General features: G+C 63.6%; 45 protein-coding genes, 1 other RNA gene and 5 pseudogenes (2 of these 51 only partly in view). 24 read left to right on the plus strand and 27 right to left on the minus strand.

What is annotated here, in order from left to right; genetic code table 11:
• The 3 genes from IPK59_13435 to acnA form a co-directional block, all read right to left on the minus strand.
• Positions 1 to 344: the 5' portion of a GNAT family N-acetyltransferase gene (locus IPK59_13435; protein MBK8159717.1), read on the minus strand. It extends 295 nt beyond the left edge of the window; only the first 344 of its 639 coding nucleotides appear in the window; its start codon is at positions 342 to 344; its stop codon lies beyond the left edge, outside the window.
• A 91-nt stretch (positions 345 to 435) separates the two neighbouring features.
• Positions 436 to 867: a universal stress protein gene (locus tag IPK59_13440; GenBank protein MBK8159718.1), complete on the minus strand. Its 432-nt coding sequence runs from the start codon at positions 865 to 867 to the stop codon at positions 436 to 438.
• Between the two features lie 109 nt (positions 868 to 976).
• Positions 977 to 3,736: an aconitate hydratase AcnA gene (acnA, locus tag IPK59_13445; protein ID MBK8159719.1), complete on the minus strand. Its 2,760-nt coding sequence runs from the start codon at positions 3,734 to 3,736 to the stop codon at positions 977 to 979.
• A gap of 841 nt (positions 3,737 to 4,577) precedes the next feature.
• Between acnA and IPK59_13450 the strand changes: the two genes are divergently transcribed.
• Positions 4,578 to 5,078 (plus strand): hypothetical protein, encoded by a 501-nt coding sequence (locus IPK59_13450; protein ID MBK8159720.1) that lies wholly within the window; start codon positions 4,578 to 4,580, stop codon positions 5,076 to 5,078.
• A 132-nt stretch (positions 5,079 to 5,210) separates the two neighbouring features.
• Positions 5,211 to 5,708: a PAS domain-containing protein gene (locus tag IPK59_13455; protein MBK8159721.1), complete on the plus strand. Its 498-nt coding sequence runs from the start codon at positions 5,211 to 5,213 to the stop codon at positions 5,706 to 5,708.
• On the opposite strand, the gene IPK59_13460 is transcribed toward IPK59_13455, so the two are convergent.
• Positions 5,709 to 7,895, minus strand: a complete 2,187-nt coding sequence (locus IPK59_13460) for a PAS domain-containing protein (GenBank protein ID MBK8159722.1) — start codon at positions 7,893 to 7,895, stop codon at positions 5,709 to 5,711.
• 139 nt (positions 7,896 to 8,034) lie between these two features.
• On the minus strand, positions 8,035 to 9,213 hold the full coding sequence (locus IPK59_13465) for a DUF2252 family protein (GenBank protein MBK8159723.1): 1,179 nt from the start codon (positions 9,211 to 9,213) through the stop codon (positions 8,035 to 8,037).
• A gap of 158 nt (positions 9,214 to 9,371) precedes the next feature.
• On the opposite strand from IPK59_13465, the gene IPK59_13470 reads away from it, so the two are divergent.
• Positions 9,372 to 10,364 carry a DJ-1/PfpI family protein gene (locus IPK59_13470; protein ID MBK8159724.1) on the plus strand — a complete coding sequence of 331 codons (993 nt, stop codon included), beginning with the start codon at positions 9,372 to 9,374 and terminating at the stop codon, positions 10,362 to 10,364.
• Positions 10,365 to 10,392: 28 nt separating this feature from the next.
• A complete protein-coding gene (locus tag IPK59_13475; protein ID MBK8159725.1) occupies positions 10,393 to 10,986 on the plus strand; it encodes a DJ-1/PfpI family protein in 594 nt (197 codons plus the stop codon).
• Between the two features lie 43 nt (positions 10,987 to 11,029).
• Here the strand turns inward: IPK59_13475 and IPK59_13480 are convergent, their stop codons facing one another.
• From IPK59_13480 to IPK59_13515, 8 genes and pseudogenes are all read right to left on the minus strand, one after another.
• Entirely contained in the window at positions 11,030 to 13,048 is a 2,019-nt protein-coding gene (locus tag IPK59_13480) for a HAMP domain-containing protein (protein MBK8159726.1), read from the minus strand.
• Positions 13,049 to 13,277: 229 nt separating this feature from the next.
• Complete coding sequence (locus tag IPK59_13485) at positions 13,278 to 14,213, minus strand: glyoxylate/hydroxypyruvate reductase A (GenBank protein MBK8159727.1); 936 nt, start codon at positions 14,211 to 14,213, stop codon at positions 13,278 to 13,280.
• The gene (locus IPK59_13490) at positions 14,210 to 15,841 is read right to left on the minus strand and encodes an ABC transporter ATP-binding protein (protein MBK8159728.1); all 1,632 of its coding nucleotides are present in this window, start codon (positions 15,839 to 15,841) and stop codon (positions 14,210 to 14,212) included. The genes IPK59_13485 and IPK59_13490 overlap by 4 nt, the downstream gene beginning before the upstream one ends.
• Positions 15,838 to 16,892, minus strand: a pseudogene (locus tag IPK59_13495) (ABC transporter permease). Before IPK59_13495 ends, IPK59_13490 begins: the two are co-directional and overlap by 4 nt.
• Positions 16,889 to 18,001: a microcin C ABC transporter permease YejB gene (locus IPK59_13500; protein ID MBK8159729.1), complete on the minus strand. Its 1,113-nt coding sequence runs from the start codon at positions 17,999 to 18,001 to the stop codon at positions 16,889 to 16,891. The pseudogene IPK59_13495 and the gene IPK59_13500 overlap by 4 nt, the downstream one beginning before the upstream one ends.
• Before the next feature lie 40 nt (positions 18,002 to 18,041).
• A pseudogene (locus IPK59_13505) lies at positions 18,042 to 20,032 on the minus strand (ABC transporter substrate-binding protein).
• Positions 20,033 to 20,148: 116 nt separating this feature from the next.
• Positions 20,149 to 20,943, minus strand: a complete 795-nt coding sequence (locus IPK59_13510; protein MBK8159730.1) for a histidinol phosphate phosphatase — start codon at positions 20,941 to 20,943, stop codon at positions 20,149 to 20,151.
• An 11-nt stretch (positions 20,944 to 20,954) separates the two neighbouring features.
• Positions 20,955 to 21,506 carry a cytochrome c family protein gene (locus tag IPK59_13515; protein MBK8159731.1) on the minus strand — a complete coding sequence of 184 codons (552 nt, stop codon included), beginning with the start codon at positions 21,504 to 21,506 and terminating at the stop codon, positions 20,955 to 20,957.
• Positions 21,507 to 21,893: 387 nt separating this feature from the next.
• Between IPK59_13515 and IPK59_13520 the strand changes: the two genes are divergently transcribed.
• Together IPK59_13520 and IPK59_13525 are read left to right on the plus strand one after the other, a co-directional pair.
• On the plus strand, positions 21,894 to 22,667 hold the full coding sequence (locus IPK59_13520) for a 3-deoxy-manno-octulosonate cytidylyltransferase (GenBank protein ID MBK8159732.1): 774 nt from the start codon (positions 21,894 to 21,896) through the stop codon (positions 22,665 to 22,667).
• A gap of 34 nt (positions 22,668 to 22,701) precedes the next feature.
• The gene (locus IPK59_13525) at positions 22,702 to 23,574 is read left to right on the plus strand and encodes a prephenate dehydratase (protein MBK8159733.1); all 873 of its coding nucleotides are present in this window, start codon (positions 22,702 to 22,704) and stop codon (positions 23,572 to 23,574) included.
• 89 nt (positions 23,575 to 23,663) lie between these two features.
• Here the strand turns inward: IPK59_13525 and IPK59_13530 are convergent, their stop codons facing one another.
• The 3 genes from IPK59_13530 to nudC all read right to left on the minus strand — a co-directional run bounded on the left by IPK59_13530 (position 23,664) and on the right by nudC (position 27,318).
• Complete coding sequence (locus IPK59_13530; GenBank protein ID MBK8159734.1) at positions 23,664 to 24,533, minus strand: TraB/GumN family protein; 870 nt, start codon at positions 24,531 to 24,533, stop codon at positions 23,664 to 23,666.
• 80 nt (positions 24,534 to 24,613) lie between these two features.
• Positions 24,614 to 26,293: an ATP-binding protein gene (locus IPK59_13535; GenBank protein ID MBK8159735.1), complete on the minus strand. Its 1,680-nt coding sequence runs from the start codon at positions 26,291 to 26,293 to the stop codon at positions 24,614 to 24,616.
• Positions 26,294 to 26,421: 128 nt separating this feature from the next.
• Positions 26,422 to 27,318, minus strand: coding sequence for an NAD(+) diphosphatase (nudC, locus tag IPK59_13540; GenBank protein ID MBK8159736.1), 897 nt, complete (start codon positions 27,316 to 27,318; stop codon positions 26,422 to 26,424).
• A gap of 167 nt (positions 27,319 to 27,485) precedes the next feature.
• Between nudC and IPK59_13545 the strand changes: the two genes are divergently transcribed.
• The 8 genes and pseudogenes from IPK59_13545 to IPK59_13580 all read left to right on the plus strand — a co-directional run bounded on the left by IPK59_13545 (position 27,486) and on the right by IPK59_13580 (position 34,308).
• Positions 27,486 to 28,229 (plus strand): hypothetical protein, encoded by a 744-nt coding sequence (locus IPK59_13545; GenBank protein MBK8159737.1) that lies wholly within the window; start codon positions 27,486 to 27,488, stop codon positions 28,227 to 28,229.
• A gap of 102 nt (positions 28,230 to 28,331) precedes the next feature.
• Positions 28,332 to 28,430: signal recognition particle sRNA small type (gene ffs / locus IPK59_13550), an RNA gene on the plus strand.
• A 121-nt stretch (positions 28,431 to 28,551) separates the two neighbouring features.
• Positions 28,552 to 30,424, plus strand: a pseudogene (locus IPK59_13555) (DNA polymerase III subunit gamma/tau).
• The gene (locus IPK59_13560; protein MBK8159738.1) at positions 30,421 to 30,744 is read left to right on the plus strand and encodes a YbaB/EbfC family nucleoid-associated protein; all 324 of its coding nucleotides are present in this window, start codon (positions 30,421 to 30,423) and stop codon (positions 30,742 to 30,744) included. Before IPK59_13555 ends, IPK59_13560 begins: the two are co-directional and overlap by 4 nt.
• Positions 30,745 to 30,768: 24 nt before the next feature.
• Positions 30,769 to 31,356, plus strand: a complete 588-nt coding sequence (recR, locus tag IPK59_13565) for a recombination protein RecR (protein MBK8159739.1) — start codon at positions 30,769 to 30,771, stop codon at positions 31,354 to 31,356.
• Positions 31,357 to 31,425: 69 nt separating this feature from the next.
• Positions 31,426 to 32,172: a hypothetical protein gene (locus IPK59_13570; GenBank protein MBK8159740.1), complete on the plus strand. Its 747-nt coding sequence runs from the start codon at positions 31,426 to 31,428 to the stop codon at positions 32,170 to 32,172.
• Positions 32,103 to 32,753: a hypothetical protein gene (locus IPK59_13575; GenBank protein ID MBK8159741.1), complete on the plus strand. Its 651-nt coding sequence runs from the start codon at positions 32,103 to 32,105 to the stop codon at positions 32,751 to 32,753. The genes IPK59_13570 and IPK59_13575 overlap by 70 nt, the downstream gene beginning before the upstream one ends.
• 133 nt (positions 32,754 to 32,886) lie before the next feature.
• On the plus strand, positions 32,887 to 34,308 hold the full coding sequence (locus tag IPK59_13580) for a DUF4139 domain-containing protein (GenBank protein MBK8159742.1): 1,422 nt from the start codon (positions 32,887 to 32,889) through the stop codon (positions 34,306 to 34,308).
• A gap of 12 nt (positions 34,309 to 34,320) precedes the next feature.
• Here IPK59_13580 and nth read toward each other — a convergent pair whose 3' ends face one another.
• Positions 34,321 to 34,938 carry an endonuclease III gene (gene nth, locus IPK59_13585; protein MBK8159743.1) on the minus strand — a complete coding sequence of 206 codons (618 nt, stop codon included), beginning with the start codon at positions 34,936 to 34,938 and terminating at the stop codon, positions 34,321 to 34,323.
• Between the two features lie 17 nt (positions 34,939 to 34,955).
• On the opposite strand from nth, the gene IPK59_13590 reads away from it, so the two are divergent.
• Both IPK59_13590 and IPK59_13595 read left to right on the plus strand, forming a co-directional pair.
• The gene (locus tag IPK59_13590) at positions 34,956 to 35,585 is read left to right on the plus strand and encodes a DUF2244 domain-containing protein (protein MBK8159744.1); all 630 of its coding nucleotides are present in this window, start codon (positions 34,956 to 34,958) and stop codon (positions 35,583 to 35,585) included.
• A gap of 6 nt (positions 35,586 to 35,591) precedes the next feature.
• Positions 35,592 to 36,533: a DMT family transporter gene (locus IPK59_13595; GenBank protein MBK8159745.1), complete on the plus strand. Its 942-nt coding sequence runs from the start codon at positions 35,592 to 35,594 to the stop codon at positions 36,531 to 36,533.
• 15 nt (positions 36,534 to 36,548) lie between these two features.
• Here the strand turns inward: IPK59_13595 and IPK59_13600 are convergent, their stop codons facing one another.
• From IPK59_13600 to dnaK, 4 genes and pseudogenes are all read right to left on the minus strand, one after another.
• Positions 36,549 to 37,523 carry a 4-hydroxy-tetrahydrodipicolinate reductase gene (locus IPK59_13600; protein MBK8159746.1) on the minus strand — a complete coding sequence of 325 codons (975 nt, stop codon included), beginning with the start codon at positions 37,521 to 37,523 and terminating at the stop codon, positions 36,549 to 36,551.
• Between the two features lie 247 nt (positions 37,524 to 37,770).
• Positions 37,771 to 39,327, minus strand: coding sequence for a PAS domain-containing sensor histidine kinase (locus IPK59_13605; protein MBK8159747.1), 1,557 nt, complete (start codon positions 39,325 to 39,327; stop codon positions 37,771 to 37,773).
• A 112-nt stretch (positions 39,328 to 39,439) separates the two neighbouring features.
• On the minus strand, positions 39,440 to 40,576 hold the full coding sequence (dnaJ, locus tag IPK59_13610) for a molecular chaperone DnaJ (GenBank protein MBK8159748.1): 1,137 nt from the start codon (positions 40,574 to 40,576) through the stop codon (positions 39,440 to 39,442).
• A 114-nt stretch (positions 40,577 to 40,690) separates the two neighbouring features.
• Positions 40,691 to 42,619: pseudogene (gene dnaK / locus IPK59_13615) on the minus strand (molecular chaperone DnaK).
• 407 nt (positions 42,620 to 43,026) lie between these two features.
• On the opposite strand from dnaK, the gene IPK59_13620 reads away from it, so the two are divergent.
• Positions 43,027 to 43,383 carry a hypothetical protein gene (locus tag IPK59_13620; protein ID MBK8159749.1) on the plus strand — a complete coding sequence of 119 codons (357 nt, stop codon included), beginning with the start codon at positions 43,027 to 43,029 and terminating at the stop codon, positions 43,381 to 43,383.
• A gap of 5 nt (positions 43,384 to 43,388) precedes the next feature.
• Here the strand turns inward: IPK59_13620 and IPK59_13625 are convergent, their stop codons facing one another.
• The 3 genes from IPK59_13625 to IPK59_13635 form a co-directional block, all read right to left on the minus strand.
• Entirely contained in the window at positions 43,389 to 44,711 is a 1,323-nt protein-coding gene (locus IPK59_13625) for a mitochondrial fission ELM1 family protein (GenBank protein MBK8159750.1), read from the minus strand.
• Between the two features lie 137 nt (positions 44,712 to 44,848).
• Positions 44,849 to 45,859, minus strand: a complete 1,011-nt coding sequence (locus tag IPK59_13630; GenBank protein ID MBK8159751.1) for a helix-turn-helix transcriptional regulator — start codon at positions 45,857 to 45,859, stop codon at positions 44,849 to 44,851.
• A 36-nt stretch (positions 45,860 to 45,895) separates the two neighbouring features.
• Entirely contained in the window at positions 45,896 to 46,696 is an 801-nt protein-coding gene (locus tag IPK59_13635) for a helix-turn-helix transcriptional regulator (GenBank protein ID MBK8159752.1), read from the minus strand.
• Between the two features lie 555 nt (positions 46,697 to 47,251).
• On the opposite strand from IPK59_13635, the pseudogene IPK59_13640 reads away from it, so the two are divergent.
• The 5 genes and pseudogenes from IPK59_13640 to IPK59_13660 all read left to right on the plus strand — a co-directional run bounded on the left by IPK59_13640 (position 47,252) and on the right by IPK59_13660 (position 53,393).
• Positions 47,252 to 48,044: pseudogene (locus IPK59_13640) on the plus strand (carbonic anhydrase).
• A gap of 454 nt (positions 48,045 to 48,498) precedes the next feature.
• Positions 48,499 to 50,100, plus strand: a complete 1,602-nt coding sequence (locus tag IPK59_13645) for a HAMP domain-containing protein (protein ID MBK8159753.1) — start codon at positions 48,499 to 48,501, stop codon at positions 50,098 to 50,100.
• Positions 50,101 to 50,190: 90 nt separating this feature from the next.
• The gene (locus tag IPK59_13650; protein MBK8159754.1) at positions 50,191 to 50,643 is read left to right on the plus strand and encodes a hypothetical protein; all 453 of its coding nucleotides are present in this window, start codon (positions 50,191 to 50,193) and stop codon (positions 50,641 to 50,643) included.
• A 520-nt stretch (positions 50,644 to 51,163) separates the two neighbouring features.
• Entirely contained in the window at positions 51,164 to 52,666 is a 1,503-nt protein-coding gene (locus IPK59_13655) for a PAS domain-containing methyl-accepting chemotaxis protein (GenBank protein MBK8159755.1), read from the plus strand.
• A gap of 214 nt (positions 52,667 to 52,880) precedes the next feature.
• Positions 52,881 to 53,393, plus strand: coding sequence for a hypothetical protein (locus IPK59_13660; protein ID MBK8159756.1), 513 nt, complete (start codon positions 52,881 to 52,883; stop codon positions 53,391 to 53,393).
• A gap of 52 nt (positions 53,394 to 53,445) precedes the next feature.
• On the opposite strand, the gene IPK59_13665 is transcribed toward IPK59_13660, so the two are convergent.
• Positions 53,446 to 54,216: a hypothetical protein gene (locus IPK59_13665; protein ID MBK8159757.1), complete on the minus strand. Its 771-nt coding sequence runs from the start codon at positions 54,214 to 54,216 to the stop codon at positions 53,446 to 53,448.
• Between the two features lie 150 nt (positions 54,217 to 54,366).
• On the opposite strand from IPK59_13665, the gene IPK59_13670 reads away from it, so the two are divergent.
• A complete protein-coding gene (locus IPK59_13670) occupies positions 54,367 to 55,233 on the plus strand; it encodes an SDR family oxidoreductase (GenBank protein ID MBK8159758.1) in 867 nt (288 codons plus the stop codon).
• Positions 55,234 to 55,236: 3 nt separating this feature from the next.
• Here the strand turns inward: IPK59_13670 and IPK59_13675 are convergent, their stop codons facing one another.
• Complete coding sequence (locus IPK59_13675; protein MBK8159759.1) at positions 55,237 to 56,112, minus strand: alpha/beta hydrolase; 876 nt, start codon at positions 56,110 to 56,112, stop codon at positions 55,237 to 55,239.
• Between the two features lie 94 nt (positions 56,113 to 56,206).
• Between IPK59_13675 and IPK59_13680 the strand changes: the two genes are divergently transcribed.
• Entirely contained in the window at positions 56,207 to 57,340 is a 1,134-nt protein-coding gene (locus IPK59_13680) for a glycosyltransferase (GenBank protein ID MBK8159760.1), read from the plus strand.
• A 12-nt stretch (positions 57,341 to 57,352) separates the two neighbouring features.
• On the opposite strand, the gene IPK59_13685 is transcribed toward IPK59_13680, so the two are convergent.
• On the minus strand, positions 57,353 to 57,671 hold the end of the coding sequence (locus IPK59_13685) for a glutathione S-transferase family protein (protein MBK8159761.1). 350 nt of this gene lie beyond the right edge of the window; only the last 319 of its 669 coding nucleotides appear in the window; its start codon lies off the right edge, out of view — the gene reads right to left on this strand; the stop codon is at positions 57,353 to 57,355.

The following is a 57,671-nucleotide window of genomic DNA, read 5'->3' on the forward strand; positions in this document are numbered from 1 at the left end:
GCCTCGCGGAAGTCGAGCTCGAGGAGGCCCAGCACCTCACCCCCCTCATAGAGGCGATAGAGATCGACGTCGGGGCTGTCGAGGATGGCGCGAAGCTTCTCATCCGCCATGATCAGGCGCGAGTACCACAGCCAATCCTCGCCCACACGGCGGAAGAGAGCGCGGAAATCGGCGACCGATGGCCGGACCCAGGGTTCGAGGACAAATTTTTCATCGCCCGGCCGCGCCGCGCGCGGGGCCGGCGGTGTCCGCATGTCGAGACAGGTGACGACATTGGCGATCTGCCCGGGCTTGAGCGGCGAATAGCCCAGGGGAAGCGGCGGGTTCTGGGTGGCGTCGGACATGGTGAAGACTGGCTCGCTGACGGCTGGAGAAGGGAGGAATTACGCCCCTTCTCTAGCGACAGCAGGACCAAAAGGAAAGCCGGGTGACGCGCTATTTGACGACGGTCACCGGGGCCTTGGCATGGGAGACGACGGCGGTCGCAACCGAGCCCAGCAACAGGCGCGCCAGCTCGTTGGTGGTGCTGGTGCCCATGACGATATGGTCCACCTTGTTCTTGTCGGCATAGGACACGATCGCATCGGCGACATTGCCGCCGCTGGCCACCACGCAGTCATAGCTCTCGAACTTGACGGCCTTGGCGGATTTGACGGCGGCGGCCACCTGCTTGTTGGCCTGGGCGGCGGCGGCGTTGACCGATTCCGCGTCCCAGTAATGGGTGCGGCGGGCGCGCGTGGGCACCACGTTGATGGTGAGGAAAGTGAGCTTCGCCCCAGTCGCCTGCGCCAGTTCCACCGCACAGTCGGCGACCCGCCCGGTGATCTTCGACCCGTCGACGGCACACAGAATTCTCTTGATGGCCATGATCCGGTCCCTTCATTGCAGGGCGACCGATATCGCGACCGGCCGCCGGAAAGCTGAAAATGACGTTGATCATCATGACCAGGGCCCTGGCCGGCTGCCTTGACCTAAATCAACCCCCATCAACCGCCGAGGCACCCAAGGGGCGGCCGGACGAAAATCGGCCGCGCGGGGTGTAGGGGAGCACGCCGCCGTGGCGGAAGTATTCGACTTCCTCCGCGGTGTCGATGCGGCAGGTGGCGGTGATCTCCTCCACCTTGCCGCTGGCGCGGGTGATGCGGATGGCGACGTCCATGCGCGGCTTGATGTTGCCGGCCTTGCCGGGGCCGGCGAGGCCGACGATGTCGAAGACCTCGGAACCGTCGAGGCCGAGTGACTTCCTGGTCATGTCGCCCTTGAACACCAGCGGCAAGACGCCCATGCCGACGAGGTTCGAGCGGTGGATGCGCTCGAAGCTTTCGACCAGCACGGCCTTGATGCCGAGAAGGGCCGTGCCCTTGGCCGCCCAATCGCGGCTGGAGCCGGTGCCGTATTCCTTGCCGCCGACCACGACCAGCGGCGTACCGGCCTTCTGGTATTTCATGGCGGCGTCATAGATCGCCATGGGAGCCCCTTCCGGCATGAAGCGGGTGACACCACCTTCGGTGCCGGGGGCCAGCTCGTTCTTCAGGCGGATGTTGGCGAAGGTGCCGCGCATCATCACTTCATGATGGCCCCGCCGCGCGCCATAGGAGTTGAAATCGGCCGGCTGCACACCGTGGGCGATGAGATACTGGCCGGCCGGGCCGTCCTTCTTGATCGAGCCCGCGGGGCTGATGTGATCGGTGGTGATCGAGTCACCGAGGATCGCGAGCGGGCGTGCGCCACGGATATCGCTGATGGTGCCCGGTTCCTTCGCCATGCCCTGGAAGTAAGGCGGGTTGGCGACATAGGTCGAGACCTTGGGCCACGCATAGGTCAGGCCCTTCGAGGTCTTCACCTTGCGCCAATTGGCGTCGCCCTTGAACACATCGGCATAGCGCTTCTTGAAGTCGCTAAGCTTCACGGCCTTGGCGACCGTGTCGGAAACTTCCTTGGTGGTCGGCCAGATGTCCTTCAGATAGACGGGCTTGCCCTTCTTGCCATAGCCGATCGGATCCTTGGTGATGTCGATCTTCATGGTGCCGGCCAATGCATAGACCACGCAGAGCATCGGCGAGGCGAGATAGTTCGCCTTGCAATGCGGATTGACGCGGCCTTCGAAATTGCGGTTGCCGGAGAGGACGGCGGCCGCGACCAGATCGCCCTTGGTGATGGCATCGGCAATCGGTTCCGGCAAGGGACCCGAATTGCCGATGCAGGTCGTGCAGCCATAGCCCACAAGGTTGAAGCCCAATTTGTCGAGCGGCTTGTTGAGGCCGGCATTCTTGAGATAATCGGTCACGACCTGCGAACCGGGGGCCAGCGACGTCTTCACCCAGGGCTTCACGGTGAGGCCGAGCTCGACGGCTTTCTTGGCGACGAGACCGGCACCCAGCATCACTGACGGGTTCGAGGTGTTGGTGCAGGAGGTGATGGCGGCGATGACGACGGCGCCATCTTCCAACTCCCAATCGGCGCCCTTCACCGAGACGGCGCTCTCATTGCCCTTGCGCGCGAAGACATCGACCAGGTTGGTCTTGAAGGTACTGGCGACATTGGTGAGCGCCACGCGGTCCTGCGGGCGCTTCGGGCCTGCCATGCTGGGCTCGACGGTCGAGATGTCGAGGCCGAGGGAATCGGTGAAGATCGGGTCCGGGCTCTTCTTGTCGCGCCACATGCCCTGAGCCTTGGCGTATTTCTCGACCAGGGCGATGCGGTCCGCCTTGCGGCCGGTGGCCTTCAGGTAGCGGATGGTCTCGGCATCGACGGGGAAGAAGCCGCAGGTGGCGCCATATTCCGGCGCCATGTTGGCGATGGTGGCGCGGTCGGGCAGCGCCAAATCGTCGAGGCCCGGGCCGTAGAATTCGACGAATTTGTTGACCACGCCCTTCTTGCGCAGCATCTGCGTGACCGTCAGCACCAGATCCGTGGCGGTGGTGCCTTCGCGCAATTTGCCGGTGAGCTTGAAGCCGATGACTTCCGGGATGACCATCGAGATCGGCTGGCCGAGCATGGCCGCTTCCGCCTCGATACCGCCCACGCCCCAGCCGAGGACCGCAAGGCCGTTGACCATGGTCGTGTGGCTGTCGGTGCCGACCAGCGTGTCGGGATAGGCGAGCGTCTTGGCGGCGACCTTGCGGCCCTTCACCGTCTGCGCCGGTTCCTTCATGGTCCAGACGACCTGGGCGAGGTTCTCGGTGTTCACCTGATGGCAGATGCCGGTTCCCGGCGGCACGACCCGGAAATTGTCGAAGGCCATCGAGCCCCAGCGCAGGAACTCGTAGCGCTCGCCATTGCGTTCGTATTCGAGGTCCACGTTCTTCTTGAAGGCACCGGGACCGGCGAAGAAATCGACCATGACCGAATGGTCGATGACGAGGTCGACCGGCGAGAGCGGATTGATCTTCTGCGGATCGCCGCCCAGCTTCACCATCGCATCGCGCATGGCGGCGAGGTCGACCACGGCGGGGACGCCGGTGAAATCCTGCATCAGCACGCGGGCCGGGCGATAGGCGATCTCGCGATCCGAGCGCTTGTCCTTCAGCCATTTCTTGACGGCCTGGACGTCCTTCACCGTGACGCTGCTGCCGTCTTCATAGCGCAGCAGGTTTTCCAGCAGCACCTTCATCGAATTGGGCAGGCGCGAAAGGTCGCCCAAGGTCTTTTCGGCCGCCTTCAGGCTGAAATAGTCATAGGATTTCGACCCGACCTTGAGGGTCTTGCGGGTTTTCAGACTGTTCAATGCTGGCACGGAACCACTCCCAGTTTGCGGCGCAAGATGAGCGACCCCACTTCCTGGTGCAGCGCTGCTGCGCTACGCGGCTGCAAATGCGGCTGGCAAGATGGGCCGACCGACCAGGCTAGCAGGACATAAAACCTATAAACGACGCTGCTGCGGGTTGGCGACCGTGAAAGCCGCCCGCCCAGACCGAGTCGAATGCGGCGTAATTTACCATGAAGGTCCCGGGCCAGCGAGGGCCAAGCCCCGCAAAGTCTCGGATTTCCAAGGGAAAATACAGCAGCGTTCGGAATCGGCGCCCCAGCGTGATGTCGTTGAGTTAACTGCGATTAGATGAATTTTTAGCTAACCGAGAGAGGGAATTTGCGCGCCCTACCCACAGGAAAAGTTGGGGTGATGCCCGGCGCCGGAATTTCCTTATTCTTGCCACATTCCGGTCCTAAACGGGACACAGGGCAAGTGAAGAGTGCCATCGGGACTGGAAGGCCATCCCCCTTTCCGTCCCATTGCGACCCTGGTGAATGGTCGGCCCATTTGCCCGGATGCCCCTCGAAGGGTTCCTCCTCGCCGGTGCCCGCGCGCCGAAGAGCGGAATCCAGGCCGAGAACCGCGCCAATCCCTACCCCCGAGTGGCGCGGTGTGAAGGGCAGGCCGCCGCGCGCCATCCCCATCCCCCGGCGCGCGGCGCCGCCTTTGTTTGGACCGCCGACGTTATTTGATTTTGCAACCGCCACACTGCACCGCGCACCTCACTCGAGGGAGCGCGGTTCTTTTTTGCGCCCTGCGGAGACCTCGCGTGACCAGACAGCCGATTGCCTGTAAACGGTCGGCCCGTTTGGCGTAGAATTCGACCATGATTCCGGAACCCGCTCCACCGTTACCGCATTGGCCAGGCCTTGCCGGGCGCCGCATTGCCTGGGCGCGGGCCGAGGACATGGTGACGTTGCCGCCGCGCCGCGTCTTTGCCTGGTGGACCGCGCATGCCGAGAACGGGCCGCCGCCGCGCGAGGCGTTCGATGTCACCCAGTTCGGTGACATCGCGGAGAATCTCTACATCATTGCCGCGACACCGGACGGTTTCGAGCTGCGCCTGGCCGGCGAGGAATACATCCGCCTGTTCGGGCTGCGGCGGGGCTGGGTCTGGCAGACGGAGTCGACCGATCCGGTGATCCGCGATTCAGCGGCGCTGCTGGCCTTCGTCAACAGGGCCGGACGACCGCTGCGCACGTTGGGGCGCCTTGAACTGATTGAGCGACACTGGATCGAGTTGGAGGCGCTGGTCTGTCCTCTGGCGCCAGGCGCCGACGGCGTCGCCAAATTCCTCGGCTGCACGGCTGCTATTCCTAGCACTTGAGCCTGTCCAAGATTCCAGTCGCAGGATCGGCATTTATGCTCTGCGACCCCTTTGCGCCGCAGGGCGCTGGCCCTTGCAATCCATCGGCGATCGTTCTTACGTAGATCATGTTCTGATATGCGGGGAGGTTGCGTGGTCGTCGATTCCAACCCACCGATCCCGGAAATGCCCGGTCTCGCCGGCCGGCATATCGAGTTGGCGCAGGCGGAGAAGATCGTCTCCGCGCCCTTGCGGGAGCTTTTCGCGTGGTGGCAGTCGCATGCCGCAGCGGGGCCGGTGCGGCGATGCGATTTCGACATCACCGAACATCGCGCCATCGCCGCCCATCTTTTTATCATCGAGCCGATTTCGGTTGGCTATCAGTTGGCGTTGGCCGGCGAGGAATATCTGCGCCTGGTCGGCACGAAGAAGGGCATGCGCTACCTCGCCGAGGATCCGGATCCGACCGCACGCGATTTCAAGACGTATCTCGATCTGGTCGCCCGGATCGGCAAACCATTCCGCAGCATCGGCCGCCTGGAATTGACGGTACGCAGTTGGATCCGGTTCGAAGCGCTGCTTTGCCCGCTTTACACCGCAGCGGGGGAACCAGGCGGCTTCATCGGCGCCGCGGCCGCGCATAGCGGCTGATCATTCGGCGGCGCTGCGCGATTCCTTTTCGGTGCAGAGCGGCAGATGCAGCGTGACCGTCGTGCCCTGGCCCACATCGCTGTCGAGATGGAAGGAGCCGCCGGAAAGGTCGGTCAGCGATTTGACGATCGGCAGGCCAAGCCCGGTCCCGGACTGACGGCGCTGATGAGCACCATCCACCTGGACGAAGGGCTTCAGCACTTCCGGAATATCGGCCTTGGCAATGCCGATGCCGGTATCCCTGATGACGATTTCGGCCTTGCCGGCATCGAGCTGACGCGCCGTCAGCTCGACCGTGCCATCCTTGGGCGTGAACTTGACGGCGTTGGACACGAGATTGGTGACGATCTGTTTCATCACCCGAAGATCGGCCATGAGCGGTGGCAGGTCCGGCGCCACCGCAGCACGCAGCGTCACGCCGCCGTTCTTGGCCCGCTCGCGCATCAGGGTCATGGCGGAATCGAAGACATCGGCGACCGAGATCGGCTCGGGATGCAGTTCCATCTTGCCGGCTTCGATCTTGGACAGATCGAGAATGTCATTGATGAGCGAGAGCAGCATCTTGCCGCTGTCGAGAATATCCTTGGCATAGCCCTGATATTTCGGTCCGCCCAGGGGTCCGAACAGCTCCATCTTCATCACGTCCGAGAAACCGATGATGGCGTTCAAGGGCGTTCGGAGCTCATGACTGACATTGGCGAGAAATTCGGATTTGGCACGGTTGGCAAGCTCGGCCTGGTTCTTGGCTTCGCGCAGATTCTCCTCGGCGCGGATGCGCTGGGTCACATCGCTCATGATGCCGACGAATTGGGCGATGCGGCCCTGGGCATCGGCGATCGGGCTGATCGACAACTCGTTCCAGAAGGTGCGCCCGTCCTTGCGATAGTTGCGCAAGGTGACCGTGATCGGCCGCTGCTGCGCCAGCGCCCGGCGCAGCCGGTCGAGCGATTCGGGATCGGTGTCGCGGCCCTGGAGGATGCGGCAGTTCCGGCCGATCACTTCCTCCGCCGCATAGCCGGTCATGCGCGTGAACGCGGTATTGACGAAACTGATCGGATGATCCGGCTTCGTCGCGTCGCAGATGACGATGCCGCTGGAAACCGCGCCCACCACCGTTGCGAGGACCTCGTTGCGCTGGGCAAGCTCGGTCAAGCGCAGCTCGCGCCCCTTGATCGCGGTCACGTCGGTCATGAGGCGCAGCGTGCCGCCATCCGCGGTCTTTGATTCGATCACCAGCAAGGTGCGGCCATCGGGACCGGGCATTTCAAAGCGCCAGGGCAATTGCCGGTGAAGGGCCAGATGATCGGCGATCGCCGCTTCCGGATCGGCTGGCATGGCATCAGGTCGTTGCGGTGCGCGCAGCACATTGGCCCGCACGAGATCGCTGTAGGGGGCGCCGATCTCTAGCATCTCGGCCACCAGCGGATTGAGCCGCCGATAGGTCGAGTCGCAGGCGACCAGGCGATCGGCCGCATCGAAGACGGCGACGCCCTCGGGCAGATCGGCAATGGTGCGGCTGATGAGCGGCGCCGCCTTCAGCTCATCCTGCGCCTTGCGGTCGGCGCGGGCCGCGATCCGCGACACCCTCGTTTCGGCATCGAGCAGACGTAACATGCCCATGAGGGCCGGCCCATGGAGCAGGAAGGCCAAGGCGGTGGCGACGATCCCCAGCGGCGGAAATGTCGTCGCTGCCGGGACCAGCAGCAAGGCCGGGAGAAGGGCCAGGATCGCGAAGCGCCGTTCGTTGCGCCAGAAGCTCCAGCGTTGAAGCAGGTAGGGCAGCGCAACGGCGCTGAGGGCGGCTACGCCAAGGACGATCGCACCGGCGAGGCCCAGCACCGGCAGCGCCAGCAGGGCCATGGCCATCGCGGCGATGCGGCCAAGCAGCGGATCGATTTTCAGCGCCGCCAGGAGTGGCAACAGGAAGGGTGCCGCGAGATAGGCCGAATGGCCCCAATAGGTGATCGGTGCCGGGTCGATCGAGACACCGAGACGCACCATCGCCAGGCCGGTCATGACAAGGCCGCCCAGCACAAGGCCGGCGGCAGCGCGGCCGAGCCTGCCATAACCGCGCCATTCCATCAGCCCAAGCACGCGGTAGCCGGCCACGAGCGCCAGTGCCAGCGCGAGGTTCATGAGCCCCATGGTTGGGGCCGAGATGAGCGTTGAAACGGTGCCGTCGATCACTGTCGGGTTCTTTCCAGGATCAGCTGCAGGTCACCAAAGATGGTGGAGCTTATACCCAGGTCAGCAACATGGAGCAATCATTGTAATATCAAGCATTTGAGGCAATTTTTCGGCGTCCAGGAAATCCCTTGGAAATGCTTCAATTTTGGGCTGAACAAAATGCGTGCCAATCGCTTTCCACGGCCGTCGCGGCGGTGTCCGAGAGGGCAAGGACCGAGTCGATCCAATCATCGCCGCGCTTGCGCATGCCAGCCCATGCCATGAGATCGTCGATCGTCGCCCCTGCGCGCCATCCACTGGCACGCAGTTGCGCCCAGGCGATGAGATCGCCCATCGCACCGATCGCCTCTTCCTGACGACCGGCATCGCCAGCGAGATGGGCAGCCTCGAGCTTGTCCTGATCCGGCTGCAATTCGCGGAAGGTGAAGGCCGTCTTGCCGATCTTGATATCGGTGAGGAAAGCGGGTGCCGCGGCCTGCAGGTGATATTCGATCGCGACGACCCGGCGCGCTTCATTGGCGAAATCCGGTTGCCGGTGGCGGGCCTTGGTCAGGGCCTTGACCAGCGCCGAACCCGGCTGCGCCTTGAGATCGATCAGGGATTGGCCATCCTTGCCGCCATTGCCCTTGATCAACACCACATAGCGCGGGCGGCCGAGCGCGCCCAGCCCGGCCACGCGCTGCGCCACATCCAGCACCTCGAAGAAATCGGGATAGGCGCGCTTTCTGGCGAAGCGGTCGATTGCCTGCACGACAGCGGCCGTCTCCGCCTTGCCGAGCTTGATCGCCTTCCCTGTATCGAAGCGCAGCCGCCGCTTGCCGTTCTTCAACACCGTTCGCTTCTCAAGAAGATCCGCCTGGCTGCGCCGTTCAAGATCATGCAGCAGATCGCCGATGGCACCCGTAGCCGTGCGCCGCTCGAGCCAGCGCGGCTTGCCGTCGACCAGCGCCGCCCGATAACGCGCGAGACCGTGGCGGGCGAGCGCCTTCGCGACCTTCCGCGAGATACCCAGTTCGGGGGCCGCGAGGATGATGCCGGTCACGAAGCGAAAGAGATCGATCACCGCCGGGCCGCGGGCGGCGTCGTCGAAATCGCCGATGTCGAAATAGGTGAGCCGGTTGTCGCCGCGATAGGTGCCGAAATTCTCGAGATGCATATCGCCATTGAGCCAGACGGTGGGCGCTGCGATCTTGAGCAACGGCTTCAGCCAGCGCGCATAGAAGAGATCGCCGGTACCGCGATAGAAGGCGAAGGCGGATTGCGCCATCTTGCGCCGCTTGAGGGCCAGGAGTTCGGCCCGGATATCCTGCTGTTTCATCCATAAACTATGCCCGGCATCGCGGCAGATCGCCACCCTTCAATGACGCGCCGCCGGTAAAATCACGGGTTGGCAGAAAATGCTTGTTTAATGTCATTGCTGCCATACCCCTCTGCCGGCACAATGCGCTGCATCGGCGACGGTGAAGAGGAAACGCCATGACAGCCAAGGCACGCCGCAGGCCCGCGCGGCAGATCGTGATGCTGATCTATCCCAACGCGCATCTGCTCGATGTCGCCGGACCCATGTCGCTGTTTGCCGCCGCCAATGATTTTGCGGGTTTCGTCGCCTATGAGGTGAGCCTCGCAGCCCTTGAGCCCGGCCTCATCGCGACGTCGGCCGGCCTGAAGCTGCTGGCAACGCGCCGCGCCGGCCCGGTCGTGACCGGGGTGGATACGTTGCTGGTCTCAGGCGGTATCGGTGTCGATGCGGCGATGCGGGAGCGGAAGCTGGTGGGGTGGCTGCGCCGCCAGGCGCCGCATTGCCGGCGCGTAGCCTCGGTCTGCAGCGGCGCGCTGCTGCTGGCGGAAACCGGCCTTCTCCAGGGTCGACGCGCGGTCACGCATTGGGAGCGGTGCGACCGGTTGGCGGCGGATTATCCGGGCATCAAGGTCGAGCGCGACCCGATCTTCATTCGTGACGGCAAGTTCTATTCATCGGCCGGGGTCAGCGCCGGCATGGATCTGGCGCTGGCCCTGATCGAGGAGGATCTGGGAACCGATGTCGTCGCGGCGCTTGCCCGCGAATTCGTCCTCTATATGCGCCGGAGCGGCGGGCAGACCCAGTTCAGCCCGGCCCTGAAGGCACAAAGCACCCAGCCCGGCAGGATCGCCGGCCTGCAGCAATGGATCCTCGGCAATTTGCACCGGCCTCTTTCCATCGAGGAACTCGCCGCGCAGATTGCCATGAGCCCACGCCATTTTGCGCGACGCTTCACACAGGAAGCCGGCATGACACCGGCGGCGTTCGTCGCCGCGGCACGGGTCGATGCGGCGCGACAGGCCCTGGCTAGCGGCGCTGAGAACATCGAGCACGTCGCCGCGCGATTGGGGTTCGGCAGCGCCGAGCGGTTGCGCCGATCCTTCCAGCGGCACCTGGCCGTGACGCCTAGCCAGTTTCGCACCCATTTCCAGACATCGGGAGCTGCCTGACATGACCACGCCTCAGAAGACCGTCGCCCTGCAGACCGTCGCCCTGCTGCTGTTTCCGCAGGTGGAAGTCCTCGATTTCGCCGGACCTTTCGAGGTCTTTTCGCTGGCAGCGAGCGAGGCCACCCCATCGCCCTTTCGCGTGATCACCGTGGCCGCCGCCCATGGATCGCTGAAAGCCGTGGGTGGCCTGCAGGTGACGCCGGATTGCGACCTCGACGATTGTCCGCAGGCCGATATCCTGCTGATCCCGGGCGGACAGGGCAGCCGCCAGGCGATGAAGGACGCAAGGATCATGGCATGGCTGGCGCGGCAGGCGCAGGATGCGGAGATCGTCGCCAGCATCTGCACGGGGGCGTTGTTGCTGGGCACGCTGGGCCTGCTCGATGGATTGCGCGCCACGACACATTGGACCGCGATGGCGGAACTGCGCGCCACCAGCAGCCGGATCGACGTGCAACCGCAGGCGCGCTTCGTCGACAACGGCAAATTTCTGACCTCGGCCGGCATCTCCGCCGGTATCGACATGTCGCTCTATCTGGTGGAAAGGCTCTGCGGCCAGGCACTGGTCGACCGGGTGGTGGCAGAGATGCAGTATGATTGGCGGATGAAAGCAGCAGGCTGAGCCGCCTTCATCCGCCACCCCCCACCGAACCCCGGCCCCTCGATCAGATCGCGCGCACCTGGGCGATGAATTGGCCGACCTCGCTGTTGAGCGTGCTGGATTGCTCGCCGAGTTCCGTGGCCGCACCCAGCACTTGCCCCGCGGCCTTGCCGGTTTCACCGGCCGCCTGGGTGACGTTCTGGATATTGCCGGACACCTCCGTCGTGCCTTGACTGGCCTGCTGCACGTTGCGGGCGATTTCCGAGGTCGCCGCCGATTGCTGCTCGACGGCGGCGGCGATGGTGTTGGAGATCTGGCTGATTTCCTCGATCACCTTGGCGATGTCGTGGATGGCGTTCACCGATTCCTCAGTCGCGTGCTGGATCTCGGTCACCTTGCTGCTGATCTCCTCGGTCGCCTTCGCCGTTTGAGAGGCGAGGTTCTTGACCTCGGAGGCGACCACGGCAAAGCCCTTGCCGGCATCGCCGGCGCGCGCCGCCTCGATGGTCGCATTGAGCGCCAGCAGATTGGTCTGCGCCGCGATCTCGCTGATCAGCCGCACGACATCGCCGATCGCCTGGGCCGAGATGGCGAGGCCCTGGACCTGGTTGTTGGTATGGGCCGCCTGCTGCACGGCCTTCTGCGCGATGCTGGCCGATTGCGACACCTGCCGCCCGATTTCCGAGATGGAAGAGGTCAGCTCCTCGGTCGCGGTGGCGACGGTCTGGACATTGGCGGTTGCCTGTTCCGCGGCACTTGCCACGGCATTCGATTGCACGTTGGTGACCTCGGCCGTCGCGGTCATCGATTGCGCCGAGGTCTGCAGATTGCCGGAGGCGGCCGAGAGTGATGCCACCAATTCGCCGACCTTGCTTTCAAAGCCCGCGATGAGCGCTTCCAGCGCCTGGCTGCGGGCGAGCTTTGCCTCGGAATCGCGCTTGGCGGCGGCATCGGCGGCGCGCTGGGCGATGAGCGCATCCTTGAACACCACCACGGTCCGCGCCATATCGCCGATCTCGTCGCGGTTGGCGAGGGCCGGGATGTCGATGTCGAGATTGCCGCCGGCGATTTCGGCCATGGTCGCGGTCATCGAGCGGACCGGCCGCGAGATGCTGCGGCCGATCAGGAAGGCGCAGAGAATGCCCACCGCCATGGCGATGCCGGCGATGACCAGCATCGCCTGAAGGGCCTGCTGGACAGTGGCGTTGGTGTCGCTGGCAACCTCCTCCATGGCCGCCTGCTGTGCCGCGGTGATCTCATTGGCAAGTTCGCCGATGCGCTTGGCGCCATCCGCCATCTTGCTGTCGATCAGCGTGTTGAGGTCGACCGCCAGGGTGCGCAATTCACCGAGCATCATCGAGTATTTCTGCATGGTCTGCGCCGCCTCCTGCGCCAGGCGGCGATGTGTCGGGGCCTTGAGCTTGCCCTGGAGGGCTGCGATGGTGGAGGAGAAGATCAGCACGGACCGGGCCGATTCCTCGATGAATTGCGGATCCTTGCTGGAAACGAAGCGTTCCGCCGCGATGCGCGCGGTAAGCAACCGCTCGGCGGCCTGGCCGGCATAAGCGGCAACCTCGAAATCGTCGTGGGAGACCGCATCGGCGAGGATGTCGGTCATATTCTTCGTGGCCTTCAGGCCGAGATTGTTCAACTCGTCATTCTGCAACCAGTCGCGGTCTGTTTTCATTGTCACCGCTTGCTCGAAATCGGCGGTGTAGGCGTCGATCAAGGCCAGCATCTCGTCGTATTTCTGGCGCTGCGCATCGCTGCCATTCGCGGCCTGATGCGCGGTCAGCGTCTCCTTCAGGGCGGGGAGCAGCCGACGCACTTCCTCCAGCGACGCAGGCGAACTGTCGCGGATGAAATCCATGACCTGGCGGCGCAGGGAGACGACATCGCGGTCGATCTGCTGGGTGGCGATGGCCCCTTCGGCCATGTCGGTGAAGCCGCCGAAACTGGACCGCGCCCCCGTGAGGGCGAGATAGCTGAACCCCAATACCGCGACCAGGACCGAGAGAACGATGACGAAGCCAAAAGTGATCCGGCTGCCGATGCGCAGGCGGGCCAGGGCGGATTGCAGCATGGGGGTGACCTTATTGTCTGAAGTTTCCCTTTTCGCCGGACGGCCGCGTTGAGAGATGGGCCGGCTTGGCGATTCCAGGTCCGGGCGATGTCGGATCCGGTGAAGGTATTTTTTCCAGGAAAACCTCAACAACAAGTTACCGAAATGGGCTTTTGGTCATATCTTCATATGAGAAAGCCTCATAGTCCTAGAAATCAACGGATCATTGTGTGACTTGCTGGAAAACAGATTAGTAGCCGCGCTGCCGATCCGCCACATGTTCCAAGGGCAGGCCACTGCGGTGGCGGGCGATCTGGCGGCTGATTTCACGCAGGCCGCTCGCGGGATTGGTGTCGCTGGCATTGTGCGGCGTCATGAAGATGCGGGGATGCCGCCAGAAGGGATGATCCGGCGGCAGTGGTTCCTGGCTGAAGACATCGAGGGATGCTGCCTGCAACTGACCGGAGGCCAGGGCCGAGAGCAGATCGGCCTCGACCAGGTGACCACCGCGCCCGGCATTGATCAGCGACGCGCCACGGGCGAGATGCGCAAAATGCCCGGCATGGAGGATGCCCGTGGTTTCCGGCGTGAGCGGCAGCAGGCAGATCAGGATCTCCAGGCCGCGGAGAAAATCGGGCAGCTCCGCCATGCCGGCAAAGCTCTTCACACCGGCAAGCTCCTTTGGGCTCCGGGACCAGCCGCGCACCGGGAAATCGAATTCCAGCAGCTTTCGCGCCGCCGCCTGGCCAAGCTCGCCCAGGCCCAGAATGCCGATGGGCCGGTCCCAGGCGGCCGGGTACCAATGCGGCGCCCAGCGCCCCTCTTCCTGCGCCTCTTCCAGTTCCCAGATGCGGCGATGATGGCGCAGGGTCTGCCACAGGATGTATTCGGTCATGACCTGTGTGAGGCCAGGCTCGACCATGCGCACGATCGGCACATGGGCCGGCAACTCGGGATTGGCCAGCAGGCGCTCGACCCCGGCGCCGAAACAGAACACCGCCTTCAGATCCGGCAAGGCGGCGGCCAAGCCGGGCACCGGGCGCCACATCAACAGATAGTCGATGTCCTTGAGGTCCAGCCCCGGCTGATAGGGGAGCAGTTCGATTTCCGGGAGCGTGCGCGCCGCCTCGACAAAGGTCGCGAGGTATTCGTCGGCGCCGGCAAACAGCAATCTAGTCCGAGTCATTGGCGCACCGTGCCGAGGTCGAGGGCTTCGTGATGGAGGGCTGCCGAGAGCAGCGCCTTGGTATAGGCCTCGCGCGGTCGCTCGAACACCTCCGCCGCGGCCCCCCTCTCGACCACCTTGCCCTGCTTCAGCACCATGACACGGTGGCTCATGGCCCTGATCACCCGGAGATCATGGGAGATGAAGAGATAGGCCAACTGGTGGCGGCGCTGCAGGTCGCGCAGCAGATCGACGATCTGGGCCTGGACGGACATGTCGAGCGCCGAGGTGGGCTCGTCGAGCACGATCAGCTTGGGCTTCAGGATGAGGGCGCGGGCAATGGCGACGCGCTGCCGCTGGCCGCCGGAGAATTCATGCGGATAACGATGCCGGGTTTCCGGATCAAGACCCACTTCGCGCAGCGTCGCGATGACGATCTCCTCGCGTTCGGCCTCGTCGCGGCCGATGCCGTGGATGCCCAGACCCTCCGCCACGATCTCGCCGATCGAGAAGCGCGGGGAGAGCGAGCCGAACGGATCCTGGAAGACGATCTGCATTTCGCGCCGGAGCGGGCGCATTTCACCGCGGTCGAGCTCATCAATGCGGCGGCCCTCGAAGGTGATCATACCCTCGCTGTCGATGAGGCGCAGGAGGGCCAGCGCCAAGGTGGTCTTGCCGGAACCGGATTCGCCGACCAGCCCCAACGTCTCGCCCTCATGCAATTGCAGCGAGGCGTCGACCACCGCCGGCACGTGGCCGACGACGCGGCGGAAGACACCGCGCTTGATCGGGAAGAGGACGGAGAGCTTCTCCGCCCGCAGCAATTCCTTGGCTCCCTGCGACACCGGATCGGCAAAGCCCTTGGGCTCGGCGGCCAGCAGGTGCTTCGTGTAGTCATGCCGCGGCTGGTCGAACACCGTGGCGGTCGCACCCTGTTCGACGATCTCGCCCTGGCGCATGACGGCGACGCGGGCGGCGAATTTGCGCACCACGCCGAGATCATGGGTGATGAGCAGGATCGCCATGCCGAGGCGTTTCTGCAGATCCATCATCAGGCCCAGGATCTGCGCCTGGATGGTGACGTCCAAAGCCGTCGTCGGCTCGTCGGCGATGAGGAGATCGGGTTCGTTGGCGAGCGCCATGGCGATCATCACGCGCTGGCGCTGGCCGCCCGACATCTCATGGGGATAGCTTTTCAGTTTCTGCGGCGCGTCGTCGATCTTGACCAGTTCGAGGAGTTCCAGGGCGCGCCGGCGCGCCGCCGCTTCGCCCACCGGCTTGTGCAACTGGATGGTTTCGACCAATTGCCGCTCGACCCGATGGAGCGGGTTGAGGGAGAGGGTCGGCTCCTGGAAGATCATGGCGATGCGGCCGCCACGAATCTGGCGGAGGCGGCTCATCGGCAGTTGCAGCAGATCTTCGGGCGTGCCGTCTTCGCGCAGGAAGCGGATATGGCCGCTGGGATGCGAGGCGATGGGATAGGGCAGCAGGCGCAGGATGGAGAGCGCCGTCACCGATTTTCCGGAACCTGATTCACCCACCAGCGCCAGTGTCTCGCCCTTGCCGATGACGAGGCTGACGCCCTTCACGACGGTGCGGTCACCGAAGGCCACGGAGAGATTGTCGATCTCAAGCAAGGGAGCGGTCATTGCGCATTGCCCTTGCGCGGATCAAACGCGTCGCGGATCGCCTCGCCAATGAAGATGAGCAGGGTCAGCATGATGCCGATCACGAAGAAGCCGGCAATGCCCAGCCATGGCGCCTGCAGATTCTCCTTGCCCTGGGCCAGCAATTCGCCGAGCGAGGGCGATCCCGGCGGCAGGCCGAAGCCCAGAAAGTCGAGCGAGGTCAGGGTCGTCACCGAACCGCTGAGGGTGAAGGGCAGGAAGGTCAATGTCGCCACCATGGCATTGGGCAGGATATGCCGGATCATGATGCGCCAATCGCCCAGGCCCAGCGCCTTTGCAGCGCGCACATATTCGAGATTGCGCGCGCGCAGGAATTCGGCGCGCACCACGCCCACGGGCCAGGTCCAGCTCACCAGCAGCATGATGCCGAGCAAGGTCCAGAAACCGGGTTCGATGATGCTGAGAGGATCATGAGAATGTAGAGGAAGGGCAGCCCGCCCCAGATTTCCAGGAAGCGCTGAAAGGTGAGATCGGTCCAGCCGCCGAAATATCCCTGCACCGCGCCGGCGATGACGCCGATGATCGTGCTGAAGACGGTGAGGATCAGCCCGAACAGGACCGAGATGCGAAAGCCATAGATGATGCGGGCGAGCACGTCGCGCGCCTGATCGTCCGTCCCCAGCCAGTTGAAGCCATCGGGCGGTGTGGGTGCTGGTCCCGGCAGATTGGTGACGATCGTGTCATAGGCAAAGGGGATGGGCGGCCAGATCATCCAGCCACCGCCGGCCGCCACTCGTTCCTGGAGGAAGGTGCCGGTAAAATCCGCGGTGAGACCGGCAACGCCGCCGAAAATCTCCTCGCCATAATCAACGAAGACCGGCCAATAGAGCTCACCCTGATAGGACAGCACGATCGGCCGGTCATTGGCGATGATCTCCGCCGGCAGGCTGAGGCCGAACAGGATGAGGAAGATCACCAGCGACCAGAAGCCACGGCCATTGGCGCGGAAGTTGCGCCAGCGCCGCGCGGTCAAGGGCGATATCCTGGGTTTCGGCAGCTTGACCGGGATCATGTCTCGCGGGCCTCGAAATCGATGCGCGGGTTGACCAGCATATAGGTGATGTCGCCGATCAGCTGCATGACCAGGCCGAGCAGCGTGAACATGTAGAGCGTTGCGAACATGACCGGATAGTCGCGGTTGATGGTGGCCTCCCAACCCAGGAGCCCCAGGCCATCGAGCGAGAAGATGATTTCGGTGAGAAGGGCGCCGGTGAACAGGATGCCGACAAAGGCGCTGGGGAAGCCGGCGATGACGATCAGCATGGCGTTGCGGAAGACATGGCCATAGAGCACCCGGCGCTCGCTCAAGCCCTTGGCGCGTGCCGTGGTCACGTATTGGAGGTTGATCTGATCGAGGAACGAGTTCTTGGTGAGCAGCGTGAGGCCGGCGAAACCGCCGATGACCAGCGAGAGGATCGGCAGGGTCATGTGCCAGAAATAGTCGGTTATCCGTGCCGGCCAGGACAGCGCGTCCCAATTGTCGGAGACGATGCCGCGCAGGGGAAAGACATCGAAATATGTGCCGCCGGCAAACAGCACGATCAGCAGAATGGCGAACAGGAAACTGGGGATGGCACTGCCGACGATGATCGCCGTGCTGGTCCAGACGTCGAACGGCGTTCCGTCCCGCGACGCCTTGGCGATGCCGAGCGGGATCGAGATGCTGTAGATGATCAGCGTCGTCCACAAGCCCAGCGAGATGGAGACGGGCATCTTTTCAAGGATGAGATCGACCACCGGTCGCCCCTTGAAGAAACTCTTGCCGAAATCGAAGGTGAGATAGCTCTTCATCATGATGACGAAGCGTTCAGGCGCCGGCTTGTCGAAGCCATACATGCGCTCGATCTCCGCGATGAATTTGGGATCGAGGCCGCGGGCGCCGCGATAATTGCTGTTGGTGTCGCCGACATTCCCGGCCGATTGCTGACTGCTCATCACTTCACTGCCGCCACTGCCGCCGCCCACCCGGGCCGTGGCGTCGATGGCCGTGCCTTTGAGCTCAGCGATGGTCTGTTCGACCGGCCCGCCGGGTGCGAACTGGATGACGATGAAGTTGATCACCATGATCCCGAACAGCGTCGGGATCATCAGCAGCAGGCGGCGGACGATATAGGCGATCATCGGGCGGCAAGCGGCTGCTGGAGGGGAACCATCCGCGACCTCACTTGGCCTTCTTCCGCCGCACGATCGCGACAACCACCAGCACCACGACCAGCGCGCCGCCGGCATAAAGCAGGAAGCTGAGCGGCGAGCTGCCGCGATCGGTGGGCGTTGGCTCCGCCGCGGCCGGCACCGCCGGTGTCGTGGCATCAGGGGCGACTGGCGCCTGCGCCGTCTTGGCAGCCAAGGCCTGTTCCTTGGCGGGATCGATCCACCAGCCGGCAAGGCCGATGCCGTAGGTCGGCTCCGGCAGCTTCTCCGGCCGGCCGAACTTGTCCCAATAGGCGACGCGGAAGGCGCCCATGTGGAAATTGGGGACCACGTAGTGCCGCCATTGCAGGATGCGATCGAGCGCCCGGCAATAGATCACCAGCTCGGCGCGGTTCGGGGTGTGGATGAGATCTTCCAGCAACTGGTCGATGACCGGATCCTTGATGCCGATTTCGTTGCGGCTGCCGGCCATGTCCGCAGCTTCCGATCCCCAGAAATCGCGCTGCTCGTTGCCGGGCGAGAGCGATTGCGGAAAGAGCGAGGTGATCATATCGAAATCGAAATCCTCGCTGCGCTTCTGGTACTGCGCCGCGTCGACGGCACGGATCGTGCCTTTGATGCCCAGGCGCTGCAGCGACTTGACGTATGGCTGCACGATGCGTTCGGACGCATCGCCGGCCTGCAACAGGAATTCGAATTCGAAGGGCTTGCCGTCCTTCATGCGCGTGCCGCCTTCGAGCTTCCACCCGGCCTCGTCAAGCAGCACGGCTGCCTTGGCGAGATTTTCGGCGTTGCTGCCGCTGCCATCGGAAACCGGCGGGTTGTATTCGGTGGTGAAAACCTCATCGGGGATCTTGCCGCGCAGGGGCTCCAGGATCTTCAGTTCCTCGGGCGAAGGCAGGCCCTTGGCTTCCATGTCGGAATTCTGAAATAGCTGCGGGTGCGCGTGTATTGCCCGAAGAACAGGGTCTTGTTCGACCATTCAAAATCGAAGGCAAGAATCATCGCCTGACGCACGCGCGGGTCCTGGAATTGCGGGCGCCGCTGATTCATCGAGTAGCCCTGCATGCCCTGCGGGTTGTCGTTCTCGATCCGCTCCATCTTGAAGCGACCTTCGCGGAGGGCCGGCGATTCGTAGCCGGTCGCCCATTGCTTGGCGGAATTCTCGACGCGGAAATCGAAGGCACCGGCCTTGAACGCTTCCAGCAACACCGTGGGGTCGCGGTAGTAATCGGTGCGCACGATGTCGTAATTGTCGGTGCCGATATTGACCGGCAGATCCTTGCCCCAGTAATCGGGCACGCGCTCCATGGTGACCGAACGGCCGGCCTCGAAGCTCTTCAGCTTGTAGGGCCCGCTGCCCAGCGGTTCGTCGAGCGATGGTTCGTCGAACTTCTTGCCTTCCCAGAAATGCTTCGGCAACACCGCCAACTGACCCATGATGACCGGCAGTTCGCGGTTGTTGGCGCTGGCGAAGGTGAACTTGACGCGGTGCGCGTCGAAGGCTTCGACCTTGGTCACGTTGGCGTAATAGAAGCGATAAAAGGGCGCGCCCTTTTCCTTGAGGGTGTTGAAGGAGAAGACGACATCATCTGCCGTGATCGGCTTGCCGTCATGCCAGCGCGCTTCCGGTCGCAGGTTGAAGATGATCCAGGAATTGTCCTTGGCCACTTCCATGGAGGCGGCGATCAGGCCGTATTCGCTCAGCGTATCGTCATCGACCTGGGTCGTCAGCGTTTCATAGAGCCCGGCGAGGCCCGCCGGATCGCCACCGACGATATAGGGGTTGAAGCTGTCGAAGCTGCCGACACCGGCATATTTGACGCTGCCGCCCTTGGGCGCGTCCGGGTTCACATAGTCGAGATGCTTGAAGTCGGCCGGGTATTTCGGAGAATCGCCCAGGGTCAAAGCGTGGGTGGTGACGCTGTCCTGGGCGTGAGCCGGAAGCGGTGTGGCCCAGACGAATGCCGCCAGCAGCAGCGCAATAACGCGTTTCGACATAAAGGGCCTTCCTGTTCACTACCGCTTATTTTGGGCCAAGCATAACGGATGGCCAGCCCATGAGGGAAGCACCCGGCGCAGGAGAAAGACTAGAAATATTGGGTATTTAACAGCTTCTAGCTGTTCAGGATGGCAATCGCCTGGTCGAGCACACGGCGGTCGCCGGCGGCCACGACCTGATCGCCGGATTTCGTGGTGAGCGGCAGACCTTGCCAATCGGTGATGACCGCCCCGGCCCCTTCCAGGATCGGCACCAGGGACAGGTAATCGTAGATGCCGAGCGTGCGCTCGACCACCAGATCGATGAAGCCCGTGGCCACCATGCCGTACTGGTAACAATCGCCGCCATAGGTGGCAGATTTGGCGCCGTTAGCCAGGCGATCATGGCGCGCGCGGTCGGCGCCCTGGAACATCTGCGGGAGGGCGGCCGAGAAATAGGCTTGCCCGAGATCGGCGCAGGCGCGGGCCCGCACCGGGGCGTCGTTCAGGGTCGTTTCATGGCCGCTGGCACCGACCCAGGTGTCGTGCAGGATCGGCATGTCGATGACGCCCAGGATCGGCTTGCCGCCCTGGGTGAGGGCAATGAGCGTGCCGAAGGTCGGGCGGCCGGTCACGAAGGCGCGGGTGCCGTCCAGCGGATCCAGAACCCAGACGAATTCCGCATCTCCCCGTTCGGTGCCGAATTCCTCGCCGATGATGCCGTGGGTCGGGAACGCCTTGGCGATGGTATGGCGGAGCGCCGTTTCGCATTCGCGATCGGCCTTGGTCACCGGGCTTTCGTCACCCTTGGAGATGATGTCGAGCCGTGTCCGGTAATAGCGCTGGAGAATCGGCCGGCTGACCTCGACGAGGTTGCACGCCACCGACAGAAATTCCTGTGGCGTCGCCGACGCTGCGCCAAGTTGGGCCATGGAAACGGGCCTTACTGCGGCAAGGCGATGGGCGCATCCGCCTGATCGCGCAGCCAGCGGATGAGCGCTGCGCGCTCTTCCGGCTTTTTCAGGCCGGCAAAGCTCATCTTGGTGCCCTTGGCATAAGCCTTCGGATTGGCCAGGAACTGATCGAGATGCTCGTAATCCCAGGTGATGTTGAGGTTCGCGATCACCTCCGAATAGGCAAAGCCCTCGGCATGGGCCGACTTGCCGCCGACCACGTTCCACAGATTGGGGCCGACGCGGTTGGGGCCGCCCTTTTCGAAGGTATGGCAGGTCTTGCACTTGCCTGAGGCCTTTTCACCGGCGGCAACATCGGCCGCGGCGATCATCGGCACCGAGGAGACCGGGGCTGCTGCGGGTGTCGCGGCGGCCGCGGCGGATTCGGTCGCCGCCGCCTCGACGCCACCTTCGGCAGCGGCATGTTCGGCCTCGGCACCAGCCGGCGACCCATAGATGATGTTGGAGACCAGGCCGACCGAAAGGGTCAGCATGCCGCCGACCAGGACCGCAGCGGCGATCTTGTTGGCTTCCAAAGACATTCGACTTCATCCCTCATGGCTTGTGCGCACCGGTCCAGCCCGGCCCCGGTGGCAGGAACCACCGTCATCCTGGCTTACCCCGAGCCGGCACGCGGAACATTCTGGCTGATCAAGGGGCCTTAACTCGGGCGGAATTTAACCTCTTCCGCTGCCGCTGTCCAATGCCGGCGCTGGACCCGGTAGGGCCGGCAACCGGCCTTTTCGCCATTCCGGCCCTTTTTCAGGGCAGGCTTTGATTTCCTGTACTTAGCGGCATAATGTCGCGCCCCGGGGGCAGGTGGCGTCGGCTAGACCCATTCCCGGCCCAGATCGGCGGCCCCATATCGGCAACCCCAAATCGGCAACCCCTGCCGGAACCACGACCAGAACCACGAGCAGCGACAATCCATGCCCACATCCGCTTCCGCGCCCAGCCGTCCCGTCGTCCTCATCCCGGCCCGCATGGCCTCGACCAGGCTGCCGGACAAGCCGCTGGCCGATATCCACGGCGTGCCGATGATCGTCCATGTCTGGCGCCGGGCGATGGAGGCGAAGGTCGGTCCGGTCTATGTCGCCTGCGCGGAGGCTGCCATCAAGGCGGCCGTGGAAGCGGCGGGCGGCGAGGCGGTGCTGACCGATCCCGGCCACCCTTCCGGCTCCGACCGGATCCATGAGGCCCTGGGCAAGATCGATCCCGCCGGGCGCTTCGATGCGGTGGTGAATGTACAGGGCGATTTGCCGACCCTTGATCCTCACCTCCTGCGCCGCGCCCTCGACCCGCTCGAGGATCCCGAGGTCGACATCGCCACCCTCGCGGTCGAGATCACCCGCGAGGCAGAGCGTCACGATCCCAATGTGGTGAAGGCGGTGGTGGCGTTCGGCAAGACCGGCATCGCCCGCGCGCTCTATTTCAGCCGCGCAACGGTGCCGGCGAATGCGGTCGCCGGCGAAGTCGGTCCGCATTATCATCACATCGGCCTTTACGCCTATCGCCGCGTGGCACTGGATCGATTCGTCAAACTGCAGCCGGGCATCCTGGAACGGCGCGAGAAGCTGGAGCAGTTGCGCGCGCTGGAAAACGGGATGCGCATCGATGTCGCCCTCGTTGACACCCTGCCGCTCGGTGTCGATACTCCGGCCGAACTTGAGCGGGCACGTGCCATGCTCGCCCCGAAATCCTGACGATTCATTCCCGCATTGACCTGAAGAGGCGATCTTGAGCGCAGCTGCGAACGACACCATCGCCTTCCAGGGCCTGCCCGGCGCCTATTCCAACCTCGCCTGCCGCGCGGCCTATCCCGCGATGACCGCCCTGCCCTGCGCCTCGTTCGAGGATATGTTCGCCGCGGTCCATGACGGCCAGGCACGGCTCGCCATGGTGCCCATTGAGAATTCCGTCGCCGGCCGTGTCGCCGACATCCACCATCTGCTGCCGGGATCGGGCCTGCACATCATTGCCGAGCATTTCCAGCGGGTGAATCACCAGCTGCTGGGGGTGAAGGGCGCCAAGCTCAGCGATTTGAAGACGGCCTCAAGCCATATCCAGGCGCTGAGCCAATGCCGCAACAGCCTGCGTGCACTGGGCCTGAAGCCAGTCGTGCATGCCGATACCGCTGGCGCCGCCGCCGAGATCGCCGCGCGCGGCGACAGATCGGCCGCGGCCATCGCTTCATCCCTCGCCGCCGAGATCTATGGCCTCGACATCCTCAAGACCGACATGGAGGACGCCGTCCACAATACCACGCGTTTCGTGGTGATGGCACAGGAGCCGGTCGATCCCGATGTCGCCAAGGGACCGATCGTCACCAGCTTCGTGTTCAAGGTGCGCTCCGTGCCGGCAGCGCTCTACAAGGCTCTGGGCGGGTTCGCCACCAATGGCGTCAACATCACCAAGCTCGAGAGCTATCTGCTCGACGGCCATTTCAGCAGCGCGCAGTTCTATGCCGATATCGAAGGCCATCCCGACCAGCGCTCGGTGCGGCTGGCACTCGAAGAATTGTCATTCTTTTCGCGCGAGGTGCGCATCCTCGGTGTCTACCCGGCATCAAGCTTCCGCGCGGAGAACGCCCCGGAAGCCGGCATCCGCTGAATGGGGTTGGCTTTGGCGGGGCTGGTCCCGTTGACGATCAATCATCCCCGCTATTGCCGCGCGACAGTCAGGCCGCGCTTCTTCAGCAGCTATTGAACTGAATCCTTCCCGGCGAGATGCGCGGCCCCCACGGCGATGAAATGCGAGCCCGGCTGCTTGATCATCTCGGTGATCTGCGTCGCCCATTGCTGGTTGCGATCGACCAGCAGGCGCTGGTACATGGCATTGTCCGCAAGAACCTCGCTGTCGCCGGTCATGAGCGCGGCAAGCCGGTCGACATCCCCGGCTAGCCAGGCACCGACCAGCTTGTCGAGTTGATCGACACCCTCCATCTGCATCTCGACGATCTGCGACAGCATGGCGAGCTCCAGTTCCGGCGGCAGGCCGGCCAGGAAGCCGAATTGCTGGTCGATCGTCTCCAGCCCCTTGATCGTCTTGTTCTCGGCGCGCGCCGTCTCACGCAACTGGTTTTCGATGCCGAATTTCGATTGATAGCCGGCCTGCTCCATCGGCGCCATGCTGAGCACGATGGCCGCGAGCCAGGGTCGCAGGGATTCGAGGGACACCGGTGCGATGCCGGCACGCAACGCCGCTGCGCGCAGCCGCTTGCGTTCTTCCGGCGAAAGCTTGGTGGAAAGCGGGTGCGCCGGGTCCTTGCCATATTTCCAGATCTGCGCCTCGCTCACGGCCGTGGGCGCGTCTTCCGCGAGCTCCATCCAGATGTTGTCGCTGGCGCGGAAGGCGGCATCGATCCTGTCCGATCGCCAGTTGATCTCGGGCTTCAGGATATGCACCGTGCCGAACAGATAGATCGTCGTATCGGCATCCTTCACGACCCACATGGCGGGTTCGGCGCTGGCCGGCTGGATCTCGGCCAGCGTCGCCACCGGCAGGAAAGCGAGTAATCCGAGGGCTGCACGTCGCGCGGCCGCAAGGATGCGAGAGATCTGGTTTGCCAAGATTGTTCCCCTGGGCTGGCTGCGACGCCCCGCTATATGGCGACGCGACGCTGTCCTGCCAAGAGCTTAAATGCCGGCGCCTAGCCCTGATGCCGCCAGCGCTTGACGATATCGCCGAGATCCGCGGCGCTGAGCTGGTCCTGCTGCCAGGCGGTGGCGAAGGGCGCCGTGCGGCTGTGCGGCTGGTGTTCCTCGGCCAACCGGTCGAAATCGATCCGGGTCGGCAAGGGCACACCTTCGCCGACCGCGATGGCCTGGCCGTTGCGCAAGGAAGGGAGTTCGCTCATCAACCCCAGGCTCGATTCCGGCAACGCGGCCGCCAGGAATTCCTGGTCCTTCTGGCTGGTCATGCGCAAGGCGAAGATGGTGCTGCATTGCGAGAGCACGGTCGTGTCGAGTTCCGAGGGGCGCTGGCTGATGAGGCACAGCGAGACACCATATTTGCGGCCTTCCTTGGCGATGCGCGAGAGGGCGCGCTTGGTCGGCTCGAAACCGGCCTTGGTGTCGGCCGGAGCATAGCGATGCGCTTCCTCGCAGACCAGCAGCACCGGCGCCTTCTGCTCGCTCCACAAGGCGAAGTCGAAGCTCATGCGGCACAGCAGCGAGACGACAACGTTGAGAATTTCGGCCGGCACGCCGGAGGTATCGAGGACCGTCACCGGCTTGCCGCCCACAGGCACGCGGAACAGGCGGCCGAGGATCTTGGCCATGTTGTCGCGCGTGACCAGGCCCTGCAGCGCGCTGCTGCTGCTGCCCCCTGACAGGCCACCGGGAAACATGAAAGCGAGGCGTCGATCGGCCTGCATATGGGCAAAGCGCTCGCGGATGCGATGATAGGCGGCCATGTCGGCCGGGCGGTCGAGCTTGCCGAGAATGCCGTCGATGATCTTGGCGATGTCGGAGAGGCGATAGGGCACCGGCGTATCGATGGTGATCTGCAAGGCCGCTTCCGCATCCTGCACCATGTTGCGCTTGGCCTGGGTCACCACCTGGTTGAGCAGCACCGCGTCAGCATCCGGCTGCGGTGAGCCTGTGCCGATCACCATCTCGCGCAGCTCTTCGAAATTGAGCAGCCAATAGGGCAGTTCGAGATCCATGGGTGTCACGATCTCGGCCTGGTCCTTGAAGGCCGCGGCGTATTCGTTGTGCGGATCGAGAATCACGATATGCGCATTGGCATGCTGGCTGAGGAGTGCGCGCAGAATGGTGACGATGGCGCATGACTTGCCGGCGCCCGTGGTGCCCAGAACGGCAAAATGCTTGCCGAGCAATTCGGCCGGCATGATCTCGGCCGGGATCGTGTGGTCCTGATGCAGCGCGCCGATCCGGGCACTGCGCTGGCTGCTGTCCACAGGCCGGGTAAACACGCGCCGTAGATCGTCGCTGCTGGCCCGCGCCATCACATCATCGAGCGCCGGAAAGGACGAGACGCCACGCTGGAACGATGCGTTGTCGCCGCCGCGATGATCGATTTCGCCGACCAGTTCCAATTCCACGCGGCGCATTTCTCGGTCGCGCTGCAGCGGATGTTCGACGTTGAGGCCGGTCACGAAACCGAACACCGTCGATTGGTCGGTCATGATCTTGATGAGCTCGCCGATATGGGGACCGCGCACCGGTTGGGCTGCGTCCATCTTGGCGTCCCGTTCCAGCAGGCCCACGACCTTGGCACCGGAGACGGCAATGACCCGGCCCAGGCGGTTGGCGAAGGCGGCAGCCGGCGGCGTCACGGCAGCAATGTTGAGGGGCAGGGCACTCATGAACGTCGCTCCGGCTGCAACTAAGACAGGAAATCGTGGAGCGATGATCTTACTACGGGAGTCGTTTCAATACTATTTACCGAACACACACCAAAATGTAGGAAGATCAAGTTGATCGGCTAAAGGAGCTACAGTTTCACCCAATCTTCGATCAGGCGGCGCGAGATTGAATCCGCGCGCGGCAGGCGGAAGCTCTCATCCTCGGGCGAGTTCAGCAATTCCATGCGGGTCATCCAGCGCGCCGATTCGATTTCGCCGTCATGAAGATCGAATTTTTCGCTCTCCGCTTCCGCCGTGAAACCCAGCATCAAGGAGGCCGGGAACGGCCAGGGCTGCGAACCGAAATAGCGGATGTCGTTGACGCGCAGGCCCACTTCCTCGAACACCTCGCGCGCCACGGCGTCTTCCAGCGTCTCGCCTGGTTCGACGAAGCCGGCCAGTACCGAATGCATGCCCTGCGCCCACATGCCCTGTCGCGCCATCAGGATCTTGTTGCCGCAGGTGACGCGCATGATGACCGCGGGATCGGTGCGCGGGAATTGCACGGTGGCACAGGCGCGGTCGGTGCATTGGCGTTGGTGGCCCGCAGCCTTGACCTCGGTCGGTGCACCGCAGACACCGCAATAGCGATGGCGCTGGTGCCAATAGGCAAGACCCCGCGCATAAGCCAGCAAGGCGCCGTCGCGCTGCGGCAGCAACGGTCCGATGCCGCGCAGTTCCTGGAAATCGCCAAGCTCGATCGCCGCATTTTCATCGAGCACGGAAAGGTCGAGCGCAAAATGCGCGACGTCCCCTTCGACACCGAGCAGGATCACGGTTTCCGCGCGCGCGATGAGATCCGCCTGGGCGATTGGATCGAGCAGGCGCAATGACGGGCTTTCTGCCTGTTGCACCAAATGGCGCAGGCGCCAGACCGGATAAAGCCGACTGCGCGGATCTGCCAGGCGTGCTTTCAGCCAACCATGGTCTTCGCGGTGCTGCGCGCTGCGATCAAAATTACCCGTGGCGTAGAAAAAAGTGTGCATGTCCCGGATTCGTTAATTTCGCGACGTGATTTTCTGGCGGCGCAATGCCTTGACGGTCACATTGTCACGACACATTTACCTTGGCGGTCACCAGAGCGGATTTGACCTTTTCGGCGCTTCGGCCGATCATACGGCAACCAATGGACCAATAGGTTATAAAACTTGCCATGAGCGTTTCGCGGCGGCAATTGCTCTTGAAGATCACCTATTCGGCACTTGCCCTGACGGCTGGTGTCGGCATGGCCACCGCCATGTCCGGCATCGCCCGCGCCGATTCACTGGTCGCCAACACGCAATCCGCTTCCGCTGCCGCTGGCTTTCCGTTCACGCCGCCAGAGGGACGCTTCATCTACACCATCACCCGCGACGGCGATCCCATCGGCACGCAGAAACTGGATTTCCTGCATGATGGCGACAAGGGCCTCACGGTCATCACCGATGTCAGCATCGACGTTCGCATGCTGGGGCTGAGCTTCTACAAATTCACACAACATATCGAAGAGACCTGGCAGGATGGCGTGCTGCTGTCGATGACCTCGGACACGCTTGATGATGGCGAGGAGCGCAAGGTCGATCTGCGCAGGAAGGGCGATCGGCTGCAGGGCAAGTTCAACGCCAAGAAGCGCGATGTGCCCGGCAATCTCATTCCCAGCACGCTGTGGCATCCAGATGCCATCAACCAGACCACCGTGCTGGATACCGTGCGGGCGCGGCAGCACCAGGTCACCGTCGCGGATAAGGGCGAGGTGGCACTTGTCCTGCCGGTAGGCCAGATCGAGGCGCGGCATTTCTCATTTACGGGCGAGCTCAACCGTGACGTCTGGTACGGGCCCGACGGCGTCATCCTGAAAGCCGAGATGAAGGCCAAGGATGGCTCGATCATCCGGCAGGAACTGCTCGACCGTCCCTGATACCGGCCACTCAAGTTACCAACGCGCTGAATCGTAACGATATTTGCTTGCGGCAATTGAGCTGTTGCGCAGGGTGGGTGGATTCTTGCTATAAGCTCGCCCGGGAGGTTGGTGGCGGACGTATGTCTCGCCAACCCGGTCAGGTCCGGAAGGAAGCAGCCGTAACGAGTTTGCATGCGGGTCGCAGGCCAGCCTCCCACCTCTCCCGTTCAGCAATGACACCTCATTTCGACGCCGTCGCGGCATTAAGATTGCTGGCGCCGGTGCGCGATTTTTTGTACCACCTTCCTAGCGCTTTTTCCTTCCGGGCAAAGACCAGTGCATGAGTGAGAACGAGGGGCCAATCCAAGCAGCAGGTGGCGGTGCCGATGGGCATTACCGCGTGCTGGCCCGCAAATATCGGCCGAGCGATTTTGCGGGCCTCGTCGGGCAGGACGCCCTGGTCCGCACCCTCACCAACGCCATCGCCCAGGGACGCCTTGCCCACGCCTTCATGCTGACCGGCGTGCGCGGTGTCGGCAAGACGACGACCGCGCGCATCCTGGCCCGCGCCTTCAACTGCGTCGGCGCCGATGGCAAGGGCGGCCCCACCGCCAGCCCCTGCGGCCAATGCGAGCATTGCATAGCCATCGCCGAGGACCGTCATGTCGACGTCATCGAGATGGATGCCGCGAGCCGCACCGGTGTCGGCGACATGCGCGAGCTCATCGACAGCGTGCGCTACGCGCCCGGTCGAGGCGCGCTACAAGGTCTACATCATCGACGAAGTGCACATGCTCTCCAACAGCGCCTTCAACGCGCTGCTGAAGACGCTGGAGGAACCGCCCGCCCATGTAAAATTCGTCTTCGCCACCACGGAGATCCGCAAGGTGCCGGTGACGGTGCTCTCGCGTTGCCAGCGCTTTGATCTCAGGCGCATCGAGGCCGATGTGCTGGCAGCACACTTTGCGCGCATCGTCGCGGCCGAGAACGTCACGGTCGAACCCAATGCGCTGGCGCTCATCAGCCGCGCGGCCGACGGGTCGGCGCGCGATGGCCTGTCGCTGCTCGACCAGGCGATCGCCATGGCGGAAGGTGCCGTCACGGAAGCGCAGATCCGCGAGATGCTGGGTCTCTCCGACCGTACGCAATTGTTCGATCTTTACGAGGCGGTGATGGGCGGCGAGGCCGCGAAGGCGCTCGACCTCCTCGGCCTCATGTACCGCGCCGGCGCCGACCCGATCGTCGTCGTGCAGGATCTTCTGGATCTCACCCATCTGCTGACGCGTGCCAGGATTTCAGCCGAGGTGCTGGCGCAACCGACCATGCCCGAGGCCGAGCGCAAGCGCGGCGCGGAGCTTGCACAGAAGCTGTCGATGCCGATCCTGGCGCGGACCTGGCAGATGCTGCTGAAGGGTCTTGGCGAAGCGCAATCGGCGCCGCAGGCCCTGGCCGCCGTCGAGATGGCGCTCATCCGCCTGATGCATGTCGCCGATTTGCCGACGCCGGGCGATCTCGTGAAGCGCCTTGGCACCGGCCAACCTGCCGCTGGTCCCGTGGCCGGTACGCCCGCCGGCGGCAATCCACGCAATGGCAATGGCGCCGGCACATCAGCCATCGCCAGCAGCTATGTCGGGAGCGGCAATGGCGGGGGGCCGCGCACGCAGGCGCAAGGCGCCGTGGCGCGCATGGAGCTTGTGCCGCAGGAAGCGCCACCGGCGGTGGGTCATGCCACGGCAAAGCCGGATCCGGCGACGCTCGCCGCCCCGCAGAGCTTCGATGACATCATCACCTTGTTCCGCGCCAAGCGCGAAGCAATCCTGCTCGCGCATCTGCTGTCCGACGTGCATCTGGTCCATTTCGAGCCGGGTCGCCTGGAGTTCCGACCGTCCGACCGCGCGCCGGCCAATCTTGCCAACCGCATCGCCGCTTGCCTGCTGGAGTGGACCGGCAAGCGCTGGCTGGTCTCGCTGTCGAATGCCGCGGGTGAGGCGACGCTGAAGGAAAAGGAAGCCGCCGCCATCGCCGCGCGCGGGGCCAGTGCCGCCGATCATCCGCTGGTGCAGGCTGTGCTGCGCGCCTTCCCCGGCGCCACGATCGATGATGTGCGCGACTTGATATATGCCGCCGCCACGCCCACCTCCGATGCCGATGCGCCGGATCTGGAAAATGGCGGCGCCGACCCGGATTTCCCGATTGGAGACGACGAGTTATGAAGAATCTCGGCCAGATGATGAAGCAGGCCCAGCAGATGCAGTCGAAGATGGCTGAGATGCAGGCGGCGCTGGAACAGACCGAAGTGACCGGCCAGGCCGGCGGCGGCATGGTCAGCATCGTGATGACGGCGAAGGGCGAGCCCAAGCGCGTCAAGATCGACCCCAGCCTGGTCAACCCGGCCGAGGTGGAAGTGCTGGAGGATCTGATCAGCGCGGCTCTCCGCGACGCGCGCGGCAAGGCCGATGCCTATATTTCCGAGGAGATGGGCAAGGTCACCGGCGGCCTGCCGCTGCCGCCGGGATTCAAGCTGCCGTTCTGATCGCTGAGCGCAAGCGGCGCCCAGATGAACGACATCGACAGGCTCATCCAGATCATGGGGCGGCTGCCGGGGCTGGGGCCCCGCTCGGCGCGGCGCGCTGTGCTGCATCTCATGAAGAAGCGCGAGCTGCTGCTGCACCCGCTGATCAATGCGCTGGGCGATGTCGCAGCCCATGTGAAGACCTGCAGCGTCTGCGGCAATCTCGACGCGTCCGACCCCTGCACCATCTGCCGCGATCCCGGCCGCGATGCCGGCATGTTGTGCGTCGTCGCCGATGTCAGCGACCTGTGGGCGCTGGAGCGGATCGCCACGTTCAAGGGGCGCTACCATGTGCTGGGCGGCGTGCTCTCGGCATTGGACGGGATCGGGCCGGAACAGCTTTCGATCGCCCCGTTGTTGCGGCGCCTGGAGGGTGGCGAGGTGAAGGAGGTCATCCTGGCCTTGGGCGCCACGGTTGACGGCCAGACCACGGCGCACTACCTGGGCGACCGGCTGCAGCCCTTCAACCTCACCATTTCCCGCCTTGCCCATGGCGTGCCGGTGGGCGGCGAGCTCGACTATCTCGATGACGGGACCCTGATCCAGGCCATGAAAGCCCGTCAAAAGCTGTAGTGGGGCCGAAAGTGGCCTGATCCTTGCATTTCCGCTATGCTGAACGGGTCGTAGCAAGGGATTTGGACATTGGCCGAGCTGGAATCACCGCTGCCACGCAAGGAAAGGCGCGCCCATCGGCGGCCTTTACCCCTGCCGGAGGCGAAATTCGTGCCGGCCGGCAACCCCAGCCTGCCGACTTTTGTCAGCCTGATGCTGATGATCACCACCTTCATGATCGTCCTCACCAGCATTTCGCTGCATGAAAACACCCGCATGCGCGCCCTGATGAGCGGGGTCCGTGACACCTTTGCGCTCACCTCCGGGGATGCCGCAGAGGGTGAGGGGCAAACCGCGGCAAAAGTCCTTGGCGCTGCCGCGAACGGGTTCCAGACGTCCGTGCCATTGGCGGAGGTGGCGGGGTCGAGCGGTGGCAACCGCGTCGTCCTGACCATGCCGCTCAGCACCGTGGTCGATACGACGACCAAGGCCGCCACGACCGAATTCGAGAAGGGCATGGCGGCGCTGGTGGCGGCGCTGGGCAAGCGGCCCGCCGATCTGGATTACGAGTTGGAGTTGCGCTTCAGCGAGAGCGCGGTCGCTGATGCCTTTGCCGGCGCTCTCGCCACAACCGCCAGCGCCGGGGGTATCGACCCGGCGCGTCTCTTCGTCAGCAGCGCCCCGGGCCAGGCGAGACGCTCAGCCTGCTGGTGCGCCTCGATCCGCGACCGGCGGCGCCAGCCGACACCACCGGAGCACCCTGACTCATGTCGAGCGAAGATCTCATCCGCGCCGCAAGGCAGGAACATCCGGAAATCAAGCAGCCGGTCTGGCTGATGAGCTTTGCCGATTTTGCCGGCTGCCTGCTCGCCAGCTTCGTGCTGCTCTATTCCCTGGCGCAGACCGATCGAGCGCGGATGCAGGCGGCCTTCGGTATCGAGTCATCGGCCGAATCGGATTTGTCCGGCGACAATGGCGCAGCGGACAAGTCGATGGCGACGAAGCCGGCCGATGAAGGCCGCAACACCGACTATCTGGCGACTCTGCTGCAGACCAAGGTCGATGCGGCGCCGGCCCTGGCCGAGATCGTCGTGACGCCGCTCACTGACAAGATCGCGCTCGACCTACCGATGGCGCGCATCAACACCGAGGCGTCGTCGGCCGATCGCGACACGGACCTGCTCTTTGCCCTGGCCGGCCTGCTCGCGGTAACGCCCAATGAAAGCGCCATCCTGGCCGAACTGCCGGCCAGCAGCGATGGCGCGCATTGGCAGAAGGGCATGATGCTTGCCAATGCGCTGGCGACGCGCTTGCGCGCGGCCGGTGGGCCGGACAGCCTCATCGCCAGCACCGGCGTCAGTCCGGACGATGCCGCGCATATCCGGCTTGTGATTTTCCGCGAAGCCGAAGATCTCTGAGATCTGCGCACGCAAACGTGATGGCCGCCCCTTGAGCGCCCGGCAGCGGCTGTCATAGTCTTGCCGCATTCTGCAGCCAAATCTGTTCGCATCCAGACCACATCACCCGATCAAACGGATAGAGGATTTTCCCATGCGTTCACTTCTCGTCGCCGGCACGGCCTTGGCCCTTGCCCTCACCGCCAGCGCTGCCGCCTGGGCGGAGACGGCGGTCACCACCGACAGCCAGACGGGCATCAGCGTCACCATCTACAACCAGGATCTGGCGCTCATCCGTGATTCGCGCAAGGTGCCGGTGGCGCTGGGCGAAAACGACATCGCCTTTATCGACGTGGCCGCGGGCATGCGCCCGGAGACCGCCTTGCTGAATTCGGCAGGCGGCGCCCTCGATGTGCTGGAACAGAATTTCGACTTCGATCTGCTCACCGCCCAAAAGCTGCTGGAGAAATCGGTCGGCCAGAAGATCCGCGTGTTCCGCACCAATCCGGAAACCGGCGAAGACAGCAGCGAAGAGGCGGAAGTCCTGTCTGTCGCCGACGGTCAGGCCGTGCTGAAAATCGGTGACCGTATCGAAACCGCGATCCCGGGCCGCTTCGTCTATGCGGGCGTTCCCGCCAATCTGCGGGCCCGCCCCACTTTGGTCGTGAAGGCGAACGCCGAGAAGGCCGGCGATGTCGCCGTCGATCTGTCCTATCTCAGCCGCGGCCTGTCCTGGTCGGCCGATTACGTGGTCGACCTCGCCGCCGACGAGAAGACCGTCAGCATCAACGGCCTGGTGACGCTCACCAATCAGAGCGGCGTGACCTATAAGGATGCGAAACTCCAGCTCGTTACCGGCAACGTCAACCAGGTACAGCCCTATATGGAGCGTGCGATCGGCGGCGCGATGGCGATGGATGCCGTGCCGGCCGCGCCGAAGATGATGGAGGAAGCCGCCTTCGAGTATCATCTCTACACGCTTGAGCGCCCCACCACGCTGAAGGAGAACCAGACCAAGCAGGTGGCGATGCTGGCGGCATCCGGCGTTCCGGTGGAGAAGCAATACCTCATCACCAACAGCGCCAATGTCTGGGGCAATTACAGCTACAATTTCGGCGAAGGCCCGCGCCAGAACACCGTGGTGAAGCTGAAATTCAAGAATGAGGAAAAATCGAATCTCGGCATGCCGCTGCCTGCCGGCATCATCCGCGTCTACAAGAAGGACAGTGCCGGCAACGCGCTGTTCGTCGGTGAGGATCATGTCGACCACACGCCCAAGAACGAGCGCGTCGATCTTACCCTGGGTGAAGCCTTCGACATCACGGCCCGCGCCAAGCAGACCAACTATACCAAGCTCGCCGACGATCTCTATGAGAACGAGTATGAGGTCGAGATCAAGAACGCCAAGAAGGAAAAGGTGACCGTCGATCTGCGCGAAGCCTTCCCGGGCGAGTGGAAGGTGCTCGACGAATCGCAGGCCCATGAGAAGCTCGATTCCAACACGGCCCGCTGGCTGGTCGAGGTGCCGGCGGAAGGTTCGACGGTGCTGACATACAGCGTGCGGATCAAGCTCTAACAGATCCGGCCGCTACAACGTCTTTGCCTTGTACTGGCAGATGTCCCTGAGAAGGCACGCGGCGCAATCCGGCGTCCGTGCCTTGCAGACATAGCGGCCGTGCAGGATCAGCCAGTGATGGCAGTGCTGCTTGAATTTCTCCGGCACACGTTTTTCCAAGGCCAGTTCCACGGCAAGCACATCCTTGCCCGGCGCCAGGCCTGTCCGGTTCGCAACACGGAAGATGTGGGTATCGACGGCGATGGTCGGCTCGCCGAAGGCGATGTTGAGGACGACATTCGCCGTCTTGCGACCGACGCCCGGCAGGGTCTGCAGGACCTCGCGATCGCGCGGCACCTGGCTCATATGCTCTGCCACCAGAATCTCCGATAGCCTGATGACGTTCTTTGCCTTGGTGTTGAAGAGGCCGATCGTCTTGATATGCTCCTTCAGCTTCGCTTCACCGAGGCGCACCATCTTTTCCGGCGTGTCGACGAGCTTGAACAGTTTCTCGGTGGCCTTGTTGACACCGACATCGGTCGCCTGGGCGGAGAGCACCACCGCCACCAGCAAGGTATAGGGATTGACGTAGTTGAGTTCGCCCTTGGGCGCCGGATTGGCCTTCTGCAGACGGCTGAAGAATGCCTCGATCTGATCTTTTTTTGAGCATGGCTGGCCTGTCTTGGGCGAAGGGCTGGCTGGTTGTGCCGTTCGGGCGAGACACTATACTTGGCCGCATGCAAGCGGAAGAGACCATGCGCGGGCCGGACCGCGCCCATGCTGAGGGGAGTGCCGGCCATGATCTGCCGGTCTTCGAGGCGCTGCTCTATCCGCACCGCTCGCTCGGGCAGCGGGGCTATCTCATCCTCATCCTCGGCACGGGCGTCATCATGGGCCTTTATGGCCTGACCTTCCTCATTCTCGGCGCCTGGCCGATCTTCGGTTTCATCGGCGCCGAATGGGTCCTCTTCTGGTTCCTGTTCTCGCGCCATTTCCGTGGCGACCGGCGGGCCGAGCGGCTGCGGCTCTATCACGACCGGCTGGTGCTGGAGAGGGTCGATGCCAAGGGTCGCTTCACCGCGATAGCACTGCAGCCCTATTGGCTGCAGGTTGTCCTGACGCGCGCGGCCGAGGTGGATAGCGCGCTCTATCTGCGCTCCCACGGCAAGCAAGTCGAGATCGGATCGTTTCTCTCGGCGCCGGAGCGGCGCGATTTCGCCGGCGAGCTCACGCAGGTACTGGATCGGCACCGTAGCGGCGGAATCGGCGACGCCCACCCCCTTCCAGATCAGGCCTGACGCGGCATGGCGCAGCCATCACCGAAGCAGGGTTCCCTCCTGCGCCACCCCGGCTGGCTTGAATTTGGCATGCTGCTCGGGCTGGCGCTGGTCTGGGGCTCGTCCTTCCTGTTCATCAAGGTCGCGGTCAGCAACGGCCTGCCGCCACTGACCCTTGCCACCGCGCGCATCGCCATCGGCGCCGCCGTGCTGCTCTCCGTGGCGCGGTTGCGCGGGCAGCCTTGGCCGTCATGGTCGCGTAGCGGCGCGGAATCCGGTGGCGCGGCGATCTGGTTGCGCCTGACCTTCCTCGGCATCATCGGCAATTCGCTGCCCTTCTTCCTGATCGGCTGGGGGGAGCAGTTCACCACCTCGCAACTGGCCGCTATTCTGATGGCGACCATCCCGCTGATGGTCCTGATCCTCGCCCACATCATGACCCATGACGAGAAGCTCACCGCGCCCAAGGTGATGGGCGTCATCTGCGGCTTTGCCGGTGTCGTCGTGCTGGTCGGCGTCGATGCGCTGCAGGGGTTGGGCGCCCAGGTGATCGGGCAGATCGCCATTCTCGGCGGCTGCCTCAGCTACACCTTCTACGGCGTCAACGCGCGCCGGCTGCCGCAGATGGGCGCCGAGATGACGGTTGGCATCATTCTCGCCCTGGGCCTCCTCACCATGCTGCCGGTCTGGCTCTATGTCGACCGGCCCTGGGAACTTGCACCATCGGGCAGTGCCTGGTTCGCCGTTTTGTGGCTGGGGCTGCTCTCGACCGCCTTCGGCAATTGGCTGTTCTTCACGCTGATGCGCCGGAGCGGGGCGAGCTTTGCGTCCACCAACAATTTCCTGGTGCCGGTGATGGGCCTGGGCTGGGGCTTCTTCGGCTACGATGAAGTGCCTGGCACCAACGCACTGGTGGCGCTGGTGCTGATCCTGGTCGGCCTGGCTTTGCCGCGATTGCGGCGGCGCTGAGTTTCCGGAGAGCGGTTATCCGCCATTCGCCGGTTGCGCACCCACGCTGAAGCCCAGCACATCCTTCATCGAATAGAGGCCCGGCGCCTTGCCGGCGGCCCAGAGCACGGCTTTCACGGCACCGCGCGCGAAGAGTTCGCGGCTCGACGCCTTGTGGGTCACCTCGACCCGTTCACCATCGGCGGCGAAGATCACGGTATGATCGCCGACGACGTCGCCACCGCGCAAAGCGGCAAAGCCGATCTCGCCCTTGGCCCGCGGACCCGCCTGTCCGTCGCGGCCGCGCTTGGCGACCCGGCGCAGGGTCGTGCCGCGACCGCGCGCCGCCGCTTCGCCGAGGGCCAGCGCCGTGCCGGAGGGAGCATCAACCTTGTGGCGGTGATGCATCTCGACCACTTCGATATCCCATTCGGTATCGAGGATGCGCGCCATCTGCTCGACCACCAGTTCGAGGAGATTGACCCCCAGCGACATGTTGGCGGCCATCACGATGGGTGCCCGCTGCGCGGCACGGGCAACCGCCGCCTGCTGGTCGGCGTCGAGGCCGGTGGTGCCGATCACATGGGCGGTGCCGTTCTTGGCGGCATAGCCCGCGTGAAGGGCCGTCGCGGACGGATTGGTGAAGTCGATCACCACATCGGCCGTGTCGAACAGGACCGCCGGATCGTCGCCGACCGTGATGCCGAAGGGTTCGGTGCCGGCCAGGGCACCCAGATCCATGCCGAGGGCCTGGGAGCCGCGCCGTTCAGTGCCGCCCACGACCAGGACGCCAGGCGCCTGGGCCAGCATCTTGAGCAGCATCTGGCCCATGCGGCCGGCGCAGCCGGCGATGCCAACCCGAGTCGCGCCACTGAGCTGGCGCTTGGGCTTGGGTGCCGCCTTGGCCGTAGCTGCGACGACTTTGGGCGCCGCCGGCGCCGCCTTGGCGGCTGGCGGGGTAGCCGCCTTGGCTGCGGCCGGCGCTGCTTTCGGCGCTGGTTGCTTTGCCATTTTAGTATTTTCGGGCAAGGGCTTACCTTTTGCGGGCAAGCCTTTCGCTGCACCACTCTTTGGGCTGGCAGCCGGCGCTGCCTTCGTGGCGGCCTTGGCCACAGCCTTCGTGACTGGCCGTTTGGCCTGAGTCTTCCCCGCCATAAGTCCCCCTGAACCAATGTTGGACGAAATCTAGACGAGGTTTGCCACGGACGGCAACAGGCACCGGGAGAATGCTCTGGTTACAGGATCCGGACCGGACGGGTCAGGCGACCGGTTCCTGCGGCAGCAAGGCCGTGACAATGGTGCCCTGTTGCGGTCCGCTTTCCACGATCAGCCGGCCGCCATGCAGTTCGACCAGGTTCTTGACCAGCGCCAGCCCCAACCCGGTGCCGCGGTGATGCTGGGCGATGCTGCTGTCGATCTGGCTGAACGGATCGAGGGCCCGTTCGATCTCCTCGGCCGTCATGCCGATGCCGGTGTCGGACACCAGGATCGCGCTGCCGCCCTCCGGCTGGTCCCGGATCGCGAGCTGGATCCGGCCGCCGGCCGGGGTGAACTTCACCGCGTTCGACAGCAGGTTGATGATCACCTGCTTGATCGTCCGCGCATCGCCATAGACCGGCTGCGTGTCGGGGGGCACATGGGTCGACAAGGTGACGTTCGCCTCCCGCGCCATGCCCGAGATGAGCCGCGTACTGGCCTCGGCGAGATCCCTGGCATCGATCAGGGCCGGTTTCAGCTCCATCTTGCCGGCCTCGATCTTGGAAAGATCCAGGATGTCGTTGATGAGGTCGAGCAGCAGGCGGCCGCTTTCGTGGATGAGTTCCGCGTAATCACCATAGCGCGGCGGCTCCACCATGCCGAAGGTGCCGCGCCTGGTGACATCGGAAAAGCCGATGATCGCGTTCAGGGGCGTGCGCAATTCGTGGCTCATATGGGCGAGGAATTGCGACTTGGCGCGGCTGGCACTTTCTGCCGCCTGATGTGCCTGGCGCAGCTCCCGCGCCTGCTGTTCGAGCTTGGCGCGGTTATTCTCCAGCTCCGCCTGGTATTCCTTTGATTCGGTGACGTCGACCTCGCTCACCAGCCAGGCCGGCGCCCCGGTGGCGGCATCGCTGCACAGGCGCGCTGTGATCTCGTGCCAGCGCAATCCTTGCGCCGTGTGAACGCGGGCCACCATGCGCACTTCGCCGGCCTGCTGCAACGTGCTGACCAGGCGCTGGTGATCCTCGGAATCGGCCAGGCGCGTCACCAGCGGGGCACGACCGTCGCCGTTTTGCGATGGCGCTGCACTGCGGGCGGCCGGGTTGCTGTAGAGGATATGCCCGTCGAGGTCATAGAGGGTGATCATGACCGAGCTGTGCAACAGCGCCTCGGCGCTGCGCAGCGCTTCCGGCGTGTCGTTGAATTCAGCGAGACCCTCGCAGAACATCGCCATGCGGCCATCGGCGAGGCGAACGCCGCTGAACAGGCAGCGCAGGGATTGCGGCTTGCCCTGCGGATAGAGGGTCCACACTTCGGAGAAGGTGGCGCCGCTGGCGATGAAATCTTCCTGATACTGTTTGAGCCGGGCGGCGACCGCGGGCGACATGTCGCGCCTCAGGTCGCGGGCGGAAAGCTCGTTGAGGCTGTCCGCGCGCCAGACCCGCAACGCCGCCGGGTTGGCCCAGATGACACGCGCCTGATCGATGTCGAAGACCCAGAGCGCCGTGCGCAGGCGATCGGCAAGCGCGGTCGTAAAACCGGCCGGCAATGCCGGGAGCGGCTGACTGCCGTATTCACCACCCCGCGCTGGCTCCGGTTGGACATCCTGCGTCAAGCCGCTTCCCCTGATTTGCCACGCCGCCCCCGCAACATGGTCCCATACGCCGTTTTCGACAGGAGAACCCTGGGCCGCTCAACCGTCAAGCGTTGATCAGCCTTGGCCGCGCCTAATCATTGCCGCTGTCAAAGAATTCCTTCACCCGGGCAAAAAACCCTTCGCTCTGGGGCGAATGATGTCCGGATTTCTTTCCTTCGGCCTCGAACTGCGCCAGCAGATCCTTCTGCTTCTTGCTGAGGTTGACCGGTGTTTCGATGGTGAGTTCGACATACATGTCGCCGCGAGACTGGGAACGCAGCACGGACATGCCCTTGCCCTTGAGGCGGAACTGCTGGCCGGTCTGGGCGCCGGCCGGCACCGTCACCTTGGCGCGGCCGCCATCGATGGTGGGGATTTCGATATGTCCGCCCAGGGCCGCCGTGGTCATGGCGATGGGCACGCGGCAATGCACATTGGCACCCTCGCGTTCGAACAATCTGTGCGGCTTGATGGCGAGGAAGATGTAAAGGTCGCCGGATGGCGCGCCCATCATGCCGGCCTCGCCTTCACCGGCGAGACGGATGCGGGTGCCTTCCTCGACACCGGCCGGGACATTTATTTGCAATGTCTTTTCTCGCGCCGTGCGACCGGCGCCATGGCAGGTCTTGCACGGCTTCTCGATCACCTTGCCGGCGCCGCCGCAATGCTGGCACGAGCGTTCGATGGTGAAGAAGCCCTGCGTCGCGCGCACCTTGCCATGGCCGTGGCAGGCCGGACAGGTGATCGGCTGCGCGCCCTTTTCGCCGCCGGTGCCGTTGCAATCCTCGCACACGACGGCACTTGGCACGCGGATGGTGCTCTGCTTGCCGTGGAAGGCTTCCTCAAGGGTGATTTCCATGTTGAAACGCAGGTCCGAGCCGCGGCCGCGGGTCTGGCCGCCACCGCGCCTGCCCATGAAATCGCCGAACATCTCGTCGAAAATGTCGGCAAAGCCGCCGGCGTCGAAACCGCCACCGCCCCCACGACCGCCGCCATGGCCATTCTCGAAGGCGGCGTGGCCGAAGCGGTCATAGGCCGCCCGCTTTTGCTCGTCCTTCAGCACGTCATAGGCCTCGTTCAATTCCTTGAACTTGGCTTCGGCTTCGGTATTTCCGGGATTGCGGTCGGGATGGAATTCCATCGCCTTCTTACGAAAGGCCTTTTTCAGGGCGTCCGCATCGGCACCCTTTTCGACCCCGAGCGTTTCGTAATAATCGCGCTTCATGATGAAATCATTTGCAGTAGGTTGGTATGGACAAAAACAGAGGCCGGGGTCTGTATCCTGCCGATACGGACCCCGACCTCGTTATTTCAACGCGCCTGTCACAACGCGTTTACCTCATCAGGCGCTTTTGCCTTTGCGGTCGTCGACTTCCTCGAAATCGGCGTCGACCACCTTCTCATCATTGGCCGATGCCTGGGCGTCGCCGGCAGCACCGGCCGCTTCACCCTGCGCACCTTCGGCCGCCTGCGCCTTGTAGAGCGCCTCGCCGACTTTCATCAAGGCCTGGGTCAGGGCCTGGGTCTTGGCTTCGATCGCCTCGACATCCTCGCCGTCCTTGACCGCCTTCAGATCGGCGGACGCGGTTTCGACGAGAGCCTTGTCCTCGGCCGAGACCTTGTCGCCGGCATCCTTCACCTGCTTTTCAGCATTGTGGATGAGGGCTTCGGCCTGGTTGCGGGCTTCGACCACCTTCTTGCGCTTTTCGTCCTCGGCCTTATGGGCCTCAGCGTCCTTCACCATCTTCTCGATGTCGGCGTCGGTCAAACCACCCGAGGCCTGGATGCGGATCTGCTGCTCCTTGCCGGTGGCCTTGTCCTTGGCCGAGACGTTCACGATGCCGTTGGCGTCGATGTCGAAGGTGACTTCGATCTGCGGAACACCGCGCGGCGCCGCCGGGAGCCCCACGAGATCGAACTGGCCGAGGATCTTGTTGTCCGCCGCCATTTCACGCTCGCCCTGGAAGACGCGGATGGTAACCGCGGTCTGGCCATCCTCAGCAGTCGAGAATACCTGGCTCTTCTTCGTGGGAATGGTCGTGTTGCGGTCGATGAGACGCGTGAACACACCGCCCAGCGTTTCGATGCCCAGCGACAACGGCGTCACGTCGAGCAGCAGCACGTCCTTCACGTCGCCCTTCAGCACCGCGCCCTGGATGGCGGCGCCGATGGCGACGACCTCGTCCGGGTTCACGGAGCGGTTGGGTTCCTTGCCGAAGAACTCCTTCACCTTCTCGAGGATCTTGGGCATGCGGGTCATGCCGCCGACCACGATCACTTCCTGGATGTCGGTCGACTTCAGGCCGGCATCTTTGAGGGCCTTGCGGCACGGCTCCATGGTGCGCTCGATGAGGTCGTCAACGAGGGCTTCGAGCTTGGCGCGCGTGAGCTTCATGGTGAGGTGCTTCGGACCGTTCTGGTCGGCCGTGATGAACGGCAGATTGACTTCGGTCTGCATCGAGGAAGAGAGCTAGATCTTCGCCTTCTCGGCAGCCTCTTTCAGGCGCTGCAGAGCGAGCTTGTCTTTCTTGAGATCGATGCCGTTCTCTTTTTTGAATTCCTCGGCGAGGTAATCCATGATGCGCGCGTCGAAATCTTCGCCGCCCAGGAAGGTGTCGCCGTTGGTCGACTTCACTTCGAACACGCCGTCGCCGATTTCCAGCACGGAGACGTCGAAGGTACCGCCACCAAGATCGTAGACGGCGATGACGCCGCCATTCTTCTTGTCCATGCCATAGGCCAACGCAGCCGCAGTCGGCTCGTTGATGATGCGCAGGACTTCAAGGCCGGCGATCTTGCCGGCATCCTTGGTCGCCTGGCGCTGGCTGTCGTTGAAGTAAGCCGGGACGGTGATGACGGCTTGCGTCACCTTTTCGCCGAGATAGGCTTCTGCCGTCTCTTTCATCTTGCCGAGGATGAAGGCCGAGATCTGGCTGGGGCTGTAATTCTTGCCATGGGCATTGACCCAGGCATCGGCATTGTCGCCCGAGACGATCTTGTAGGGGACGAGGTCGATGTCCTTCTTGGTCATCGGGTCGTCATAGCGGCGGCCGATGAGGCGCTTAATGGCGAAGAGGGTGTTTTCCGGATTGGTGACCGATTGCCGCTTGGCGGCCTGGCCGACCAGGCGCTCGCCGGATTCCGTGAAGGCGACCATCGAGGGGGTGGTGCGGGCACCTTCCGCGTTCTCGATGACCTTGACGTCCTTGCCTTCCATGACGGCGACGCAGGAATTGGTCGTGCCGAGATCGATGCCGATAACTTTGGCCATGGCTTTCTTCCTTTCTTGCGGCAAATCCCTGCCCTGGGCCTTCCACGCGAAGCACCCGTCCGGGGGATCCCCGACTTGCAACTTATTGATCAGAACATGCCCCGGTGATCGAAGACCGGCACAGGGCCAGTCGGTCGTCCTTAGGCATTGGTTTCGAGGGGATATATAGGCGGTTCTCGCAGGCGCGCAAGATAGTCGAGATGGGAATCTTAACGATTGTGGCGGGGTGGCCTCTTATCCTACCAATTTAGTCAACCATCCATATCTGACAGGGCAGGGCGAATCGGTTAAATTAGGGGCGTGGGGATCGTCAAAACCAACCATCCGATTTTATCCGCACCCGGCTGGTCTTTTTGCGATCCGTCCGCCTTGAACCGATGTCCGTCCACCCGGAGACCCTGGCCGAAATGACCGCTGAGCAGCCTGGTTTGCGCGACATTCTGCGTGCCATCAACCGAGTGATCGCTGGCGACAAACCGCCGCCATCCGTTAACGCCACGCCGGCGGCCAGCCCCGAGACCCCGCAGAAAATCCCCGGGATCACGCCGATCGTGGCCAAGCTCACGACGCCCCTGGGCAAGCCGCAGCGCAACAACTTCCTGGTCATGGCGCTCCTGGCCCTGGATGTCGTGCTGGGGGCTACCTTTGGCCTGGTCGGCTATTTCGGGCTGCAGAGCGACAGCATCGCCCTGACCGGCGCCGCGATGTCGACAATCGGCCTGCTGCTGATGCTGCTCTATCAGCTATTCGGGCGGGAACGCTGACCGGATCAGGCAGAGGCTGCGCCGGGTTGGGCCAGGATGATGCCGCGGGGACCCAGGTCATTCGATGGATTGTCAACCGATGGACCCACCGCCATGCGGGTGCGCAAGGCGGCCGTGCGCCGCTGCGTCAGCAAGGCCAGGATCCGCGTCGACACCATGGCCAGCTCTTCCGCCGCCAACTGTGCAAGGTCGGTCCGGGGCGGGCTGGGATCGGAGAGCAGCGCCAGATGCCGCTCGCGCAGCAGCCGGTTCATGATCGTCGGCACATGGCGTGTCGGCTGGGCGCGCGCGGCGCGAACCTCGCCTTCGTACCAGCGGTCGAGCCAGTCGGCGCCAAGACCGCGCACCAGCCGCATGTTGCGACGGCGGCCGACCCAATGGGCCAGCGGCCAGCTCGGCTGCCACAGCGGGCGCGGCGCCTTGACCGGGAGCTCGACAAGACGCACCTCGCGCCCGGTGAGGCTGGCATCCGCCACCATGGAGACGCTGTCGGAGGTGACCACAAAGGCATCGCCGCACGCCAACAGCGCCGGATAGGGATTTTCGCCGCTGCCGGCTTCGAACGGGAAAAACCTGTGCGGCGCCGGTAGTTCCTGGCGCAGCAGATCGACGACCGCGCGCGGCGTTCTGGGTGAGGTCGCCACCAGCAATGTCCCCTTCCGGGCAGCCGCGAAGGCCAGGCCCTCGCGCAGCAGGCGCTCTCCATCGGCGAGGTCGAAGCCGATCGGGCTGGAGGGGCCGCCGATCAACATGACGATGCGCGGGCCGGCAATGGTGAGGATCGACGCCATGGCCGGCATGGCCAGCGTCGCCGGATCCAGGTGTCTTGGCGCGGTGATGGGCAGGCTGAGGTGCAACGCGTTGGTGGCAGCCGGCAGGCCATATTGCGGCGTGGTCACCAGCAGGTCGACACTGTCAAACGGCGCCTGGAAGCGGCCAAGCTGGATGTGGATGCCCGTTGGCGTATTCTGCGCCTTGATCCATCTGGCGACCGGCGCCATGCGGCGGCCGATGGCGATCACCAGATCGGGCCAGGGATGGCCAGCATCGGCGGCGATCGGGTCGCTTTGGGCCAAATCGACATGATCGAGGGCCCGGGCGAAATTCTGGGCGACATCCGGCGCGGGATAGCGGCCGGAGATGAATTTCAGCTGCTTGACCACCAGGCGCCAGCCAAATCGCGCCTCGAGTGCCGCGCCGAGGGCCAGCACCTGCTGATTGTCGCCCAGCCGCGCGCCCTGCAGCAGCCAGACGGTCGCTGCCGGAATTGGCGGGGAAATGCGCGGCAGCGCCTTGGCTGGATGGTGCATGTGACCTGGATGGTGCATGTGACGGGGCTCAGATCTTGTTCATCCTCAGATAGGCTCAAAACTAGCCGTTCGTCGATGACAAGTTGCTGACGCAAAGGTGTCACAAAAGTGAAAGCGACAGGGTCGGCCCGGCGCTTCGGGAACCGGGCCTAGGGTCAGGCCGCAACCATTCCGCGCTTGCGCGCGAGGATGACCGACGGCCGCTCGCCAAAGGCGCGCAGGAATTCCTTGGCAAAATGGCCGGGATCCCCAAAGCCGCAGGCAGTGGCGGTGAGCGTCACGGTCGCATCCATGTCGGGATTCTCCAGCATGCGGCGCGCATGCTCAAGGCGGACGCCGCGGGCGAATTCAAGCGGCGTGCAGCCGCGATTTTCCTTGAACGTGCGGAACAGGCTGCGGGCGCTGGTGCCCGTCACGTCGACCAGATCTTCGATGGTGATCGACCGGTTCCAATTGGCCTCGATATACGCCTCGGCACGACGCACCTGCCACGGCGCCACGCCGCGGGCGGGACCGTCGAGACGGCCTTGGCTGTCATGGGCCACCGCCGAGAGCAGACCGACGATGAAGGCCTGCTCCAGCTCGCCCAGGGCGATCGGCAACGGCCTGCCATCGGCATTGTTCGCCAGTTGCAGCATGCAGGACAGGATCGATAGAAGGGTGCCGCCCGCGGGCTTGGTGAGATCGAGCGCGGTTTCGATATTCAGCGCGGCACCAAGTGGTCGACCCGTCAAGGCGGTAGCCTTCTGTTCGATCCGATCCTTGGTGGCGCGCCAGCAGACTTGCCCGAAACCGGCCTCGAAGTCGACCTCGGCAGCGGCGGTCGAGGCGATCGCCTGGCCCTGCGCCACCTGCAACGTGTTGCGACCCCGACACGTGGCGCCGGTGCCGCTGTGCCAGAAACGCACGCGGAGAACATCGTCGTTGGGATAGTTGACGATCACCTGTTCACTGGAACGGCTGAACCACAATTCGCCATGGGGCAGAAAGCAATGATTGCCAATCACCGCAAGGTTACGGCCGTTACCATCGACCCGCACGACACTGGCCCCATTGTTGGCCTGAAGCATCGCGTGAAGTTCTTCAGCGCTGGTGGCGGAGAACACGCGTGAATTGGCGAGGGGTTCCTCGGTGCCGTGCAATTGATCGTTCCTCATCGTTGGCATTCGACCGTCTCCACAATGGGTCCAGCTACGAGCGCTTCATGGCGGCGAGGCCGTCATGGGCCGGGTTTGAAGTGCCATCGGCGGTGGCGCGGTGGCGCGCCAGGATGGCGGAAGGTCGCTCGCCAAAGGCTCGCTGGAATTCCTGGCAAAACGGCCAAGATCCCCAAAACCGCAGGCAAAAGCCACATCCGTGACGGTGGTAACCGTGTCCGGCTTATCCAGCATCCGCTTGGCATGATCGAGGCGCAGTCGCCGCACGAAGTCGAGCGGCGAGCAACCACGGCTTTCCTTGAACGTGCGGAACAGACTGCGTGAGCTGGTTCCCGCCACCGAGGCCAGGTCTTCGATGGTGATGGGCTTGTCCCAATTGGCTTCGATATGGCTCTCTGCCCGGCGCACCTGCCAGGGAGCTGCTCCCGCGGCCTCCCTTTCAAGCAGCGCGCGCCCGGTGTGGTCGACCGTCGAAAGAAACAACGCGATGAAGGCCTGTTCGAGCTCGACGACGACCGGGCTTGCCGCTGGCTCGGGGGTTGTCTGGGCCGCCTGCACCAGGCAGTCGAAGACGGATTTGAGCGCGATACCCTGCGGCGTCGAGAGGTCAAGCGAGGGCGCAAAATCGAGCGCGTAGCCGATCGGGCGGCCGGTCATCAGGGCAAGCTTCTGTTCCAGCTTGCCCTTGGGAATGCGCCACACAAGCTGCTCGAAATCTTCCGCGAAATCGATCTCAACCGCAGCCGATGAAATGCAGGCTTGCCGGGCCGTCACGGCCGTCATTGTGGTGGTGCCGGTCCAGGTCGCGCCCACACCCTGATGGGCCATTTGCAGGCGCAGTACCAAAGCTCGGACTGCTGCAGCTGGCAGAAATTGGCGCGCGCGTCGATCACCCCATTGCGCGGTGGCAGTTTCACGAACCGCGCCGCCAGTTTTGATTCGAGAATGCCTGACAGTTCGTCGAAACTGCTGGTGGCAAATGCCGGGCGCGTATCAAGGGGTCGGGTCGATTGAGACACGGTCGCTTCCTTTTTCAGCTCCTGCTGACAAGGTCATCTTGCGCCGCATTTTACTTAAGAATTGTTAAATAGAACGACTTCGGGCCTATGCGTAGGTATATGCATTAGTATAGTTGGTTGGTATTTCTCTATCTGATCCGACTATATTCTTATTTAGTGATTGGTTCTCACCTGAACCAATTTTTATGGTCGTCAAGCCGGTCAGATTTTCTTTCCCGCACGAATCGCACGACCGCCATTTTCTGGCAGTCGGCACCCAGTGCTGGCACTCCGCGCGGAGCGGCCTGGCACGAACCAGGGCATCTTCGGATCATTGTAAGGGCCGCCCAGCGCGATCTTCGCGCAAGGTATTGCGGCCGGATTCGAGAGGAGCCAGCGACAAATGCCAGCCATATCACGCCGCCGCCTGATTCAAACGTTGACGGTCACAGGCGCACTCTGCCCGATCTGCACCAGCCTGCTGGGCAAGGCGGCCCTCGCGGAAACCGCCGGCCATCAGGGCCCGCATTGGACTTATGAAGGTGAGGGTGGCCCGGAGCATTGGGGCGATCTCTCACCTGATTTCAAAGTCTGCGAACTGGGGCTTCGAACAGACGCCGATCGACATCAAGGCCGGCATCCGCAGCCAGCTTACCGGCGTGCAGCCGATGTTCCAGGCGACACCCCTCAAGATCCTCAACAATGGCCACACCATTCAGGTGAACTGCGCACCCGGCTCAAAAACACTGATCGACGGCCAGCAATTTGATCTGCTGCAGTTCCACTTCCATCACCCGAGCGAGCATCTGCTTTCGGGCCAGAGCTTCGATCTGGAGCTGCATTTCGTGCACAAATCCGCAGCCGGACAGCTTGCCGTCCTGGGCGTCTTTATCCGCGCCGGCGCCGATAATCCCGGCCTTGCACCCATCTGGGCCGCGATGCCCAAGGAAACGACGCCGGAGACGGATACCGGCCAGACGATCGGCCTCGACAGCCTGCTGCCGGTCAATCGCGGATTTTTCCGCTATCAGGGCTCGCTCACCACACCCCCGTGTTCGGAAGGCGTTTTGTGGACGGTGTTCAGGGATCCAATCGAGGCCTCGCCCGTACAGATCGCACAATTCGCAGCTTTGTTCCCGCTGAACGCACGGCCGGTGCAGAGCCTGCACCGCCGCTTCCTGCTTGAATCCATCTAACCCAAGGAACCCATCATGTCGCTCACGCAGCCCCAGGCCAGTGCCGGCACTTTCCAGAACCTGAAGATCCTCACCAAGACCCTGCTGGGCTTTGGCGCTGTGCTGGTCGTGTTGGCGATCGTCGCCATTGCCGGCGTGATCGGCTTTGGCCGTATCGCCAGCGACCTCACGCACTACACAGCAGCCGTCGAACTGTTCGGCGATTCCGCCAGTATCGAGCGCGACTTGCTGGAAATGCGCGGCCATATCGACAGCTATGTCCGCACCGGCGACAGTGCCGAGATCGGTGTGGTGCAGGAGCTTGAAAAGGCGATCACGGCCAGTATCGAGCATGGCATCAAGATCGCCGAGAGCGATGAAGAGCGCGCCGAACTGACCGCCATGACGGAGAAGCTGACGGTCATCGTCAACGATTTCGAGAAGGCGAACGAGCTTGAAATCGCGCGGACCAAGCTTGCCACGGAAACCCTCAGCGTCGCCGGCCCCGAAACTGGCCGAGGATTTCGAGGCGATCCTTGCCAAGGCGGTCAAGGAAGGCAACAGCAACGCGGCCATCCTCGCCGGCGAGGGCGCGAGGCAAGCGCTCTCCGCACGGCTCTATGTCAACATGCTGCTGGACCGCCATGAAGCGGCCGCGGCCGAACAGGCGGAGGCGTCCTTCCACGCGCTGTTGAAGACGATCGAGCAGTTGGAGAAAGTCTCGGCCACTGCCGGTTTCAAGGCCGAGGTCGACGAGGTGAAAGCCCTGGTGCCGGCCTATGAAGCGGCGTTCAAATCCGGCGAAGAGATCGATGAAGAGATCGAGAAGCTGGTCCATGAGGAAATCGCCGAGGCCAGCGAGGAAGTGATCGCTGATGCCGAGAAGATCAAGGCGGCGGCCCAGGCCGAGGAAACCCGGATCGCCGACGAGATCACGACGGTTGTGACGCAGAGCGAATGGACCGCGATCGGCTTTTCCGTGATCGGTTTCGCGCTGGGCCTGGCCATCGCCTGGATCATCGGTCGCGGCATCTCCAGCCCGGTCAAATCCCTGGCGGGTGTGATGCTGCGCCTGTCCAATGGCGAACGCGACGTGGCCGTCATCGGCGCCAACCGCAAGGACGAAGTCGGCGAGATGGCCGGCGCCCTGCAGATCTTCAAGGAAAACATGATCGCCGCCGAGAAGCTGCGGGCGGAGCAGCAGGTGGAACAGGACCGGCAGATCGAACGCGCCCGCCGCATGGGCGAGGAAGTTGCGAGATTCGACAAGGTGATTGCCGAGGTCGTGAATGCCGTGAGCTCCGCCGCCACCGAACTTCAGGGCACGGCGCAGTCCCTGGCGGCGACAGCGGAACAAACCGCCCAGCAATCGAACACCGTTGCCGCCGCCGCCGAGGAGATGACCCAGAACGTGTCGACCGTGGCGTCGGCCACGGAAGAGCTGTCGGCCTCGATCCATGAGATCAGCAGCCAGGTGACGGAATCGACCAGGATCGTCGGCCAGGCCGTTCATCAGGCGGACGATACCAATGGCCGCGTCAAGCAACTGGCCGAAGCCGCGCAGAAGATCGGTGCGGTGGTGACATTGATCAATGACATCGCCGGCCAGACCAATCTCCTGGCCCTCAATGCGACCATCGAGGCTGCGCGTGCCGGTGAAGCCGGCAAGGGCTTTGCCGTGGTGGCGTCGGAGGTCAAGCAATTGGCGACGCAGACCGCGCGCGCCACGGAGGAGATCGCGACACAGGTCCGCTCGATCCAGGAATCGACCGAAAGTTCGGCCGGTGCCATCCAGAACATCACCCAGACGATCAACCGGGTGAGCGAGATCTCAACCGCGATCGCCTCGGCGGTCGAGGAGCAGGGTGCCGCGACCCAGGAGATTTCCAGGAACGTACAGCAGGCGGCGGCCGGCACCAGCGAGGTGACCACCAATGTCCTTGGCGTCACCGAGGCCTCGCAGCAGACCAGCGCTGCCTCGACCCAGGTGCTCTCGGCCGCCAATGAGCTCAGCCGCTACGGTGAAACCCTGCGCAGCGAAGTGAACAGCTTCCTGCACACGGTCCGGGCACTGTAGTCAGCCTGCCTGAACGATGATCGGGTTGGAAAATGGCTGTGACGGACAGGTCAGTCACTGCGGAAAGATCGGCGGAATTCGGTGACGGTCATGACTGAGACATCACCGAGCGCGCCGAGCCAGGCGACCATCCGTCGCCTGAAGGTCAGCGCCACGCGGGCGAACAGGATGTCGATCGACTCCTATCAATGCCTGCAGAGGTTTGCCGCCACCATGCCCACGGCCGAAGCCATTGGCCGTGGGCGGCACACCAGGGCGGAATCTGACCGGGTTCTGCTGTTCGCAGCGATTTCCAGGGAAGTGGCCGGGCTGACGACAAGGATATCAGACGAGTTGATGTTCCTGTGCAGCATGACGATCGCGAGCGGCATCATCAGGGGCGAGGTGCGCCAAAGACTTGCCAAGGCATTGGACAATGCTCAACCGACGGCGGACCACCCGATCGACCTCAGGCAGCGGCGCTTGCGGCGCATGCCGGTGACGCGGCACTGGGCATCATCATGGACAATCTCGACCTCATGTGCGACCAGATCGATGGGTTGATGCTGGCCCTCACGGCGCCGCAGTGGGATGGCGTCAAGGTCGACGAGGCCGCCCGGGGTTAGTGTTCGTTCCGCAGCTCATTTCCCGTTTGGAGAATATGCTGTGACACCGGCCGGGGTCATTTGATTGGCCGGGGATGTTTCAGTCGGCCGTGATATCGCGCTTTTCCAGCTGCCATTGCGCGGCGCTGCCAACCTCGGTCCTGGGTGAGATTTCGAGGACACGCGGGCCCAGGCGTAGGTTTATGCAGAGTATATTCCTCGGTACTTCTCTGTGTGATCCGACAATAGTCTTATTCGGTGACCGAATCTCGCCTGAACCAGATTTTGCGATCGTCAGGCCGTTCAAACGCTCCTCCCCTCACGAATCGCCCGACCGATTTTTTTGGCAATCGGCACCCAGGGCTGGCACTCCGCGCGGAGCGGGCCGCGCCCCCCGCAGCTATGTTCGAAGCAAGGACGAACGCATTGTGGCCAGAGGCTCCGCGTCCGAGCCACGTAATTTCAAGAGGATTTAGATCATGGGGTTTTCTTTGTTCGGCGGTGATGCTGCTGCCAAGCTTGCAGCTCTCGACAAGTCGCAGGCCGTCATCGAATTCAAACTCGATGGTACGATCATCACAGCCAATGCGAATTTTCTCAATGCGCTGGGCTACACGCTGGAAGAAGTCAGAGGCCGCCATCACAGCATGTTTGTCGACCCAGCCTTCAAGGACAGCGCCGAATATCGCGACTTCTGGGCAAAGCTCAACCGCGGTGAATTCCAGTCGGCGGAGTACAAGCGCCTCGGCAAGGGCGGCAAGGAGGTCTGGATCGAGGCTTCATACAACCCCCTGCTGACAAAGGGCGGCAAACCCTACAAGGTGGTCAAATATGCCACTGACGTTTCCGCCAAGAAAATGGTCTTCGCCGATCTCGCCGGCAAGGTCGACGCCATCGGACGGTCTCAGGCTGTGATTGAATTCGAACTCGATGGCACAATCATCACCGCCAACGAGAATTTCCTGAAGACGCTGGGCTACACGCTCTCAGAAATCAAAGGCAAGCATCACAGCCTGTTCGTCGAGCCGGGCTACCGCGACAGCGTCGACTACCGACAGTTCTGGGATAATCTGCGCAAGGGCGAATTCCAGGTGGGGCAGTATAAGCGGATCGGCAAAGGCGGCAAGGAAGTCTGGATCGAGGCGTCCTACAACCCGATCATGGACCTCAATGGTCGGCCCTGGAAGGTGGTGAAGTTCGCCACCGACCTCAGCAAGCGCAAGGCGGAAAATGCGAAGCTCGCCAGCGACTTCGAAAGCGGCGTGAAGTCCATGGTGCAGACCGTGGCCGCCTCGGCACAGAACATGCAAAACACCGCGCAATCGCTGGCCGCCTCGGCCGAGCAGACCAACCAGCAATCATCGACCGTCTCGGCGGCTACGGAGGAATTGGCCGCCTCCGTCAACGAAATCGCGCGCCAGATCGCCGAATCCAACCGGGTGGTGGGTGTTGCCGTGACAGAGGCCAAGAACTCGGAGCACATGGTAAGCAACCTTGTCGAGGCCGCGCAGAAGATCGGGGAAGTCACCAGGATCATCTCCGATATCGCCAGCCAGACCAATCTGCTGGCCCTCAACGCCACCATCGAGGCAGCCCGCGCCGGCGAAGCCGGCAAGGGCTTTGCTGTCGTCGCCTCGGAAGTGAAATCACTGGCCACGCAGACCGCCAAGGCCACCGAAGAGATCGACCTGCAGATCAAGGGCATTCAGGAATCGAGCTCGACCACCGCCAGCGCCATTCGCCAGATCGGCGAGATTATCAGCCAGGTCAGCGAGATCAGTACGTCCATTTCCGGTGCGGTCGAAGAGCAATCCGCGGCCACCAAGGAAGTCTCGCTCAACATCAACGGCGTCACCATCGCCGCGCAGGAATCCGGACAATCCTCGACCTCCGTCCTCACCGATGCGCAGCTGCTGGCGCAGCAGGCCGGCACACTTGAGGAGAAAGTCGATCAATTCCTGGCAAGCGTGCGCGCAATGTAGGCCGATGACGGGTCCGGATGACTAAGCCTTCTGGACCCGGTTGGCGGTCGTTGGAAGATCGCCCGGATGATCAAGCGGGACTGCAGGATCTCAACCGCGATCACCTCGGTGGTCGAGGCGAAGCGGGCCCCGTGCGAGCGATAAACAGGATCAGAATTGGTCGTGACGGACAGAAAATTCATTGCGGAAAGATCGGCGGAATTCGGTGACGGTCATGACTGAGACATCACCGAGCGCGCCGAGCCAGGCGACCATCCGTCGCCTGAAGGTCAGCGCCACGCGGGCGAACAGGATGTCGATCGACTCCTATCAATGCCTGCAGAGGTTTGCCGCCACCATGCCCACGGCCGAAGCCATTGGCCGTGGGCGGCACACCAGGGCGGAATCTGACCGGGTTCTGCTGTTCGCAGCGATTTCCAGGGAAGTGGCTGGGCTGACGACCAGGATATCAGACGAGTTGATGTTCCTGTGCAGCATCACGATCGCCAGCGGCATCATCAGGGGCGAGGTGCGCCAAAGACTTGCCAAGGCCTTGGACAATGCTCAACCGGCGGCGGACCACCCGATCGACCTCAGGCAGCGGCGCTTGCGGCGCATGCCGATTGACGCGGCACTGGGCATCATCATGGACAATCTCGACCTCATGTGCGACCAGATCGACGCCTTGATGTTGCCCCTGGCGGAAAGCCAGCAAACGACCTCATGCGACGAGCTCGCGCGAGGTTAGGGTCGCTTGCGACGGGTGTTTTCCCGACCGGGGCAGGTAGCCCAAACCGGCTTTATTCGGCGGTGATGTCGAGTTTCTCCAGCTGGCGTTGTGCGGCGCTGGCGACTTCCGTCTTGGGTGCAATCTCAAGCACGCGCAGGAAATCCTTGCGAGCGCCATCCTTGTCGCCATTGAGCGCCCGCAGGCGACCGCGCTCGAGCAGGGCATCGGGAAAGTCCGGCGCCGCCAGCAGCGCCTTGTCGAGATTGTCGGCGGCAAGGTCAAGCTGATTGAGGGCGATATAGGCCGAGGCGCGCAATGCAAAGATGTCGGGTCGCTTGGAATCGAGATCGGCCGCGACATTGAGATCGTCGAGCGCTTCGAAATACATGCCGCTATTGCCATAGGTCGACGCACGGTCCAGCAGCAGGTCGACATTCTTGGGGTCGATCTTCAACCCTTCATTCTGGTCATGGAGCGCGCGCTCGATCTTGCCCGCCATGGTCCAGGCGCGGCCCGCCTGCATGAAGACATTGGAGGCCAGGCGCGCCTTCACGGCAGGCAGTGTCTGGGCGATCCGCTCCAGCAGGACGCCCGCATCCTCATATTGCTTGAGCCCGATCAGCGCCAGCGCCTGGCAATGCTGGGCCGCGTCCGCGCCGCCCTGCTTTTCCCACGCCACCCCGCTTTCCAGCGCTTCGGTCGGGTTCTTGTCGACCAGAACCATGCAAGCCGCGTATTGCTGCTCGTTCTCCGCGGCGGTGAGGGTATCCTGCGCCCGGCCGGGCGTCGCCACGCTGATGGCGGCTGCAAGCAAAGTGGCGCAAAAGCCTGGAAGGCGCATGGTTGATATTTCCGCCGGTATTGATGTTTCCAGGCTGGCCGGTTACGACCAGTCTCTGGTTTCGTGCAGGATTGATGGAACCATGGGAAGGATTTTGCAAGTCTCATGACGGTGATCGGAGCGGGCGGAAACGCCTCCCACAAGCGGGATCTGTCGCGCGGGCATTTGTTCTGCTTTGGCCTGGGATTCTCGGCGCGGCACCTGGCCCAGCGGTTGCTGGCCCGCGGCTGGCGGATCAGCGGCACCTGCCGGTCGCCTGAGAAGCAGCGCGCCCTGGCTGAGCGTGGCATTACCGCGCATCTGTTCGACCGCGACCGCCCGCTTTCGGATCTGCCGGGCCTTTTGCACGATGTCACGGATCTGCTGAGTTCCGTGCCGCCGGATGCCCAGGGCGATCCGGTCATCGATCTCAACCGCGGCGACATCGCAGAGGCGGCGGGCCACCTCTCCTGGATCGGCTATCTGTCGACCACCGGCGTCTATGGCGACAAGGATGGTGCCTGGGTCGATGAAGCCAGCCCCTTGCAGCCAAGCGGCGAGCGCGGCCAGCGCCGCCTGCGCGCGGAACAGGCCTGGGGCGCCCTGCCGCAGCCAGCGCATCTTTTCCGCCTGGCCGGCATTTACGGCCCCGGCTCCTCGGCGCTCGACACCGTGCGCGCCGGCAAGGCCCGGCGGGTGATCAAACCCGGTCAGGTGTTCAGCCGCATCCATGTCGACGACATTGCGGCGGTCCTCGAGGCCTCGATGGCGCATCCGAATCCCGGTGCCGCCTACAATGTCTGTGACGACGACCCGGCACCGCCGGCGGAGGTGGTGGCCTATGCCTGCCACTTGCTGGGCGTGTCGCCACCGCCCGAGATTCCCTATGAGACGGCAGACCTGTCGCCCATGGCGCGCAGTTTCTATGACGACAACAAGCGCGTGCGCAACGACCGCATCAAACGTGAATTGGGTGTCGAGCTCAGCTATCCCAGCTATCGCCTGGGGCTGAAGACACTTTTGGCGCAGGGCTTCTAGGGTTCAGGACAATTCGTCCACGGTCATGATCAGCCGGTCGAGATCCTGCTGGCGCGACAGGCGGTGATCGCCATCCTTGACCAGCGTCACCACCACATCGCTGGCGACGAGATGATCCGCAAGACGCAGCGAAATGCTGAACGGGACATCGATATCGGCCTGGCCGTGGATCAGCCGCACCGGCCGGTCGATACCGATCGCCCCGCGCAACAGACGATGTTCGCGACCATCTTCGATGAGTGCCCGCGTGATCACGTAAGGTTGATCGCTATAGGCGCTGGGTTCTTCGATCCGGCCTGCTTCCATCAGGCGGGCGCGCATCCCGGCATCCATCGTCTCCCACATCAGCTCTTCGGTAAAATCAGGCGCCGCGGCAAGACCGATCAGGGCGTGAATACGGGCCGGGCGCGCAAGTGCTGCAAGCAGCATCAGCCAGCCACCCATGGATGAACCGATCAGAATCTGCGGACCTTGTGTCAGCCGGTCGATCACGGTGAGCGCGTCGTCGCGCCAGGCGCTGATCGTGCCGTCGGCAAATTCGCCGGAGGATTGGCCGTGACCGCGGTAATCGAATCGCACAAAGGCGCGACCTGTTGCGGCGCAATAGGCATCGAGCGCCATCGCCTTGGTGCCGTTCATGTCAGACGCAAACCCGCCGAGGAAGACGATTCCCGGCTGCTGGCGATGGGGGTGTGTTCCCTTCTCGTTGAGGTCGTTAGCGGCATGATTGCGCCGATGATACGCGATGTAGCGGTCGCCGGAGAGCGGCAGTCGCTCGGCCTGCGCCGTCGGTCGCGCTTGCAATCCGGGCTCCGGGCCTGATAATGGTTGCCCGAATAACAGGTTCCTGGCGACCTTTGGGTTGTTGTTGGACTGCATTGGCGAAGCTCTCCCCGGATAAGAGATGTCAATCGACACCGTTTCCGCGCCTCCTCTTTACACTACCCCAGCCTTGGATCGAAAGGCGCCAACCGTGTTGCAGTTGGTGCCGCATTTCGATACGGGCGGCGGATCACGCTTGGCGCTGGAATATGCGGGCGCGGTGACGGCGGCTGGCGGCCAGGCATTCATCGCCTATGAGACGGCCATGGTGTCGACACATGAATTGCCACGCTTTGGCGTGAAGCCGGTCGAGATGAAGCTGGCCAGCCGCAATCCGGTGACCGGGTTCAACGTCGCACGGCGCGTCGCCAAGTTTGCCGTCGAGACCAAGATCGACATCATCCACGCCCAGAGCGCCAGCCTTGCCGTCATCGGTCATGCGGCGGCGAAGAAGGCCGGCTGCCGTCTGGTCACGACCTTCCATGACGGCCCCGCCGGCGTCGGCGCGTTGAGCAAGCGCAGCCTCAACGCCTTTGCCGAATCGGATCTGGTGATCACGCTGTCGAACGCCACGGCGCAGGAAATTGCCAAGGCCATTCCCAGCCTCGGCCATCGCCTCAGCGTCATCCCCTATGGCATCGACCTCACCCGTTTCGACCCAGCCCAAGTAACGGCCCCCCGCGTGGTGCAATTGGCCAACCAATGGCGCGTGCCGGACGACCTGCCGGTGATCATGCTGCCCGCCGCCTTCGACCGGGCCAAGGGCCACTCGCTGTTGCTGGAAGCCCTGGCACTCATCCGCGATCTCGATCTGCGTTGCATCCTGGTGGGGGCTGAACCCGATGGCGGCGCCTACCGCGCACAGCTGGAAAAGGAGATCGTCTACCATCAGTTGCAGGACCGGGTCCTGATGGCCGACGAGGTCAAGGACATGGCGGCCGCCCTGATGCTGGCCGATCTGATCGTCGCCCCCTATCTGGAGCCGGCGACCTATAACCGCGTGATCATCGAGGCGCAGGCCCTGGGAAGGCCCGTGGTGGCGAGCGACTTCCCCAACGCCCGGGAAGTGCTGGAAGGCAGCTCCATGGCCTGGGTGACCCCGGCAGGCGATGCCATGGCGCTGGGCTGGGCCATCCGTGACGCCCTGTCCCTGCCGCTCGATGAGCGCGAGGCCAGGACGCCGCAGGTCATCGACCATGTCCGCCAGCGCGCCGACCGGCAGGTCATGACCGACAACATGCTGTCGCTCTACGACCACCTGGTCAATGCGCACCAGGCGGCCTGAGGCACTTCAAAATCAGAAATCCAGATCGGCGTAATGGGGGGGCGGCTGCGTGCCCGGCCAGGTATCGGCCAGGATCGGGCGGAAGCTGGGGCGGGATTTGACCCGCGCATACCATTCCGCGGCTTCCCGGTACTGGTCCCAGGCGACGTCACCCAGATAATCGATGGCCGAAATCTGCGCCGCGGCGGCGATGTCGGCCAGGCTGAAATCATCGCCGGCCAGCCAGTTGCGCCGGTCCGAGAGCCAGGAGATATAGTCGAGATGGATGCGGATATTGCTTTTCCCGGCACGGATGGCACCGGAATCCGGACCGCCCAGGCCAAGGAGCCGC

The sequence above is a fragment of the Rhodospirillaceae bacterium genome (genome assembly GCA_016712715.1).
Lineage (GTDB): Bacteria > Pseudomonadota > Alphaproteobacteria > Dongiales > Dongiaceae > Dongia.

Bases quoted from the DNA above. Each gene is read 5' to 3' on its own strand.
- IPK59_13440 (MBK8159718.1), bottom strand. From the start codon at position 867: ATGGCCATCAAGAGAATTCTGTGTGCCGTCGACGGGTCGAAGATCACC.
- IPK59_13450 (MBK8159720.1), top strand. From the start codon at position 4,578: ATGATTCCGGAACCCGCTCCACCGTTACCGCATTGGCCAGGCCTTGCC.
- IPK59_13465 (MBK8159723.1), bottom strand. From the start codon at position 9,213: ATGAAACAGCAGGATATCCGGGCCGAACTCCTGGCCCTCAAGCGGCGC.
- IPK59_13470 (MBK8159724.1), top strand. From the start codon at position 9,372: ATGACAGCCAAGGCACGCCGCAGGCCCGCGCGGCAGATCGTGATGCTG.
- IPK59_13480 (MBK8159726.1), bottom strand. From the start codon at position 13,048: ATGCTGCAATCCGCCCTGGCCCGCCTGCGCATCGGCAGCCGGATCACT.
- IPK59_13485 (MBK8159727.1), bottom strand. From the start codon at position 14,213: ATGACTCGGACTAGATTGCTGTTTGCCGGCGCCGACGAATACCTCGCG.
- IPK59_13490 (MBK8159728.1), bottom strand. From the start codon at position 15,841: ATGACCGCTCCCTTGCTTGAGATCGACAATCTCTCCGTGGCCTTCGGT.
- IPK59_13500 (MBK8159729.1), bottom strand. From the start codon at position 18,001: ATGATCGCCTATATCGTCCGCCGCCTGCTGCTGATGATCCCGACGCTG.
- IPK59_13510 (MBK8159730.1), bottom strand. From the start codon at position 20,943: ATGGCCCAACTTGGCGCAGCGTCGGCGACGCCACAGGAATTTCTGTCG.
- IPK59_13515 (MBK8159731.1), bottom strand. From the start codon at position 21,506: ATGTCTTTGGAAGCCAACAAGATCGCCGCTGCGGTCCTGGTCGGCGGC.
- IPK59_13520 (MBK8159732.1), top strand. From the start codon at position 21,894: ATGCCCACATCCGCTTCCGCGCCCAGCCGTCCCGTCGTCCTCATCCCG.
- IPK59_13535 (MBK8159735.1), bottom strand. From the start codon at position 26,293: ATGAGTGCCCTGCCCCTCAACATTGCTGCCGTGACGCCGCCGGCTGCC.
- nudC (MBK8159736.1), bottom strand. From the start codon at position 27,318: ATGCACACTTTTTTCTACGCCACGGGTAATTTTGATCGCAGCGCGCAG.
- IPK59_13545 (MBK8159737.1), top strand. From the start codon at position 27,486: ATGAGCGTTTCGCGGCGGCAATTGCTCTTGAAGATCACCTATTCGGCA.
- IPK59_13560 (MBK8159738.1), top strand. From the start codon at position 30,421: ATGAAGAATCTCGGCCAGATGATGAAGCAGGCCCAGCAGATGCAGTCG.
- recR (MBK8159739.1), top strand. From the start codon at position 30,769: ATGAACGACATCGACAGGCTCATCCAGATCATGGGGCGGCTGCCGGGG.
- IPK59_13575 (MBK8159741.1), top strand. From the start codon at position 32,103: ATGTCGAGCGAAGATCTCATCCGCGCCGCAAGGCAGGAACATCCGGAA.
- IPK59_13580 (MBK8159742.1), top strand. From the start codon at position 32,887: ATGCGTTCACTTCTCGTCGCCGGCACGGCCTTGGCCCTTGCCCTCACC.
- IPK59_13590 (MBK8159744.1), top strand. From the start codon at position 34,956: ATGGCTGGCCTGTCTTGGGCGAAGGGCTGGCTGGTTGTGCCGTTCGGG.
- IPK59_13595 (MBK8159745.1), top strand. From the start codon at position 35,592: ATGGCGCAGCCATCACCGAAGCAGGGTTCCCTCCTGCGCCACCCCGGC.
- IPK59_13600 (MBK8159746.1), bottom strand. From the start codon at position 37,523: ATGGCAAAGCAACCAGCGCCGAAAGCAGCGCCGGCCGCAGCCAAGGCG.
- IPK59_13620 (MBK8159749.1), top strand. From the start codon at position 43,027: ATGACCGCTGAGCAGCCTGGTTTGCGCGACATTCTGCGTGCCATCAAC.
- IPK59_13625 (MBK8159750.1), bottom strand. From the start codon at position 44,711: ATGCACCATCCAGGTCACATGCACCATCCAGCCAAGGCGCTGCCGCGC.
- IPK59_13630 (MBK8159751.1), bottom strand. From the start codon at position 45,859: ATGCCAACGATGAGGAACGATCAATTGCACGGCACCGAGGAACCCCTC.
- IPK59_13650 (MBK8159754.1), top strand. From the start codon at position 50,191: ATGACTGAGACATCACCGAGCGCGCCGAGCCAGGCGACCATCCGTCGC.
- IPK59_13655 (MBK8159755.1), top strand. From the start codon at position 51,164: ATGGGGTTTTCTTTGTTCGGCGGTGATGCTGCTGCCAAGCTTGCAGCT.
- IPK59_13660 (MBK8159756.1), top strand. From the start codon at position 52,881: ATGACTGAGACATCACCGAGCGCGCCGAGCCAGGCGACCATCCGTCGC.
- IPK59_13665 (MBK8159757.1), bottom strand. From the start codon at position 54,216: ATGCGCCTTCCAGGCTTTTGCGCCACTTTGCTTGCAGCCGCCATCAGC.
- IPK59_13675 (MBK8159759.1), bottom strand. From the start codon at position 56,112: ATGCAGTCCAACAACAACCCAAAGGTCGCCAGGAACCTGTTATTCGGG.